Here is a 56,192-nt window from a genome sequence, read left to right on the forward strand (position 1 = left end):
TATAATAATGAAATCAAAGATATTTGGTTTTACAATGGAATAATAGGCAATAACGCCCAATTGATCGTCAGAATTTCTGACTTTTATCTGGGCGTTTTTTTAATTTCTATTGTGAGGAAGTGGCTGAAAAGTCACGGATAACCTTTTTGAAAAAAGAAAATTAAAGGCAATGAAGCCTGACAGCGAATGCAGTTTATAATGCATCCTGTTAGGCTTTTTTATTGAAAAAAAGGAGGAAATATTTATGGAAGTCAGTAAAAGTGTAGCTTTAGAAGAGAAACACGAAGCAGCAAATTTATCGAGAGTTTTGAAACCAATCCATTTATGGGCATTAACCGTTGGTCTGGTCATTTCTGGTAATTACTTTGGCTGGAGTTATGGTTTTGCAGCTGGCGGGGTTATGGGATTAGCTCTTGCACTTGTTCCAGTTACTATTTTTTATGTGACCTTTATCTTATCCTATTCGGAACTTGCTACAGCGATTCCACATGCCGGCGGCCCCTCTGCATATGCACGTCGAGCTTTAGGAAAATTTGGCGGATATATGAATGGTATTAGTTGTTTGATTGAATTCGTATTTGCACCACCCGCAATCGCACTTGCTGTAGGTGGTTATGTCCATGCAATGGTGCCGGGCATCAATGTTATGGCAGCGACCGTAGCAGCTTTTCTATTTTTTATTTTTTTAAATTATTGGGGCATGAAAGTTTCCGCTACTTTTGAACTTACTGTAACCGTTATTGCTTTAGTCGGGCTTGTTATATACTGGGGTTTGGCTCTTCCTCATTTTGAACTGTCTCGTGTTATGACTACACCATATCTGCCAAATGGGTTTCAAGGGGTTATGGCAGCTGTACCTTTTGCCATATGGTTTTATTTGGCGATTGAAGGTGGTGCAATGAGTGCCGAAGAAATGGTGAATCCGCAAAAAGATATTTCGAAAGGCTTTTTAACGGGAATGGGGAGTCTGATGGCTATGGCCTTTTTGACTTTATTCTTAACAGCAGGCATTGTCGATACCAAATTGATCGATGGTGTTGATTTTCCATTACCGCTGGCATTAAGTGCGGTCTTTGGCGATGGATCTTTTCCTGTTTTACTTATGAGCGGAATTGGTTTGTTTGGTCTGGTAGCTTCGCTGCATGGCATTATTTTAGGTTATTCACGCCAAACTTATGCGATGGCGCGTACTGGTTATTTACCGAAATTTTTGGCTAAGTTAGATGAAAAACATCATACGCCGGTATGGGCATTGATTCTTCCAGGGCTCATCTGTCTGGGGACCGCATTAACAGGACTTACCGATGTAGTCATTACAATTTCAGCTTTTGGTTCAGTTGTGATGTACATTTTCAGTTTGATCAGCCTTTTCGTGCTTCGTAAAAAGGAACCGGACTTGAAACGACCATTTCGGGTATCCTATCCAATTATACCGATCATTAGCATTCTCATGGCTGTTTTTTGCTTAATTAGCTTATTGATTGCATCCAGTGATGTCTTGCCTTATGTAGTAGGTATTTATGCTGTGGCTATTCTTTATTACCTCATTTGGGGCAACAAGAATATTCGCCCCTTTGAAGAAGAATTCGGTGTTTTAGATGAACTGGATCAATAAGATATACTTTGGAAAATAATTGTAATAGTATTTTGTGAGCAGATATGACAAAATTTTTGGCATATCTGCTAAATTAATACGTAAGGTTTGAGTGATATGAGACAAGAGCTTTTGAGCGTAGGCATTGATTTGGGAACGACGACGTCGCAGGTGATTTTCAGCCGGATTACGATTGAAAGTTCAGTTATAACGGCAATTCCTGAAGTGGAAATTATCGAGAAAAGCATTCTATATCGAAGTAAAATTTATTTTACACCAATGAAAACCGTTGGTGTAATTGATGTAGAACAGTTAAAAAAGGTGATCGTTGATGAATACGAAGCGGCAGGTGTGCTAAAAGAGGATATTGCCACCGGGGCGATTATTATTACCGGTGAAACGGCTCGTAAGAAAAATGCAGCTGAGGTGCTTGCTGTTCTATCAGATTTTGCCGGAGACTTTGTCGTAGCAACGGCTGGACCGGATTTGGAGTCGGTTTTGGCAGGGTATGGGGCTGGGGCAGCTGAGTTATCGGAGCAGCTCCCAGAAAAAATCGCTAATTTTGATATCGGCGGCGGGACAACAAATGCTGCTGTATTTCAAGCCGGGCAAGTGCAGGATTCTTTTGCTTTAGATATTGGCGGCCGACTGATTTGCTTGGATGAACAACATAGGATTACATATATATCAAAAAAAATTAACGAATTGATTCAAAAATTAGGCTTGCCACTTTCTTTAGGTGCAAACGCAAACTTAAATGAACTGATCAAGCTGACGGACGCTTTTGCGGCGATGCTTTTGAACATTGCTTTAGGCAAAACGCTTGATGGGGAAACGAAACGACTCTTTATTGGACATATGCATCAAGGTTTGCATCTTAGAAATATTATGTTTTCGGGCGGGGTCGCAGAATTTATTTATAATGGGCACGAAATACGAGATATGAAAGATGTTAATTTATTCGGGGACATTGGTCCGTTACTGGGATGGTCAATCCGCAAAATCTTGAAAGATAGGCCGATCACGCTGTTATTGGCTAAAGAAAAAATACGTGCCACTGTTATTGGTGCTGGTAGTTATTCGTTGCATATCAGTGGAAGTACTGTAATATTTGATGATAGCGTAGTACCGCTTAAAAATTTGCCAGTGCTAAAAATAAAAAATATCGAATTGATGCGAGAAGAAATTATAAATAAGCGTTACCTGTTTCCAGAAGAAATGGTTGCAATTGCTTTTGCAGGGGAGAGGTCGCCATCTTATTGTAAAATTAAAGAAATGGCGGCAGCAATTATTGCAGGCTTGCAGGAATTTGACCAACCATTGATCGTTGTTGTTGAACATGATTTTGCTAAGGCTTTAGGGCAAACTTTGCAACTCTTGGCCGTGGATAAAAGCGTGATTTGTTTGGACTGCATTAAGACAGAAACGGGTGATTATATTGATATCGGCAAGTCTGTGGCTAGCGTGGTACCCGTGGTGGTTAAGACTTTGTTGTTTAAAAGTTGAAAGTTACGATTAAAGAGAGAGAACATAGGAAAGCAGGCTGCAAAATGAAGTTGAAAACAAGTTTATTTGGAAATGTATATTCGTTTCGGGATGTGAAAGATGTACTGGCTAAAGCCAATGAAGAAAAATCTGGTGATTTACTGGCGGGTATTGCTGCAAGAAATACAGTTGAACGCGTTGCCGCCAAAGTTGTTTTAGCAGATATGACGCTCAAAGATTTGCGAAATAATCCAGTTGTTCCATATGAAGAAGATGATGTTACGCGGGTGGATCAGGATGCTTTGGATAGTGTTGCATTTAATAAAATAAAATCACTAACGGTGGGTGAGTTTCGAGAATTTATACTTAGCGCTGAAGAATCAGATATAGCGGCGATAAGGCAGGGACTTACAGCTGAAATGGTAGCCGGAGTCGCAAAACTCATGAGTAATATGGATCTTGTGTGCGCGTCGGCAAAGATGCATGTCATAGCAACCTGCAATACGACCATCGGCAGACCGGGAACCTTGTCGGCTCGTTTGCAGCCAAATCATGCCACGGATAATATAGCAGGTATAATGGCTTCATTAATGGAAGGCCTAAGCTACGGCGTGGGAGATGCGGTGATTGGTTTAAATCCAGCGGTTGATTCGATTGAAAGTGTAGCCTCGGTGCTGAAAGAATTTAAAAATTTCATAGATAAATGGAAAATTCCGACACAAAACTGTGTGCTGGCGCATGTTACGACGCAGATGAAAATTTTAGAGGAAAATGTCGCGCCAATGGATTTGATGTTCCAAAGTCTGGCTGGATCAGAGATTGCCAGCAGGGCTTTTGGCATCAATGTTAAGTTGATGGATGAAGCTTATGCGATGATGAAGGAACGGAAAAGTTCATTTGGGCCTAATTTCATGTATTTTGAAACGGGTCAAGGTTCCGAACTTTCTTCAGATGGACACCACGGCGCAGATCAATTAGTTATGGAGGCAAGATGTTATGCCTTTGCGAAACGATATAACCCTTTTCTCGTAAATACGGTAGTCGGGTTTATTGGACCGGAATATCTTTATGATGGCCGCCAGATGATTCGGGCAGGACTTGAAGATCATTTTATGGGGAAACTTTCCGGGCTTTCGATGGGAGTCGATGTATGTTATACGAATCACATGAAGGCTGATCAGAACGACTTGGAGAATTTGGCAATGATGCTGACTTTGGCAGATTGCAATTATATTATGGGAATACCAGGCGGGGATGATGTTATGCTAATGTATCAGACGACGAGCTATCACGATGCAGCGGCTCTTAGAAGAATTGGCCACAAAAGAACGATTGCAGAGTTTGATCGACGCATGGAGGAATTGGGTATCTTCAAAGATGGCCAATTGACTGAAAAAGCAGGTGATCCGTCCATATTTATGGTGTAATATGGATGAAAATAAACGCAGAATATGCTCATACTTCGAGCGGAAGAAAGGTCTGATTAAAATGGAAGAATTAGTTCGAGATATCTCTTTGCCGGAAATAAAAGAAAAAGTATTGGTAAATGAGCCGGTTAGTATGGAGAGTTGTCAGAGACTGAAAAAGACAACCAATGCTCGTATTTGTGTGGGACGATCTGGTGAACGATTTAGAACGGAAACCTTACTGAAATTTCGTGCGGATCATGCAATTGCCATGGATACGGTGTGGTCGCATGTTGACGAAAGCATTATCGACCGTTTAGGTTTTTATAAGGTACAGACAATGGTCAAAGATAAAGAAGAATATATTCGTCGCCCGGATTTGGGTAGAGTTTTTTCACCAGAAACGATGGAATCTATCAAGAAAAATTGTATCAAAAAGCCGGATGTACAGATTATTGCTGCCGATGGTTTGAGTGCTTACGCGATCAATGCAAATCTGGAAGATATTTATTCAATCATGGTGGATGGACTTCAGGAAAAGGGGTATACGCTAGGCACTCCTATTTTTGTTAAATATAGTAGAGTGGCAACCATGGATAAGATCAGTGAAGCGTTAGGAGCAAAGGTGACAATTCAATTCATTGGTGAACGACCGGGGCTTGCCACCGGTGAAAGTATGAGCGTATACATGGCTTATGAAGCCAGCTCCCTAAAACCGGAATCGCAACGTACTATAGTATCCAATATCTATAAAGAGGGGATTCCTCCGGTAGAGGCCGGCGCGCAGGTTATTTATTTGACAGACGTTTTGATGCGAGAAAAGAAAAGCGGCGTAGAGTTGAAACTATAAGAAGTTGAGGTGAGAACATGAACATAGCAGAAAGAGTAGATCGGTGTTCCTTTCATTTCTACTCACAGGAATAATTTTTCTCTTTTTTTTACGTATTCCGGCAGCCAAGCTGAACATGCAGCCGTCAATGGGACTGTCAAAATAACGCCCAAACTTCCAGCCAGGCCTTGCATCAGTTCAATCCCCACTGCATTGGAGTTGAGCAGCTGCAAATAAGGCAGATTATAAGCGTAATTTAGAACCCATACTCCAAGAGAACCTCCGAAGAAAGCTAAAATCAAAGTGGTGGACATAGTACCCATGACATCGCGCCCTACACGCAAGCCGCTCTCAAAGAGATCCTTAGGTGACAAATTTTTATTTTTCTTTTGTAACTCATCGACGGCTGAAGCTACATCCATTGCAATATCCATAACCGCCCCAAGGCTCGCAAATAAAATTCCTGCAAATAAAATCTGACCTACATCAATCGGCATATTTTGTGCAACAAACAGCAACGATTCAATATTAGATACATTATAACCAGACAAAGCGGTTGCTTTGCCAAATAAAATAGCTGTTAACCCCGCTGTAAAAATCCCGCCAATCGAAGCGATTCCGGCCGAAAGAGCCTTTATTGTAATCCCATTGATCAAATAAATCGTAGTCACCAAAATAAGGAAAGAAGTCAAAATTGCCGCCACAATCGGTTGAATACCATGTAAAAGCATGGGAAAAAAAAGAAACAAGAACCAGATAAATGTAAAAATCAACGCAACCGCGGATTTAATTCCCTTTTTCCCGCCAATAAGACAAAGCAGCAGTAAAAATAGTGCTATAAACAAAAAAATTGGCATTGAGCGATCCATACTATAAATGGTATGAAGATTTATCGAACCCATTTTACTGGAAATTACTACTACGTCCATTCCCGGTTTGCAAACTGCCCCAAACAGTAAGCCATTCGGACAATTTGCTTCGACAACATGTCCTGTATTTTCTTTGTCTTTAAATTTTACATGAACAATCTGGTCGCCAATCCGGCTGCCATTTTCCTGCAAATTATCTTTGATCACATCTGTGACTATTCCTCGCTGAAAAATACGTCCGTCCGTATTGACAAGGGCAGGGCGATCTACCTGCCCATATTGGTATAAAGCAATACTACCGACTAACAAAAATATAGCAACACATAAACGGATCATAATTTTTTTCATCATATATTTGTTCTTCCCACATTTTATCATCTTTTATTTTTTGATAATAGTATATGGTTCGTCAATTGCTGTACCAGATTCTACATCATAGGTAGAGAGAGTAAATTGATTTGATGTAATTCGAATTACCGAATAGGTAGGACGCCAAGTCTGGCTGCGAACAGCAATGTAATCCTGTTGTTGCGGAATCAAATTGTAATACTTAGATCCTGTCGCAGAATTTGCCGACATGTAGAATACGCCTTTGGGATTAACCAATTTTCCTTGTTGCATATCTTCGATTGTATAGCAAAGATTTTGTGACAAGAAAGTATTTCGATTGCTCGAATCTTTCAAGGCAAGATCTAAAATATTATGGTGCTGTCCTTCTTGCCCCGCCACTTTGTATTCCGGAAAATCTCCGTGCTCTTTGCCGTCACTGCTCAATTGATAGGTTCTGGCATATGTGTGATCATGCCCTTGCAGTACTACGTCAATATGGTTCGCGTCATAAATGGGTGTAAGTTGCGTACGTAAGAGCATACCATCCGAATCGGAATGATCCTGTCCGCTTCCATAAATATCTTGATGCATGACAACAATCCGCCATTTTTCTTTTGGATTTGCCGCTACTGCTTTTTCAATCAAAGCCTTATGATCCGCTGCATTATAATTGTTTGCATTAATTACAATAAACAAAGCATTTCCATAGGTATAATAATAGCCATGTCCTGCTTGAGTCGGATTCTGTTCTTCAAAAAATTGATTGGGTACATTGAAATGATTTTTATAGCCTACTGTCATACTGTCATGATTGCCAATGCTTGTTGCTTCCGGCAAGTTACGCAAGGCTGCCGCCGACAAATATCCGGAATATTGTTCTTCTTGCAATTGAAGTTTTTCCGGTTTTTGGTCTGATGCCGGTTCATTGATTTGATCTCCTGGCGATACGAGAAAATTGATTTCCGGATGCTGCGCCAAGGCCTTATTCAAAGTCTTATTCCAATTATAAGCATCATTTCGAGTGGCCATTTCTGCATCTTGTTTGCTGTCATCAGTTAAAATAGATCCCGTTGAAGCGCCAATCTGCGGATCACCCACATACATAAAGGAAAAATCATCCGGATTTCCTGTTTTAAATTCTTGAGCATCTTGCCAGTTACCATCAATTTTCACTTGATACCAATAACTTTTATCAGCCTTAAGGCCGGACACTTCCGTTTTATTTGTATAATAGGTTACGTCATTTATAATTGTTCCCGGTTCACAAGTCCCTTGGAAAACCTTTGCGTCATGCATATCTTTCGTTTTTGCAATTCGAACTTCCGCATTAGCGGTTTGTTCCTGTGAATACCAGCCAAAATTCAAGTGAGATGCATCTATACCTGGAGCTACCGAGACCTGTTCATAATTTGTCTTGATCATATCCCAATGATCTTTCCAGTTTTGCCAATCAGTTTCATCGCCAACGACTGTCTTGGTCACTTCCTGCGGCGTTAACGATGCATCTGTCCAATGCTCTGTTGCTGCAAATCCTGTCGAAGCGACACACAAAGCTGCAATTATGTAAAATGATAATTTCTTTTTCCTTTTCCCCATAAGCTTCATTTTCCAACCTCCCATATTTCTTCAATAGTAAAGTAAATATAGCACAAAAATAATCAATTCATATTATCATTTTGTTAATTTTTGTTAAATATTTACATTGCGATAGGTGCATTCATGCCTCTGTTGGGAAGCAATTAAGTTTAAATAAAAATATGGTACGGGGTTGACGGTGCCAATATAATGTAAATCCCCCTCTTAGCGTATGCTAGGGGATTAAATAACTACGCAGTCATAATTTTGTCATATTTCCATGGTACTATTTACTTGAGAATGTAACTAACACCAAATAGAATACTATAAAGGTGGAATGTCTTATGAAAAATATAATCAAGAAAGTCATGATTTATTCAATGATAGGTATCATGCAAGTAGGTTTTGGTGCGACTGTGATCGAAGCATCAGCATGGCATAATGATGCTTCACAGCGAATTGTACAATTAGATGATAGACATGATAATGATAATGATAGGAGGCGTGAGCACGATGAACGGATGCGCCGAGAAAATGAACGGCATGAACGGGAAATGCGTCGACATGAGCATGAGAGTGAGCGGGAATGGCATGAGCGACAGGAGAGAGAAAATGAACGGCATGACCGTGAGTTGCGAGATATTGCAGCCTTATTAGTTGGGATTGCAATTGGATCGTCAAATAATTAAAATAATATTAGCCCACAACCGGTTTTCCGGCTGTGGAATTTTTTTGTTTGTTAAATCGTCACATTTTCCGGCGGATGCTGGGGGATGTTTTGCATGAAATTTCTTCAACTGATTATCCCCTTTTTCGTCGTAAAACCTCCAGCCACCTATTATTACGGGCAAATGCTAGTTCGTCGTAATATGTTTGAAATTTAAAATATTGCGCGGGATCATTAGGTAAATATAGGCAGGGCCCTATATTCCGGTGTTGTTGAAATTCACTTAACTTAGGAGACAAAACAAGCTGCGCGAGTATATTTTCAAGTTCGCTGCAGCAGGCATTTTCGGCACTAAAGCATGCCTTAAGCTGCCGCACGAGGTCATATAAACTGATGAGTGCGGAAGGCTTAGCATATAAACTTGGCAATCTGTCAAATAAGTTATTATCTATCATTAAATTTGCTAAACTGTTGATCAGTTCTTTTAGTGTGAGAAAATGCGCCTTGTCAAGGGAAACAGCAAAAACGGCATAATCATTGCTGAATTTTTGACTAAACGATAGGGTTATGTTCTTTGCGGTGTCTTCGACACTAAAATTTTCCTTTTCGTTTTTTGTCAGCAAATCAATAAGCGCATGACATGGTAAACCTTCTATGGGCGAATTTTGGGGCAATAGCAGATATTCGATGGGATGCCCTGACGTTAAGGCCAATTCATACCAAACTTCTATCGTATTCATATAGCAGGTATCAAAGAGTAATATATCGATATTCTTTCCCGTTTGCTGATGAAAATAAGCTAAGCCTTGCGTAAAGTCTTGGATACTTATTAAATCTAAGGTTTCACGATAATATTCCATCATGATTCCGGCAAATCCCGCACTATGCCCGGACATTACCAACATAAGGCGCTCAGTGTCAAACTGGGTATAGCCCCACATTAAAAACTCAATAAAAGATAGGGGCTTTCCCATATTTATATAAGTAAAAGCATCCGTTAAAACAAGGGCACCATTTTTACTGATATAGCGCCGGACACCGCCCCAATCATCAGAATCATCCTCTTTTGGCGCTTTGCCGAATTGAATACCGATATGAATATCTTCGGGAATTTCTACGTTTTGTATAAGCTGTAATTGCCGAGATAATTCAGGCGCCAGGTCATTGTTTCCGGCAAAATACAGCAGCACTGTCCATTTTTCAGCTCGTGACCTAGTATTTATCAGGGCTGTCAAGTACAACACCTCTTGCTTTGTTTGTTCCTGTTTGGGGCTGGCTGTGAAAGTTCATGCTCTAACCAAATAGCAGTATGCCCCGTGTCCGTGGCTGTGCGGTATAGGTTATCGTCACGGCGCCATTGCCATAGCTGGAACTAATACTATTGATCTGGTTGCTGCCGCTATTGAAGGAGCCGCCGCCGCCGGCGCCGAAATTGCTGCTGCCCCCGCCACTGTAGCCGCCGCCTCCTCCTCCTCCAAAACTAGGGGAGGAGGAAACTTCGATACCGCCGCCGCCTCCGCCGCCGCCAAAACCGCCGTCGTTATTATTGTGGCCGCCAGTGCCGCCAGCGCCGCCGTTGGAGATGGCGGAGCCGCCGGTGCCGCCATAACTTTCGCCATTTCCGGTTATACCGGCTCCGCCACCGGCGGCGCGGCCGGCTTTTCCGCCGCTTCCGTTAGTACCGCCGCTGCCACCATAAATTCCGGCAACACCGTTGTTTCCCGTGCTAGCATCTAATCCAGCGGCGCCGCTGGATTCGCCGCTGCCGCCCCCGCCGCCGCCGGCCAGCAGCAGACCGGTAGAAACCTCGCTATATGCTGTCCCGCGCCAAACAAAGGAGCCGCCGCCCCCGCCGCCGCCGTAATCGGTGAAATCATTAACACCAGCTCCGCCTACCAATATAGCCAGATTTTCTCCAGGCGTAACGACAAAATCCCCGGTCATGGAGGAGCCGTGACCGCCTAAAAAAGCTGATGAACCGCCGCTTGCGCCAAGAGCCGTGACTGTAATCGAATATACTGCTGCAGGTACAGTAAAAGTCTGTAGTGCGCCTGTATATGGAAAGGTTGTTGTGGTCATAAAGTCCACTCCCTGAAAATTAGTGAAAGCTACAGTAGCAGTATATTTTGGGGCAGCGGGATTAGTCACCTTTTGCAGACTCTTTTTGGTTTTAAGGTTGGAAACGATGAGCAGTGAATGATGAATGTTACTGCTTCTTTTTTATTTATCATTTTAAGCAGAGAAGTTTTCAGAAGTATTTCTATAAATTGTACCGCAGCGGCAAATGATTGTAGAGCATCCATTACAGCAGACAGTACTGGTATAAAGGTACTGTCTGCTGCTTTTTATAAAGCACTTGGGTATATAAGGGCTTTTCTCTGAAACCTATTGACAAGTAAACGGTCGTTTGCTTCACTGATTAGTGAACGATGGTTCACTCACGAAAGGAGAGTATTGATGGCTGACACAAAAGAAAACATTTTGCAAGCTGCGCTTCGCTTATTTGCGAAAGATGGCTATGAAGCGGTTTCCGTCAGCACCATAGCCGGAGAGCTCGGAATGACCAAAGGAGCCTTATATAAGCACTATAAAAATAAGCGGGATATATTTGACTGCATTGTGGAGCGTATGTATCAAATAGATGCCCTGCGCGCAAAAGAATATGGTTCCTGAAAAAACTTTTGATGAAGAACCAATGCCTTACCGCAATACTGCTATAAATAAAATAAAGGCATTCATTAAGGCGCAGTTTCATTTTTGGACAGAGGACGAATTTGCCTGTAATTTCCGCAGAATGTTGACATTGGAGCGGTATAGGAATCCTGAAATGGCAGATTTATACCAAAAGATATTGGCAAGCCTATATGGAAGATTTATTTCGTGAAATGATAGATCAAGGCACCTTGAACAAGAGTAATCCGAAGCATCTTGCGCTTGAGTTTTATGCTCCGTTTTATCTGTTGATGAGCATTTCAGACGCCTCATCCAATAAAGCGGAAAAAGAGGAAGCCGCCAATCTCTTAACAGCACATATTGAGCGGTTCATAGAGAGATATGCAGTGGAAAGGCCGTTCAATAAATAACAGACACTAATAGAGAACGAGGGTAGAAAATGAATCAGATCAACATGGCTGCACTCGGCTTATCTGGTCGATTTGCAGCGTTAGCAAAAGAATATACCGACCTAACCGTTGGGCGAATACTGTCGCAGGAAAAAGGGCTTTATCGCGCGATCAGCGAACTCGGAGAGTAGCTTGCGGAAACATCCGGCAAGCTCCGCTACGAAGCCCAAAGCGTTTCCAATTTCCCTGCTGTGGGCGATTTTGTGATGATGGACAGCGGCCAAACTGGCGGCCACGCAATCATTCATCATATCCTGCCGAGAAAAAGCGTGTTTATCCGTAAAGCGGCGGGAACCGCCCACCGGGAGCAGGTAATCGCCGCCAATATAGATACGGTGTTTATCTGTATGTCACTCAATAGTGATTTCAACCCGCGACGCTTGGAGCGCTACCTGTCTGTTTGTTGGGATAGCGGGTCTATGCCGGTGGTGGTGTTGACAAAGGCTGATTTGTGTGAAGATGTCGCCGAAAAGCTATCATCTATCGAAGCGGTTACGATGGGCACGGATGTTCTTGTTACCTCCGCAATCGAGCAGGATGGATATAGGCAGATTTTGCCCCATATCCGAGAGGGGCAGACCGTTGCGCTGATCGGCTCGTCAGGTGTGGGAAAATCGACGCTTATCAACCGCCTGATCGGTGACGAGCTGTTGGATACGCAGGGGCTGCGTAACGATGATAAAGGGCGGCATACCACCACAAGGCGCGAACTGTTTTTATTGCCAAACGGTGGTTTGGTAATCGACACGCCCGGTATGCGCGAACTTGGACTATGGGATGCAGCCGGGGGGTTGGATAAAGCCTTTTCTGATTTGGAAGAATTGTCCGCTTGCTGTAAGTTTGGCGACTGTACCCACGGAGCAGAGCCGGGCTGTGCGATAAGAAAAGCGATCGAAGAAGGAACGCTGTCGGAAAAGCGGTTAGAGAGCTACAAAAAATTACAGCGCGAACTATCGTATAGCGGCCTGAATGCCCGCCAGCTTGAAAATGAGAAAATCAATAGAATGTTTGGCGGCAAAGGCGAAACGAAGCAGGCTGTGAAGCATTGCAAAGAGAAAAACAACAGATAAAACGGAAGGAGCAATCATAATGGAATATATGAAAAGCCAAAAATATAATACGCCTGAACTGCTGGCAAAAATCATGGGGCCTAACCCGTTCAAATTACAGGAGGAAATGCTGCAAAATCATAAAATCCCTGACGGAAGCCGCGTATGCGATTTGGGTAGTGGGCAAGGCTTACAAGCGTCATGCTCGCAAAGGATTATGGCTTCACAGTGTATGTCGCCGATTGGTGGAGTGAACCGGAGGACAATCGTAAATTCTTTGATACGATGGGGCTAACCCATGAGCAAATTATACCTGTAAAGGCCGATGCCGATGCCCTGCCGTTTGAAAAAGAGTTTTTTGACGCGATTGTCAGCACGGATTCCTACAATTATTGGGGGCGCGACCCGGAATATCTGGACGCAAAGCTGTTACCTTTCGTCAAAAGTGGCGGTTATCTTTACATCTGTGTTCCCGGTATGAAAAAGGATTGCCATGATAATCTTCCGAAAGAACTGCTCCTCTCATGGACGCCGGAGCAGCTTGCCTATCTGCGTGACATCACCTATTGGATGGAAATAGTGAACAGCAGCCGGGACGCCGAAGTGATTTCCATTTACGAGATGGAAGGAAACAACGAGGAACTTTGGGCAGATTGGATAAATCAAGAAAATGAAGTTGCGGTCAATGACCGTAAGACAATAGGGGCTGGCGGCGGGAAATATTTGAATTTTATTGCCTTCGTCCTGCGGAAAAGATGATGGAACTGAGTACTATTTCCGATATAAAAAATCATAAGTGACTCCTGTCCGCCCCAACGGAAATAAAAAAACGTTGTTGGGGCGGCTGAATAGTTATGTGCAAAACAAAGTCTGCTGTCCCTGCGCCTTTCACGTCTTCTAGACGGAATTTTTTCGCTTTTTAACAAAATCATTATTACTGGGGATATTATTTTGTTAAAAAATACTTAAATTGTAACAATTCGGTCATATGTTTTTGGTATTATGTGATATGTACCTAAAGTCAAATAAGGCAGGCGAATTTTTGACAAAAAACATTTTTATTGTATAATGCGGCTTGTATTTGAAGAAATGTAATTAAAAGAAACAAAAGAAAGGTACATAGACAACGATGATTAAGCAGGACGAAACGTTAAAACTATTTAACTGGTCGTTAGTTCCAGCACAAAACGTAGAAGCCTATCGAGACGTAAGTATTAAGGTAATTGCAGCCAATAATGTTTTTCGTATAATACATTTTCCCAATACATTTGTGATTGATTATAGTGAAAGATATAATGATCACATAGGTGTTGGTGAGTTTTCATTAGTGTTAAGACAAAAAGCAGATAAAATACCTGATATAACGGCTGACGGTGGTTAGAAATTAGACGAACAATAAAAATCAGCCATTAAATAAAGAATGTTCTGTAAACTATGGAACCAGGAGCTACGGACTTTACCGCTTCCAGGTTTTATTTTGCTGTTTATGGGGTTTCACCTTCAATCGGTTTATTCCGGTCGGGCGCTTTTGCTATTTCCAGCAATTCTAGATTGGGGTTGAGACTTGCTGCTGGAAATAAGCAGTGGGATTAAAATATGACCTGGTTCAAAAATATAGCCTCACTCAAGCGAGTGGGGCTTATTTCATTGATGCTCATGTTTTGTTACTTTTATCTATTGTTTTTGCGATTTGATCAGGTCTACAATGCCTGTTTCTTGGATGGCTGTTGATAATTCTTGGCTGTCAGTTAGTTAGCCATTTTTGTTCGGATTCATCGGGGTCTAAATAGTCTATTTGTAGTCCCATGTTTTCTAAGCCTGTTTTGAATTCCGGATCAGCAATCATTGCTTTAAAACCTTCAGCTAAGGTCTTTTTAAGATCAGCCGGAAGGCTTGCGATACCATACCAATAAGTGAATGCAAGATTTACTTTCAATTCTTTTAATGTAGGTACATTTGCAAAAGCAGGATCAGACGGTCGGTGTTCGCTTGTCACAGCGATTGCCTTTAATGTCCCTTGCTTAACATATTGTTTGATTATGGAAGGATTTGCAAAAATAACTTGAACATGTCCACCAAGTAGTGCAGCAGTAAATTCACGCCACCACGGAAAGGGACTTGTTCTAGAGTGATGCCAGTTTCATGGGCGAACATTGTACTAGCAACATGAGCATATGAGCCTACACCGCTATGACCAGATTTTAATTGTCCAGGGTGCGCTTTTGCATAAGCAATCAAATCATCTAGTGTTTGCCAAGGCTGATTAGCTTGTACATTGACAAAGGGACGGTGGTAGTGTCTTGGAAAGATTTTAGCGGCCACGTTACGAGGACTTGTTCAGAGGAAGTTAGCGGCTATACCAGGTAATGCCACATATAAAACGTAGCTTTAATTATGCATGGAATTTTGCAAAAATGTTTTGCAAAAAGTTCTACTTTTTCCGATTATCATTAGTCTTTATACTAAACATGAGAGGTGGACACCATGACTAGCAAAGAAGTAGAGTTAATTTTGCTCTTAGCATCACAAAATGAATATACTACGTACCATGAATTGAAAACAACATTGCAAAAATCCGAAAGAACAATTCGGTATTATTTAGAACAAGCAAATCAACTTTTACAGCAAAACCACTTACCGCAGATTGAGCAGGATCGCAAGCTTGGTGTTAAATTACAATTTACAGCTTCTCAAAAAGAGCATTTTTCTTATTTGCTTAAATCCGGTCAATATCATGTGGAGTATTATTCGGCGGAAGAACGGGTGCTCATGATCCTATTCTCGATTTTAGACGAAAAAACACCGGTCTTTGCTACAGTTTTTATTGAAGATTTGATTACCAGCAAAAGTTCTATAGATTCAGATATGAAGACCATCCGTAAGCAAGCTCAAGAATATGGGGTTGTGGTCAAAAGCGTACCTAAAGAGGGTTTTAAGTTTCTTGGGGATGAATGGTCAATTCGTTTATTTATTAATAATGTCATTAATAAATATATCAATTTAGAAATGATGATGGATCATTGTAGCAGTCATTCAATTTTTTCTAAGAAAGAAAAGATCGTCACTTCTTATTTGCAGGAAGAGATTCTTTTTAAAATTTATCAGTCTCTCCAACAAATCGCACGAACAGATGGGCTAGCCTTTAATGAAATGTACTGCCGGCAAATGTCTATTATTTTTGCTATCTGGTATAAACGTTTTACCCAAGGTTATATGGTAAATTGTACGAATAGTCTGCCACTTCGATATGAGAAACTACATTCCTATCAGATCGTTATTCAATTATTGCAAGAGGTTATGGGGATTAATGCCAGCGAAATCAGTGAATATGAACGGTATTATCTGTGCTTTATTATTGACAGTTTTAATATCAAAAATCCGGCTGCTTTAAAAATCGATTGGGGTGGATTGCAATTGCTGACAATTCAGTTGATTAAAGAAATGGAAAAGATAACAGCCATTCCTTTTCTCGACGATAAGGAGCTGTTTGAACGGCTATTCAACCATATCGAGCCTCTGGTTAACCGGAGCAAAAATGGGGTAAGCATCTTTAATCCTCTTAAAAATATGATTATGGAGCAATATAGCATTACTTATAATGCAGTTTGTAAAGCCGTCAGAATCGTAGAAGAATATTGCCGCCAGAAGATTTCAGAAGAAGAAATCGCCTATATCACACTCCACTTTAGTGCTTCCGAGGAAAAGCTTGCTCAGCATAATCCAGGGAAATATCGGGTTGTGGTTATTTGTGGCCATGGTGTAGCAACCGGTGAACTATTAGCGGAAAATCTAAAGAAATATTATCAGTTTGATGTTATCGGGGTAGTCAATGGTTATGATCTTCATGCGATTAAGCGTCTGGGAGCTGATTTTGCCTTAAAAACAATTGATATTGAAATTAGGAATCTGCCTTCTCTTAAAATAGATCCGGTTTTGACAGAATATGATCGAAAAAAAATAAAAAAATTCATTGAAAGTAATCCAGATATTAAAAAGACGGGAGGAGCCAATTTTGATGCAGTTAATTTTTTTAAAGACATTTGTAAAATTGCTGAAAAACACAGCATGAAAATAAAGATGGAAAATTTCATCGAAGAACTCGAAGAACTATTTGAAAAAAACAAAATCATTCTTAATCGGCAGGGGGTTCAGCCAATGATCCATGAAGTACTTAAAGATCATCATATTTTACTACAGCATACATCAAGAGATTGGGAGACATGTATTAAAGATGCTGCGCAGCCATTACTTGATGATCACTATATCAATCAAGATTATGTTGCAGCGATGATTGCGGCCGTCAAAAAATACGGACCATATATCGTTATCGCAAAAGGGGTTGCGCTTGCTCATGCGCGGCCGGAAGATGGCGTTGCAAAATTAGGGCTGAGTATCATGACATTAAAAGAACCAATTTGTTTTGGTCATGAATCAAATGATCCTGTGAAATTAATTTTCTGTTTAGCAGCAATTGATAATTTTTCACATTTGAAAGTCATGAAATCTATTGTAAATATTATTGGTGAAGAGTGGAAAATTGATAAAATATCAAACCAATATACTGTTGATGCTTTAAAACAGGTATTGGTTGAGTTTGAGGAGGGCGTATAGATGATAAGAAAAGACTAGCTGTTGTTACAAGCACCGGAGATGCTATTGTATATTGGCGGAAAAGCGTCAAAATTATTAAATAAAGAGGGGTAGAGATGAAGAAAAAAATCAAAATGTTAATGGTGTGCGGGGCTGGGCTGGGTAGTAGTTTTGCTTGTCAGATGAGCGTTGAAGATGTTTTGAACAAGATGGGTGTGGAAGCCGATTTGGATCATTGTGACATTTCGTCGGCGGTTTCCATGAATCCAGAAGTTATCATTACAGCCATGAATTTTAAAACACAATTTGAACAGTTTACCATTTCAGATACAACGACAATCTTATATTTAAAAAATATTGTCAGTAAAGCAGAAATTGAAGAGAAACTAACTCCGTTATTAAAGGCCAAAGGTGTGCTATAGAGCTACGATAAAGATAAGGGGGAATAGTGGTGTCAATTATCAATTTCATCATTACCAATATTTTGACGCAGGCGGCCATTACGATTGCTTTGATTGCAATGCTTGGCTTGATTTTGCAGAAAAAATCGATTGGTCAGATAATAGCAGGAACGTTTAAAACATTGTTAGGGTTTATGGTATTATCTGCTGGTGCTGGCATTATCGTTGGCAGTCTGATTTATTTTGGCAAAATTTTTACTGAAGGCTTTCATATGCAAGGTATCATACCTTCAATAGAAGCGATTAACGGGCAGGCCATGAATGAATTGGGGCTGGGCAGTCCGATTGCCTTTACTTTTCTGGCTATCTTTGTTGTTAATATTATCATTGCGCGTTATACGAAATGGAAATACATCTTTTTAACCGGTCAGGCTATTCTGTGGATGGCCACGATGTGTACAGTATTTGGTTATAGCGCAGGTTTTAGAGGTGCCACTTTGATTATTGTCGGCGGTGTTGTCGGGGGGATTTTTGCTGTAGCTATGCCGGCTTTTGCCCAGCCTTTAATTCGCACGATAACTGGCAGTGATGATATTGCCCTAGGACATTTTTGTACTATCGGTTATTTATTTGAAGCAGGGGTGGCCAAATTGGTGGGCAACCCTGAAGAGTCTACTGAAGATATCGAGCTTCCTAAGGGCTTTGAGTTTTTACAAGATACCTATCTGTCTGTTATGGTTGTTATGGTACCGCTATATTTAATAACTGCGTTTTTTGCCGGACCTGAGTTTGGTGGAAATTTAGCTGGGCATACAGATTATCTGGTATATGCATTTTTGCAAGCTATTCAGTTTGTCGTTGGGGTCTATGTATTGCTGGCCGGAGTACGATTGATTTTAGCAGAAATTGTGCCTGCATTCCGCGGTATTGCTATGAAACTGGTGCCGAATGCTATACCGGCACTTGATTGTCCGGTGCTGTTTCCTTATGCACCACATGCCGTTATTATTGGTTTCGTGACTACTACGATTGGTACAGTTATTGCGATGTTTGTATTACCAATGTTTGGGTTAGCGATGATCCTACCGGGTATGTTGACCAACTTTTTTGCCGGCGGTACGGCAGGAATTTTTGGCAACGCTACCGGCGGTAAACGGGGCGCGATTATTGGCGGTATTGCCCACGGATTTTTTATCACATTGCTGCCGGCGCTGTTAGTGACTATATTTAGTCACCTGGGATTTGCTAATGCAACGGCTACGGATGTTGATACGGTTGCTGCCGCATTATTGTACGCTTGGATTATTACACCATTGATGAGTATATTCTAAGAAAAAAAGAGGGATTCTACATGTTCTTCTTTAAGAAAAAAAATCAATCGACAGATGTGGCAGCTAGTACAACAAAGACGGAAGTTGTTGGGCCGGATCTGCGTGTCAGAATCGAACAACTGAAAAATGAATTAGAGGTAGCGAACAGTGATTTGAGGATACAGATATTAAATGAATTAGGCAGCAAGCTATTTGCACTACAAGAAACAGATGCTGCTATCCAATATTATGAATTGAGTATCCAGGAAAATCGCTCCTTGGGCAAAGCCTATACGGATTTACTAAAATTATACAATATCAAGAGAAAAGAAGCTGCTCTAAGCAATAATGATAAACAAGTACAGCAATATTTGAATAAGATTGATGCTTTAATGAAGCTTTCTAAGGATGTAATCCGCGGCTTAGATTGATAGGGCTATAGCTTTCAGTCAGAATAACGGTAGGAGGAAATATGGCATGTATACGACTTTAAAAAGAGTGACAGATAAAGCGATCCGTTTGAATTTTACAGTTGGGGCATTTAATATGCATAATTTAGAAATGCTGCCAGCAATGATTCGGGCCGCAAAAGACATGGGATCACCAATTATCATTCAGACCAGTGTAGGAACAGCTGAGTATATTGGTTATGGTGTGATTGTAAATGTGTGTAAACATTTAGCCGAATATGAAAGTACCGAAGTAGTGCTGCATTTAGACCATTGCAATAATTTTGCCGATATACGAAAAGCAATTGATGCTGGCTATTCTTCTGTCATGTATGATGGTTCATCTTTATGTTTCAAAGAAAATGTGCTGAGAACACAGGAAGTTGTTGAGTATGCTCACACGCGAGACGTATCAGTTGAAGGCGAATTGGGAGCAATTGGCGGAATAGAAGATGGTGTTGTTGTACAAGAAAGCAAAAAAGCTTATACCAATCCGGAAGATGCAAAGCGCTTTGTTTTTGAGACGGGTGTTGATGCTTTAGCAGTTGCGGTTGGTACCAATCATGGTCAGTACAAATCAAAGACTGAATTAAACATACCTTTATTAAAAGAAATCCATAAAACAGTGGACATTCCGCTGGTGATTCATGGCGGAACTGGTGTAAAGGATGAAGACATTCAGCAATGTATCAGGTATGGTGTGCGCAAATTTAATGTAGGAACTGAATTGTTAGTCGGGTGGACGAGAGAAGCGGCAAAATTATTTTCGCAAAGTAAAGATAATACTTCATTACGAAAAAATATTGTTCCTTGTAATGAAGTGGTTGCTGATGTGATTAAACATAAAATTGGCATTTTCCTGAATGCTTAGAAGACGATTTATTATTTAATATGCAATGCTTTCGGGTTGTTATAAGTCTTGTCGAACAGACCATATGGCTATGAAATGCCATTGGAAGTTCTTGAAGATATATAATGACCTCTTATTTTGTAAAAGGAGTATTTGTAAAATGCATAAAAATCTTATATTACTGACTGGATATCCGGGTACAGGAAAAACATATTTGTGTAATACCATACTTAGTTGGAGAGATTCCTTTGTTGTAGTATCACCGGACGATATTAAAGAGAAATTCTGGGATAAATTTGGATTTAACAATGTAGAAGAAAAAGAAGGGGTCATACAGCTCAGTTGGAATTATTACTATAAAAAAATAGAAAAAATCATGCAAGAAGAGTCATCCATTATTTCAGATTATCCTTTTAGTGATAAACAGCGACCCAAGATTTCGCTTTTGTCCTCGAAATATGGTTATCGGGTTATTACTATTCGGTTAATTGGCAATTTGGATATATTATTTGAACGCCAAAAGAAAAGAGATGTTGATCCCAATAGACATGCAGGACATATCCTCAATTGCTATCACCAGGGAGATACAGTAGATTGCAGAAATGAGGCGGAAGGGTTACTGGACTATAAAGAATTTATAAAACGCTGTCAAACCAGAGGCTATGGAACTTTTGAATTGGGAGATTTAATTGAAATTGACGTGACGGATTTTGCTTTAGTTGATTATCCTAGCTTGTTGCAGCGTTTAGAAGAAATGCTAGGGAATCGCTGAACTATTGTTGAAAATATATTGAAAGGCGAGAGAGCGGCTTGTGGATGATGAAGGTCGTTCTCTTGTTTTATACCTGTCTTATAGTGGGAATAAAATATAAAGAGATATGTGGGGAAATCAACAAACTAGTGTAGCGTCTATTTTGTAAATTAAATTAGTTTAGGATATAAATGCTTTAATTTTATTCCTAGGAGTGTGACGGGAACTGTGTAAATGGAATAATTCGCTAAAATCTGTGGGAACCTAAATAATGCTTTTATTCATGCGCAGGATAGGGCAACCCAGAGGTGTGACCCGAGCGGCGTGTGAGGTTAGGCGAGACGGCGATGCTCAAGAGAGTGTCGTTTTTTTCGCCGCCTTACATGCCAAGGGGACGGGATTGTCGACACTGTAATATAGAGATGTTGTCAGTAACCCCGAGGCATAAACGGGATGTCAACCCCGTCCTCTTGACATTGTAACAAAGAATATCTAGCTGCATTAAGACCATACCAAAATATATTGAGTCTTTCGGTCATGCTATTCTCAGATGAGATTGTTAGCGTTGATGAATTCAATGAAGTACCCGAACAAATAGAGCTCAACAAAAGAGAAGTTGATATGGCAAAGCAGCTAGTTGAAACAATTACTATGGAATTTGAGCCGGAGAAATATAAGAATGAGTATTATTATCAGATTTTAAAGATGATTGAAAAGAAAGCAGAAGGGGAAGTAATTGAATCACAGCCAGCTGCTACAAATCAAGGCAAAGTCCTTGATCTTATGGCTGCGCTTGAAGCAAGTTTGACACAAATAAGGGGAAAAGAAAAGAAACTAACAAAAAGAAAACTCAAGAAAGAGGCATAAATTTTGGGCCTCTTTTTTTATTGCCATTTATTCCAACTTGCTTACCATGAACATATGTTCCATAATCATAAAAACAAACATATGTTCTAAATAAAGGCGGTATTAAACATGGGAAAGATATTTGTAAAAATAACAGCAGAGCACGATACGAATGGGAAAGTGCGTCCGCTTGAAATGGTGTGGGGTGATGGACGGCGGTTCGCCATTGATCGTATTTTAGATGTTCGGCAGGCAGCTTCATTAAAAGGCGGCGGATTAGGAATGCGATACACTTGCCGGATATGCAATAAACAAGTGTATTTATTTGATGATGAAGGTCGCTGGTTTATTGAAGTCTAGAGCGATAAACTGACCAGCGATAGTTTGAGTGGGGCCCATTTTCATTCACGTGTTAGCTTTATCTATTGTCTTTCAGAATTGATTAGGTCTGCAATGCCTGTTTCTTGAACAATTTTAGATAATTTCTCGCTATCGGTTAGCCATTTTTCTTCCGACTCTTTAGAATCTAAATAATTAATTTGCAGTCCTAAACTTTCCATTTGTTTTTTAAATTCAGGTTCATTGATCATTGCGTTCAATCCTTTAACTAATTTCGATTTGATATCAGCAGGTATTTCTTTTGGAACTGCCACTCCATACCAATTACTGAAAGCAACATCCAGCCCTTGTTCTTTAAATGTTGGTACATCTGCAAGGAGGGGATCATTTAAGCGTTGTGTAGATGTTATTGCTAATGCTCTAACTGAACCGCTTTTAATTTGTTCCTTAACTGATGCCGGATTAATAAAAACAGCCTGAACATGGTTGCCTAGTAAAGAGGCCATTGCTTCTGACGAACTTTGGAAAGGAACTTGGGCAAGAACAATATCTGCTGCTTTAGCAAATGTTTCGCCAGAAACGTGGCCTATTGTACCTGCGCCAGCATGAGCAAATTTAACTTGTCCGGGATGTTTTTTTGCGTATTCAATTAAGTCATTAGTGGTTTTCCATGGTTGGTCAGCTCGGACAGCCATTACTATTGGTAAATCAGAAATTTGTATCAGTGGCTCTAAGTCGGTTGGGTAATTATATTTAGATATACCGTACAAAGGATGTAGCAATATTTCAATTCCGGTCATTCCGATCGTATAGCCATCCGGATTGGATGTAACTAATTGATTCCAACCTGTTGTGCCTGCTCCACCTGGCTTGTTAATAACAATTAATGGCTGTCCTAAATATTTAGGCGCATTCTTTTCCAGAATCCGGGCTACCAGATCTAGTCCTGCTCCAGGACCAAATGGTACAATTAAAGTAATAGGTTTATTAGGATATTTCTCTACCTTAGGGGTAATAACTGTCTCGCTTTGCATGCTTGTACAACCTCCAATCATTGTTGAAATAAGCAAAAAGGCTACCAACATAAATAACGTTTTTTGTCGCACATAACCATCTCCTTATTTCCAAAATACTACATTTAATAGGAAATTCCTGCAATTAAATGTAATTTAATATACAATATTGTGTATTTATGGTAGCTGTTGAATGGTAAGCAGACGAAGCGCCTACTTTGGCCGTAATGGATGGGGTAGGGACTGTTTTTGTTTTATATTAAAACTAGGTCGGAGAAATTATAAAATAGACATTCTTTTTACAATTATAGTTGTATCATGATAATAATAATTTGATGGGTATATTATTTTGCTAAAAAATATTTTAATTGTCATAATTTGGTCATATATTTTTGGTATTATGTAACTGTACCTAAAGTCAAAGACGGCAGGTGGTTATGTTAGTATGCTGAGCAAGGATTTCAGTGTAATTACGTGTCTGGCTGAGTTGGCATTGGTCAGGTTCATGACCACCAGATTTCCCGAAAAAAGCTCTAGATAAGTTATCAATTTTTGTTTTTAGGGAGGAACTAAGTTGAATGAGTCTCAAAAATGGTATCTTTGCAGGCGAGATATTGGGGTAACTTTAGTAATAACTTTGTTTGCATTTCTCACTAATCCCATTATTAGTGCGTATCAAATACTCCATATAAGAGATGACATGGGTATATTAGGAGGACTTACTATTACAGTATTCGTTCTTGTAGAATCGTTACTGATTCGTACACAGCATTACTGGAAATGGATTGTCTTATCAACATTTTTTTTCACAGCAGCAGCATATATAAGAGGAGGATTTTCTGAGTTTGGCACTGTGTTAAGCACTATAGCTTTCATAATAGCAAATGGTGCAATATTTTTATTGTTATTTGCCATTCCGGCTTCTGCAATCGTATATTTTCTAAAGAAGAAAATAAAATATGGCTTTAGTTTGGAAAGCATGAAAGACTCCTCAACCATAATTATATTCATTGCTCTTATTTGGGAATTACTTCCCATTTGGATTATTTTTGGTAAGTAAAATTGTATGAGGAGGAGCAATTTTGGCGGATAGCGATTATTCATTAACGGTTTATATTGCTGTGAGGGGATGCCCTATGGTGAGAGATGATGAAAGTGCAGCAGACCCAAGCAGTGTAGGTCATATGTGGATTAGCTTGGATGATAATACAACAGGATTAAAGGAATCATACGGATTTCACCCTACAAAGGAAGGCATGCCGATTTGGTCAGGGGAAGTTAGAACTGACGATCTTCATGCATATACGCAAATTTATTATCAAAAATCTTTTCCCATTACTAAAGATACGCATGACAACTTACATGATTATTGTCAGATAGCCCGCAAATGTCATACCTTCGGATTTTATTCGGGTATTGGAAACGCCTGCGTAGACTTCGCATGGGATGTGATGCACGCTGCCGGAATTCCTATACCAGCTTTAATGTATGTTTTTCCAGTTGTGAAAGATTGGCCGACATGGAATGCCAGTCTAGTGGATATTGCATATGCAAATTATATGGAATAAATTTACATAAGATATTTATAAACAACAATTAGATTTGAAAGGTTACGGAGGTTTTATAATGGGTTTTAAATTATCAGTTGAAGGATCGGACAAAATAAAATTAGGTGTAGATGTAATTCGCTCTGTACATGTGGAAGTAGGTACGCCCAGCGATTCAAGAGCTAAGTCTACTGATGTTGCTGCCACAATGTGGGTGACGGGTAAAATCATTTCTACTGAAAGTACGGGCACCTTAAAACTATTTGATTGGTCGTTAGTTCCAGCACAAAGTTCAGATGCCTATCGCAATGTAATCGTTGAAGTAATTGCCAATGATCTAGTTGTAAGGAGAATACCTTTTTCAAATGCTTTTGTCATCGATTATAATGAAAGATTTATTGATAGCACGGGTGTTGGTGAATTTGCATTGGTTTTAAGGCAGAAGGCAGATCAACTACATCAGGTGAAGCCTACAGGTGGTCTAGCATTAGAAGATTCAGCATTGAGCTAGACCATTCTAGGGCATTACTTAGAGTACGAAATTCGCATAATATGGCAAGCACCTTGTATAAATTATTTGTATTTCTGCATCACCCTCAATCGGTTTATTCCGGTTGGGGGCTTTTTTGATTATTGCAGGACAATAATAAGGCTGTATGGAATTATTTATAAATCATAATTTTGTAGCGAAATTATGATTTAATACACATAGTCGGGAAGATGATTTATGCTGGAGAGGATTTGGCAGATAGCAATACATACACCGGTGTGGGTTTATTTATTGTTGATATACCTAATTATTGTAGGCATAAAAGCTTCTAAAACGCGAGTTACTAAGTTGCAACGTATATTTACTATTCCTACTATTTTAGCAGTCATGTCAGTAAATACTTTAATGGTAACAATTACTGTTGTAGATTATCTCATTGTTAGTAGTTGGATAATTGCTATACTCATAGGAATTCTATTAGGGTGGTGGCAAGTGAAGCGTTTAGGTATAAGAGTTGATAAGAAACGCTTACTTATCCAAATTCCGGGGACCTGGAGTACAATGTATATTATAATTGCCATCTTTGTTACTAAGTACTATTTTGGATATGAACAAGCAACCGATCCAATATTTGCGGAGCAATTAGGACTAAAAGTCAGCATGCTAGCAGTATCCGGAGTGTGTACTGGTTTATTTATCGGAAGGTTAATTGGTTATCTTTATCATTTTAAGAACAGCACAGAAGTATATTGATCCGTTCGCCGGATCGGGGAAGCTGCTAAGAATACAGGAAGACAATTTATTGGAATTGAAAAAGGAAAAGAATATGCTGTTGTAGTAGTAGGGCGGTTAGGGGTATGACGAAGCCCATTCTTAGCAAAACGCTAGGGATGGGCTTTTTTGCGTGCGCCCAGCATGGGCGCTTACTAGTTGGTGAAAGTCCAATACGGGGGTTGATAGTGCCAACCTTTAGCTCAAGACAAGGGTGTCCACCGTGAGGTGGAATCTGAAGGAAGTCGGCGGCAAAGCTCCGGTCTGAGGAACACGAACTGCATAGAAGGCATATGTTCGCTGGGTAAGTTTGCGCAACAAAACGAAGCCCTAAACTATTCGAAGCGGGCAGTGTATATGTAGCAGATAGATGGAGTGAAAGTAAGCGTTCTTACCTGGGGAGATCTGACAGATAAGTTGTGGACATGAATTTGAAAACAGCAAACCATGTAGAGATACGTGACTGAATCGTCAGAAGTCAGCAGAGGTCATAGTACCAGAGTGGATATATACACCATGGGAAGGACCGAAAAATTCAAGCAAAAACTTAAGAAAATAACCGGGCGAAGCAATGCCATGAGCATGGAGCAAAGAAGTATAAAGCTTCGACAGTGTATCGTGGGATGGGTGAATTATTTTGGCATGGCCGAAATGAAGGTTATAGCCAAAGCATTGGATGAGTGGCTTCGAAGAAGGATACGAATGTGTTTCTGGAAACAGTGGAAGAAAATCGGCACAAAACACGATGGTCTTGTGAAACTTGGCCTAGACAACCACAAAGCGTGGGAATACGCCAACACAAGAAAGGGCTACTGGCGCATAGCCAATAGTCCAATCCTTGCACTGACGCTCACCAATGGATACCTAAAGAAAATTGGTTTTGTAACAATTAGTGAAAGATATTCATTAGTACATTAATTCTATTGAACCGCTGTATACCGAACGGTACGTACAGTGGTGGTGTGCTGCGGAAGGCACATCAGAGATGAGGGAAGGCCCCTCGATGGGGACTGAATCAGGCAGACCCATCAAACAACCCTAAGCTGCTGCAATAAAGAGTTGTGGTGGTTAGCATCTAGGGAAAAGGTTGCATTAAAGCAATCATGTGGGATATGCGAAGGTGAACGAAAGTGAACCGCTGAAGAAGTATCGATAGCGTAAAACTTTGTCAAAACCTGTTGTTCACCACTAGGCAGGGATAAGAGCAGTAGAAAACCTGAGTAGCTGACTGCTTGGCAAACGGTATTAAGGCGGCACGAGCGCATATTGGGCTCTGATGTGAAACACAGGAACCTGCATGACGATGATAAGTGAAAAGACACAAGTCGCAGAAAGACAAGGTCGAAATAACAAGGCGCAATGCAAGGGCGGAGGTGCTCGTAGTAGCTAAGAAGTTGCTGTAATGGCAATGGAGCAAAGGGGCACCATCATTCAGCTCGAAAACTGAGAACAACTGTGAGAGCAGGAGGATTTAATATGTCGTAAATTGTCGTAGTCGTTGGCAAAAAAGATCTTGTGAAAACATAATAATCCCTCTTGACTGTCACCATAAAGGTGACATACAAATAAATGTTAAGTCACCTTTATGGTGACGAATGGCAATAAGATGAAAAGTTGTCGTTTGTATTTAGAAAAACGGTATGTGGATTTACAAAAGCGTAAGTCGTGAATATCCAAGCTAGACTGTAACAAATTATCGAATCGGTCGCCGCGGGTTAATAGAGATATGGATGCATGAAAAAGTGGGGTGGTGTTAGTTGCGCAAATCTTGGGAAGTGACTAAGGCGAAGAAAGTCGGATAAGAATCTTAGATTACTAAAGCGAGAGAAGTTGGATAAGAAGCAAGCAATACTCTAAGAGATAAAAAATGTTCTGTAAACTATGGAACCAGGAACTACGGACTTTACCGCTTCCTGGTTTTTGCTGTTTATGGGGTTTCACCTTCAATCGGTTTATTCCGGGTGGACATTTTTGCTATCTCCGGCAATTCCTAGATTGGGGTTGAGGACGGGCTGCTGGAAATAAACAGCGGGATTAAAATATGACTTGGCTCAAAAATTTAGCCTCACTCAAGCGAGTGGGGCTTATTTTGATTGATGTGGTTTTGGCTAGCTTTATCTATTGTTTTTGAGATTTGATTAAGTCTACAATGCCTGTTTCTTGGACAGCAGCGGTTAATTCTTTGTTTTCTACTAACCATTGTGTTTGTGATTCTTCAGGACCTAAATATTCATATTGTAGACCTATATTTTCAATATCTTTTTTGAATTCAGGGGCATTAATTATAGCCTTTAATCCTTCAGATAATTTGGCTTTTACATCGAGTGGTGTTTCTTTGGGTACTGCTATGCCCATTTTGACACCATAAACAATATCTATCCCTTGTTCTTTAAATGTTGGAATATTTGTGAAAAGTGAGCCAGTCAGGCGATATTTACCTGCTACGGCTAAAATTCTGACTGTCCCATTCTTCATTTGTTCTTTGATTACCCCGGGATTTGTAAATATAACTTGAACATGTCCACCTAATAAGGCAGCCATTACCTCTACCGAGCCTTGAAAGGGAACCTGATTCATAATAATACCAGTTTTCTTAGTAAAAGTTTCGCCCATAATATGGGGAATTGAACCAGTACCAGCGTGACCAAACTTTAATTGTCCTGGATGCTGCTTAGCGTAACTAATAAGATCATCAACAGATTGCCATGGTTGGTTAGTTTGAACAGCCATGACGTATGGAGTAGATGTAATTTGCGCTAGGGGTTCTAACGCGGTTGAGTAATCATATTTCGTAGATACAAATAAGGGTTGTAAAAATAATTCAGAAGTCGAGAGACCGATCGTATAACCATCAGGGTTGGAACTAGCCAGTTCATTCAAACCAATAGTAGTTGTTCCCCCAGGTTTGTTAACAATCGTTAATGGTTGACCTAAATCTTTTAAGGCCGATTTTTCTAAAATTCGAGCTGTTAAATCTGCAGCCGTTCCTACGCTCCACGGTACAATTAAAGTAATAGGTTTATCAGGATATTTTTCAACCTTAGGCTTAATGACAGTTGAACTTTGCATGCTTGTATAGCCTCCAATCATTATTGAAATAAGTAAAAAGGCTGCCAACAAAAATAACGGTTTTCGTCGCACATAAACACCTCCTAACTTCCAAAATACTACATTTAAAAGGAAAATCCTTCAATTAAATGTAAATTGATGTACAATATTGTGTATTTATGGATGTAGAAGTAATTAACATAGATTTAAACAATGTACCGACTGCAATAAAAAAACTTCTAGCGAGTTTGCTGGAGGCTTTATATCGTATCGATTATAATGAAGCCTAAGGAAAAGATATAAAGGGCGGCTGTGGACCGATATTGAATGATAAAATGACGAAGCGTCTTTTCTGCCTGCGCTGACCTAAATAAAAAGGTATTCAGATTATCAGGTTGAAATTGACTTAATATAAGTTGCTACTATTTTAGGAATAGGCCCAAGAATAGATGAAAGCAGGCTATTATGAATTTTATATCTGCCAAAGAGCACTATAACTTATTGATATGGTAGGAAGATGATTCTGAGGCAAGAGTAAAAATACAGAAGACCATTTAACTTAAAAAATGCGATAGGTTTACAGCAGCTTGATTGTGTAACTAGAAATAAGTACATAAGAATATTTAAAAGAAACATAACTTATCGATTTGACAAATTGAAGACTCACAGAAATTAATCGAGAAATTGTTTTAAAGGCATAAGCGGGATGGCAATAACCCCGTCCCGTGCGCCAAGAAGCGCACGGAGTATAGCGGGTGAGAATCCCGCCTGAGAAGGCCTAGCCAGTCACTCAGTATCCAGCCTTGGGACTGAAGCGGTAACGCCAAGTCTAAGCGTAGGCAGGAAAGGTAGTAGGCCGAAAGCACAAGTTGAAGATGTAGAACCCCGAAATGGTTGATATTGGGAAAGGTCGATGCATGGGACGAGCAGAAGACAACACTGAGTCTAGCGAAGAAGGCAAGCTAGATGCGGCGCCCCGGGGTCGAAGGTCTTGGCATGCTACACATTGTTACTCCGTGTGAACTTGGGAGACCCTGCCGCCCTCCAAGGGAGTATGGCGGACAAGTTGAAGACGAGGAAGCCAAATAGTCGGCAGGGAGTCGGATTACGTCATAATTTTACTGATGAGGCGGGGTAATGCTCGCAGAAGGAAGGGCGTAACATAGCAGTGCCCTTGAAAAGGGAAACAATGCTGAACTGGAGGCAGAAGAAACATTGGAAACAAAACTAACAAGGATAGCCGAACAGCCAAACAACGACCAAGAATCAAATTGCAAACCTTGATACATGTTATTGACGAAGAAAGTCTGAAAGTAGCACATAGCTGCATTAAATCAACTTATTAATCATGGAGGGGGCATATGGCAAAAAACGATAATATGCTAGCAATTTTGTGGATGTTAAATTCAGGTGTAAAAATAACTGCAAAGCAAATAGCGGAAAAATTAGAGATAAATATACGAACCGTGTATCGTTATATTGATTCACTCTGCGCAAGTGGAGTACCAATTGTTTCAGATACAGGGCAGAAAGGTGGATATAGTTTACTGAACAATTTTATCCATGCACCTTTGGTTTTCGATATTGAAGAACAAAAAGCGCTGCTTCATGCTGCCGTATTTGCCAACGAAGCGGGATACCCTTTCAGTGAGTCGTTAAACAATGCAACACAAAAATTAAAAATGTATTCAAACCGGGAACAGGAAAACATCCTCAATCGCCACTTAGCCGGTTTCGAAGTGATAAACCGTGATATTGCCTCATCTGTTAAATTGATATTGGAAGAACTGGAGCGAGCTGTAGCAAACGAATATTCTGTAGAAATTGAATACCGTACAAGCCATGAAGAACAACCACGGTCAAGAGTGATTGACCCTTATGGAATTCTCTATTGGAATAATAAATGGTATACGATTGGATTTTGTCATCTTCGAAACGGAATTAGAAGCTTTCGTGCTGAACGGATTTTACATATAAAGCAAACACAAAGGATATTTAAGCGTCCTGAAGCCTTTTCAGCTAGGGAGTTTTTTTTACAAAATCTTTTGCCTGATCCAGAAAGCAAGGATGGAATGATTTCAATAATTATCAAAGGTAGAGCAGAAGCTTTGGACGATCTGTGCATCCATTGGTTTTTAGGTCATCATCTGAAAGAGAGGACTTCGAGTCAAGCGACCTTTTTACTTGACGAAAGAGCAGTCCATGCATATGTACCCAATTTTCTCCTACCCTACGGAAAGGCTATTCAAGTGATTGAGCCGCAGAGTTTGAAGAAAAAACTTGTTTCTGTTGCAGCGGAATTAATGGAATATTATCAATTATAGATAGCTTCGCTGACAGTAGTTGTCAGTGAAGCTGTTTTATCATGGAGATAAACATCGTTCTTTATCATGTATGGACGTTTGATTAACGCTCAATAAATATCAAAATGGGGGACATGCAAATGAATAATACTGTTTATCTTTATGTGTTTGATACGATGGCAGATTGGGAAATAGGGTATTTAACTGCTGAACTGAACTCAGGTAGATATTATAAGAAAGGATTAGCTCCATCAAAAATTGTTACTGTGGGTATTGAAAAAACTCCTGTCACTACAATGGGAGGCTTGAAAATATTACCGGATGTTAACCTGGACGGGTGCAACATCGAAAATGCAGATGCTTTGATTTTACCTGGCGGTAATACTTGGACAGAAACAATTCATGAACCTATATTGGCAAAGGCAGAGCAGTGTTTAATGGAAGGTCTTATTGTAGCAGCGATTTGTGGCTCTACAGTAGGTCTTGCTAGGAAAGGGTTGCTTGAATCGAGCTGGCATACAAGCAATGACTTAAACTATCTTAAGATGATCTGCCCGAACTATGCAGGAGAAAAGTACTATAAGCAGGAGTCTGCCGTAACTGACGGAAAACTGATAACTGCTTCTGGAATAGCTCCGTTGGAATTTTCCTTACATGTCTTAAGAGCTTTAGATGTATTTTCTGAAAAAACATTAGATGCCTGGTATAATCTTTATAAGACTCATGAATCCGGATATTTTTATGAGTTGATGAATTCAATCCAATAACGAGTGTATAATGCATGTTATCCTTTGGCAACTTGCGTTGCTGATGTTAAGCTTTTGTTGAAAGGCTATTATACCAGCAATGGGCTTCTAGCATAAGACGGCATCTTTGTTGTATGCTCAAGTCACCCTGTACTTGGAAACATAACAATGCTAAAATTGAATATAATGAGCGACAAATGCTCCGCTGTAGACATTTCGCAGGACGACGTAAACAAAAGTATGATTCGCTGCCCTAAAACTTCGATCAGCGAATCATATCCATAATATATGCAGCCCTAGTGGCTGCTTTTTAACGTGGATTTTTCAGAAATGTTGACGTTACATATATATGGAATATTACGGTTAATTGTTACGATTTTCTGTTCCATTACTACACATACCCCTGCACCTGCACTAGCAAATTGGACCGGTACTATCATGGATAAGTGGAATGAAGGGCCTGTCACTTTTCTAAAGGTTTTACGCGACTTCGATAAAAAGGAAGTCGTGTTTCATAAAGGTTATATTTTTTCGCATGCGGCCGATAAGCTGAAACTGGCTTAGCAGAAAATAATGCCGGATAATATCGGCTTATTCGCTGATACCATCCGGCATTATTTTCCTTAGCGTACGCTAAATCGGTCATTGCAGGGGAAAATTTTGCTTAGCGTACGAAATCCGCGTTTTGCTGGCGAGACCCCCTAAAAGACAATAGCTTCCCGTACCGATCACGCAGTAGAGATAAGTTAGCGCAATTAGCGCAAGCATCCTGTCGATAGCTTGTGCTGAACGCAGTACAACAACAGCATTATCAATCCCATTCAAGTAAAAATAAGTAAGCGAAGCAATCTTTCGATTGCTCCACTTACTTATTTTATTATTGTACTTTGCCTTCTTCTGAACATGCACGTGCTAACCAACTGGATGCGGAACCACTTATCAAGTTGATTGCAGAATGTACCCTAGAAACCCAAAGAAATTATTGTAGGCTGAAGCCGTTTCTAACTTTTTCCCAGAATTATCATTACCTAAACATATTTATTGAAAAAGCCGGTAACATGTGGTCTTTCCCTTACCTTCTTGAATAAGCTGCCCATTTTTCATCATTTTTTTTAACAGGCGGCCACTTGTTGTCTGTCCGATACTTAACAGCTTTTCAACTTCCTTCCGTGTAACCCTACCTTGTTTTCTGGCCAGCTGCATTACTTTTTCCGCTTGGCTGTCACTTTCATCGCTTAACTGTTTTTTCTCAGTCTGAGCATTGAGATTTGGCAGGATAATCTTAAAAGCATTATCTGATGTTTCAATCTGCGGCGTCTTTCCGCTTCCTTCATAAGCATTCATAATCTTTCGCATACCAGTTCCGTAGGCTTCAATCAGTTCCAAACGATAAAACACATTTGCCAGCTTTGTGTTACGGCAAACAGAAATACCCATCAGCACGTCATTCAATGTTACCCCGGAAACAAGACCGCCAATTGAAGTAAATTCTATTCTATCGTTATAGATACTGATGAGCGTGCTGGCTCTGAACGAGTATTCCCGGTGTACAAGGGAATTTAGCAAGGCCTCCCTGACAGCCACCTCAGGGTAATCCCTGGTATCGATACGCCGCAGCTTATCAAAAGTGGAGCGGGTCTGATTGTGAAAATCGATATAATCATAAACCTCTGCCATCTGTTTAAACAGAGAGCCGGACTTATATTCTAACCATTCTAACCATTCTTGTCAACTTTTTGGTTAGAATGGTTAGCTTTTTTGGGGGATAGGGCACTGGATGGATATGAAAAGGCAGCTTCACATGTTTAAAACTCATGACAAGATAGATTGCCTGTAATTGGATTTTTTGACGGAATAGTAGAAGCTGAAGCATTTATTACTGCTGACATTCTTTTTTATTCGTTCCCAAACAATTTTACCCAGGTACTTTTTAAAATTTGAATACTATCATTTTCCCGTTGGTTAACCGTGTGCGCGTGAAACCCATATAGCTTGCCGAATTCCTTTTTCGTCAGTCCCAGGCTTTCACGCAACCCCCGTATTTGCTGACCTTGTCCATTGTATAAACTATGATTACCCTTTTTGGGGGCTAATCATAGTTATTACAGTTTTTTTTCATCGTGAGCGGCATAGTATTCTTTAAATGCAGTCTTGAACTGTACTTTTGTCCAACCGCGTAGATCGGGATCGTCGCTTTCCATTAAGTCTCTTAATATAGCTATCATATTTTTTAAGTCGGGGTCAGAAATTGCCTCGACTTTTTGTGCTTTGTCGTCTATAAGAACTATTCCTTTTAATAACCATTCCAAAGAAACGTTATAAAAATTGGACACTTTAAACAAATATTCTAGACTTGGCTTCTTTCCGTGCTCGCAATCTCTTACATATCCATACTTATAGCCAAGCGGTTCACCAAATGCTGTCTGAGACAATTTGGCGCGGACTTCTCTTAATCGTATTCCAATTTCTTTATAGTTGGGTTCAGCTTGGTCGAGATTATCCATGGGTACCATCCTCTTTTATCTCTAATAGGAGTTAATTTTCGTTGACTTCGGCGTCTATAGGATATATAATTAATTTGCAAGTATAAATTTGTATATTTAGTATCTTCAAAAAAATATCGCATCACACATGCGATGAAAGGAGGCAAAAAAGCGCAGCAGAAGCCTGCCAAAGCCCCCAGCGTTCGGGACGCTTATGCCAAAAGAAAAAGTCTATCATTACTTAGCTGAGTTGGTCATTTACGGTTTGTGACGAAACCCTAAATGACGCTGAAATACAGTACAACTTGCAGCTGTGTTTCAGTGCGCCCTGATGGCGATAACGTCTCAAGACATACGGGTGTAAAAATTTTCTAATCATTTTTATTATACCGTATCTTTCAGAAAACGTAAACCGCATAACATCATGCGGTTTGTGTAGCGGAAAGGAGAATGCAAAAATCGTATGATATGTTTTTTAATGAGTTTTTAAAGATGTTTTAAATAAAATGTACAAGGAGGCAAAGTATGGACAAAAGTTTGGCAATTAAGCAGGAAATTGTATTTTATGCAAAGCTTTTGGATGCCAAAGGGTTGGTGAATCCTTTGGAAGGAAATATTTCTGTTTTCGACAGGGAGACCGGCGGACTGTATATTACACCTTCCGGCACAAGAAAATCGTTGTTGACAGCAGATCAGATTGCTGTTGTGAAAGATGGCGTGCAAATCGAGGGAACCAGAAAACGTTCCAGCGAGTACCTGCTGCATGAAGCTGCACTTCGGGTACGGCCGGAATGTAATGCCGTCGTCCACACGCATGCACCTTATTTGACTGCGTTTGCTTACTGCAACAAGCCGATTCAGCTTCGCTGTTCTACGACATTTGGCTTGCTGTTTGAAGATGTTCCTTGTTTGCCGTACGGACAGCCGGCGACAAAGGCTATTGCTAATGGCATAGAGGATGCTATGAAAGATCATGATCTCGTGCTGCTGGCAAATCATGGCTGCGTGTGCGCTGGAATTGACCTGGAAAAAGCGGTTGCTTTTTTGGAAGCAGGGGAAGAGGTTATGAAGATTTATTTTATTGCAAAATCCATTGGCGAAGTACAGGATATTCCGCAGGAAGATTGGGAAAAAATGTGTGATACGCATGTGGGCAGCAAAAGAAATCGGTATAAAAACGTGGATGAGGTGATGAAATGCAGGCCGCAATGATGTATGGACCCAATGATATTCGAGTAGAAGATATCCCAAGGCCGAAGTGCCCTCCCGGTGGGCTTATTTTAAAAGTCATGGCTGTAGGTCTCTGTGGTTCGGATATTCGGAATATGGCTACAGATTCCTGTAAGGGAAGATATCCGCATATCTTTGGGCATGAAATTGTTGGATTTGTTGATGAACTCGATGCGGAGGTTCCAAAGTATAAGATCGGGGATCGGCTTTATATTTATCCGGAGGATCACTGTTTAAAATGCGAGTCTTGCCGCGACGGGCATAGTGAAAACTGTACGGATCCAGGGGACTACATCGCACGGCAGGGCGGCTTTGCGGGCTACGTACCGGTAACTAAAGAACAGCTGGAAAGAGATTCTGTATTTGAGCTTCCAACTGGCGTGAGCTTTGAAAGGGCTTCTTTAAGCGAACCCTTATCTTCGGTATATGCCTGTCAGGAAAACATCGACATCACCTTAGGCGATACTGTGGTTATTATCGGCGCCGGTCCGATCGGGTGCTTTCATGCACAGCTTGCAAAATTAAGAGGCGCAGCACGGGTCATTATGCTTGAGATCAATGATGTACGGTTGGCGATGACAAAGCGTTTTGGTGCGGACTTCATCATTAACAGCACAAAAGAAGATCCGGTTCAGCGAGTAAAGGAAATCACCGAAGGCAGGGGCGCAGATAAGGTTATATCTGCAAATCCGTCGGTACAGGCGCAGGCACAAAGTATCTATATGGCAAGGCAGGGTGGAATTGTTGTCTTCTTTGGCGGTGTTCCGAAAGGCAGTTTGTGTGAATTGGATACGAACTATATCCATTATCATAACCTTTGGATTTACGGACATTTCGGGGCGAGCAGCCTGCAGGTACAAAAAGCCTTCGAACTTGCAATTTCAGAAAAATTTCCGGCGGATAAATTTATAACACATGTTTTTCCGCTGAAAGAAATTAACCAGGGAATAGAACTTGCCCGAAATGGAGAGGCAATCAAGGTGGTATTACTTCCAAATAGAAGTATTGCTATAAATTAAGATCGGAGAGGGGTTATAAAAATGATCAAGGGTTTAGTTGCGTGTGGGAGCGGTATTGCTACATCAACAGTCGCACAGGAAGCTGTCAAAAAGATCCTGGCAGAAGCAAATATCCAAGCGACCATCACCAAAGGGAGTCTTACGGAAATCCCGGTAAAACAAGATGCAGTAGATATTATTTTTGTTACTTCAAACTACAACGAACCAACAAAAAAACCACTTATTAAAGTATTTGGCTTGATTTCAGGAATCAACAAGGAAGGCATTAAAAAGAAAATCATCGAAACCTGCAGAAAAATTGAAAGTGAAAGAGTGGGGGGCTGATAACCTATGGATGTGTTGTTAAGTGTAGTGCAAACTATTCTGGGGATGGGCGCCGTTGTTATTCTGCCAATTATGATTTTTATTTTGGGTCTTGTTTTCAGAATGAGAGTAGGCGCATCTTTACAGGCCGGTCTTATGATTGGTATCGGGTTCCAGGGGCTCCTTTTGGTTATTGGTCTTTTGATGTCCTGTATTAAACCGGTTGTTGAATACTATCAGGGGATGGGAAGCGGTTTTACCACCGTCGATATCGGCTGGGCTGCTTTGGGGGCTGCGTCATGGACGGTTCCTTTTGCACCGATTGCAGTTCCGCTCATTATTTTGGCGAATGTGATTTTAATAAAATTCGGTTGGACAAAAGTCATGAATGTTGATATGTGGAATTTTATTCACTTCCTTATTCCCGGTGCACTCGCGTATGTACTCTTTAACAGCGTTATTCTTGGAATTGTCGTTACCGTTGGTCTCTCGATTGTGGCATTGTTTATCTCGGAAAGAGTGGCTCCGTATTGGGAAAAAATATATGGGCTTGAAGGAACAACGTGTACATGTCTCTCGTTTATCAGCTACATGTGGCCTTTGGCAATTGTCGTCAATAAAATTATCGATTATATTCCAGGCCTCAACAAGATGGAAGTGGATTTGAGCAGTCTTCAGTCGAAAGTTGGTTTTTTCGGAAATCCGGCATTCATCGGTTTAGTTGTTGGTATTTTGCTTGGCTTTGTTACACAGCAGCCGTTTACTGTCATCGCGATGATCGGTATGGGGCTTGCTAGTGTCCTGCTTTTGATTCCGCGTATGGTTGCTGTCATGATGGAAGGTTTGACTCCGATTGGCAATGTAGCAAATGATTTTATGAAAAAGCATGTGGGTGAAGATGTAAATATTTATATTGGTATGGATGTCTGCCTCGGTCTTGGCCATCCGGCATGTATTGTCTGTACAGCACTTTGCATTCCGTTTACGATTCTGCTGGCGTTTATTATTCCGGGCATGTCCTATTTCCCTATTGGGTTGCTCACCTCGGTGTGCTATATCACAGTTATGTGTGTTATGGCCAGTGAAGGCAAGCTGGTAAGATCTCTTATCTGTTGTATGGTAAGCATGGTTCTTATCACCTGGGGTGCGAATCTGTTTGCTGTAGAGGCTACGGCTCTTGTAAATTCAACGCAGATGCATGTAAATGGTCTTATTACAGATGGGTACTTCGGGTTCAACCTGCCAGCGATTATTATAAGCTTGTTATCGAGAGCTCTGGGATAAATGGATACGAAAAAATTATACGAGGGGTTTTTGTTATGAGTGAGAGAGCTTATATTGCTATTGAAGGCCATGCAGAAAACTGGGAAGAGGCTCTTAATCTTTGTAGCGCTGAGCTGATGAAAAATGCTTGTATAGGCGAGGATTTTGCGAAAGCGTGTGTAGAAAGAGAAAAGCAGTTCCCAACGGGTCTGCCAACAGCTATTCCGGTAGCAATACCGCATGCAGCATCCGAGGAAGTCTATAAGACAGCGGTTTGTGTGTTGAAATTGGACGAGCCTGTGAAATTTTATCGTATGGATGTAACAGAGGAAGCCATCGAAGTAAAGCTTGTCTTTAATCTAGCGGTTAAAGGGCGGGATGCGCATCTTGATTTTTTGCAAAAGCTGATTGGGTTCGTGATGGATGAAAAGCGGTTAAAGAAGTGTACGGAACTATCTGTGAAGGATATCCCAGCTTATTTGGAATCCGGGATCGTTTAAAAGAGCATATGGCTGGTTAGGTTGTGCCGACTGCAGAAAAAATAGCAGTCTGGGGCTGGCTACAAGCAGAAAAGGAGAATTATTACTATGAAAGAAATAAAGTTATCGCCGTCTATTTTTGCAGCAGATATTGTGAACTTAAAAGAACTGCTTGCTGTATTGGAAAAGAATAACGTGGATCTTCTGCATGTGGATGTGATGGATGGTTCATTTGTAAACCGCCTAGCTTTTGGTGGAGATCATATTCGGATGTTGAAGAAAAGCACGCATATTCCGTTGGATGTGCATATGATGGTCGTACACCCTGAGCGTTATATTGAATCTTTTATCGATGCCGGGGCCGATATCATTACGGTGCATCAGGAATCCACGGCGATGCTGTACCACTGTCTGCAACTGATAAGAAACAGAGGGAAAAAGGCCGGCGTTGTATTGAGTCCGGCGACCTGCACGGCTACGATTGAATATGTCCTGGATTTAGTGGATATGGTACTGATCATGACGGTAAACCCCGGGGATGGAAAACAAACTTTTCTGCAGGAAATGCTGCCAAAGATAAGAGCCGTAAAAATCATGGTTGGAGATAAGAAAATTGATATTGAAGTCGATGGCAGCATTGATGACAAAACGGCAGCGCTTTGTCTGAAGGCCGGAGCAAACGTTTTTGTGTCCGGCGGGTATGTCTTTGGAAACGAGATCGAAGATCGGATTCAAAAATTACAGAAAGTCCTAGGGCTTCATTGAGGCGGTGCAGGATGAAAGAGTTAAATTGTATTGTTGAAGAATTACAGGAAGCTGTAAGGAGACTTGAGTTAATGGAAGCCGATTCATTCGTTGCGGCGATGAAAATGGCCAAAAGAATTTTCGTTTACGGGACAGGTCGCAGCGGCCTCATGCTGAAAGCTTTCGCTATGCGGCTCATGCAGCTCGATTATGAGGTTTATGTCATTGGGGAGACGATTACGCCGTCTGTGGGGAAAGGTGATTTGTTGATTGTGGCTTCGGCCTCCGGAGAAACCGAAAGTGTGTGCAGAACTGTCCGGTTTGCGCAGGGGAGCGGCGCATCTGTTGTCACGATTACCGCGGATTCAGCATCCAGAATGGCGAAAATACAAAAACCGCTGATTGTGATTGAGTCGGCTACAAAATTTTCTTTATCAAAAGCTAGTGTACAGCCTTTAGGAAGTTTGTTTGAACAAATGCTTTTATTGTTGCTGGATGGAATCAGCATGCGTATTGGTTTTATGCATAAGAATGGAAATGTTGGCATGGCGAAACGCCATGCTAACATTGAGTAATCAAGGTTAGGGAGATGGGTTGAATGAAATCGTTAAAATTTTATGGCGCAAGAGATATTCGTTTTGAGAATGCAAAAGATCCGGTCATCCAGAACAGCAAAGAAGTAAAAGTCAAAGTAAAGGCTGTAGGTATCTGTGGATCCGATACTTCGCGCTATGCAAAACTTGGACCGTATGTTCCAGGTATGGTATGGGGACATGAATTTTCTGGCGAGGTCATAGAAGTTGGCGCAGATGTAACGAAAGTGAAACAAGGCCAAAAGGTAACTGCCTGTCCGGCTCTTTACTGCGGAGAATGCGATTCCTGCAAAAAAGCAAAATATGCGCAGTGTGAACACCTGGATGTTATTGGGGCGCACCGCTATGGTGCGTTTGCAGAATATATTGTATTGCCGGAAGAAAATATTGTGCCGGTACCGGACAATGTAAATTATGACGATGCAGCTGTTGTTGAACCATCTTGCGTAGTGATACACGGTTATTATAAAACAGGGATTAAAGCCGGTGATACCGTAGCGGTTATCGGATGTGGGACGATTGGGCTTTTGGCTATTCAGTGGGCAAAGATTTTTGGCGCAAAATCGGTTATTGCCATCGATATTGATGATATAAAACTTGGAATGGCAAAAGAAGTCGGCGCCGATATTACCATCAATTCCATGGGCAAAGAGCCGTTTGAAGAAGTTTATAAGGTTACGGATAATAAGGGAGTGGATATATCGGTAGAATCTGCCGGCACACCCATCACATCCGCACAAGCCTTTTCTCTGACGGGTAAAGGCGGTAAAGTCTTGTTTGTTGGCATTCCATATGGAGATGTCCTGGTAAAGCGCCTCTATTTTGAAAAGATTGTACGCAACGAATTGCAGGTATTTGGCTCATGGAATACGATTTCGGCACCGTTTCCTGGACAGGAATGGGAAACATGTGTGCACTTTATTAAGAACGGACAGCTGAAAATTGGACCGTTGATTACACATCGTTATCCGCTGAGTGCAGGTCCGCAGGCCTTTGAAATGATAACAGAACGGAAAGAGCATTTTGGGAAAATCATTTTCCATCCGGAAGAGTAATGTAAGGAGATGTTGAAATTGAAACCGATCCTTGTAATCGGATCCGATCACGCCGGATACCGGATGAAGCAGTTCATTATAAAAAATTTGAAAGAAAAAGGCTATCTTGTAGAGGACAAGGGGCCGTTCAATGAGGATTCTGTTGATGCAGGTATCTATGCGGTGGCTGTCGGCGAAGACGTCGCAGCGCATCCGGCGGAGAAAAAAGGCATTTTGATTTGCGGGACAGGCATTGGCATGTCTATGATGGCGAATAAAGTAAAGGGCATTCGTGCATCTCTTGTATCGGATCTTTTTTCAGCAGAGATGACACGGGCGCATAATGATGCGAATGTTCTTTGCATGGGTGCACGCGTTGTTGCGGAGCCTATCGCCTGGGAGTTCACAAGGGTCTGGCTCACTACCAAGCATTTAGGGGGAAAGTACTCGGTACGTGTGCAGCATATGATGGATTATGAGACAAAAAGGGAAGAAAAATAGGAGACGCGATGTGCCTGCAGCGTTGCGGGCAGATAAAGGCTGAATACTTTTTGTGGGGGGAAAGAAAATCATGATAAAAGAAGAATTTGAACGTAGAGCCAAGCAGGTGCGGAAAAATATTGTGCAGATGATTGCTGCCGCAGGCTCCGGGCATCCGGGCGGATCGCTTTCGGTTGCCGATATTCTTGTAGTTCTCTACTTTGACGCGATGCATATCGATGCAAAAAATCCGGGATTGGAAACGCGGGATCGATTCGTACTCTCAAAAGGACATAGTGCTCCGGCACTTTATGCGGTGCTTGCAGAACGGGGATATTTCCCGAAAGAAGAGCTTATGAAGCTCAGAAAATGCGGTGCTATGTTGCAGGGACACCCGGATATGAAACGCATTCCAGGCGTCGATATGTCGACCGGATCTTTGGGACAAGGTCTTTCGGCAGCTAATGGAATGGCGCTGTCGGCTAAACTCGATCAGGCGGACTGGCGTGTCTACGTGGTTGTCGGAGATGGCGAACTGCAGGAAGGCCAAATCTGGGAGGCAGTGATGTCAAGCGCCCATTACGGCCTCGATAATCTCACGCTTTTTGTTGACCACAACGGACTGCAGATTGACGGTACAAATGACGAGGTCATGAAAGTTATGCCGATCGCCGAAAAATTCCGTGTTTTTGGCTGGAATGCGATTGAGATCAATGGGCATGACTTTGAAGAAATTTGTTCGGCCATTCAGCTGGCTAAGCATACCAAAGGGCGTCCAACGGTTATTGTTGCCGAGACTGTAAAAGGTAAAGGCGTATCCTTTATGGAAAACCAGGTAGGCTGGCATGGAAAGGCACTGGACGAAGTGCAGTGCCGTCAGGCTTTGGAAGAACTTACAGGAGGCGAAGCATAATGGGAATAGCAACAAGAGCAGCCTATGGCAAAATTCTTGAAACCGAACTTTATAAAAATGAAAAAGTCGTTGTACTGGATGCGGATCTTGGAAACGCGACAAAATCGATGTCTTTCAAAGAAGCTGCACCCAAGCGTTATTTTGATATGGGGATTTCCGAGCAGGATATGATGGGAACAGCGGCAGGTCTTGCGGCAAGCGGTAAAGTGCCAATCGCAAGTACATTTGCGGTATTTGCGGCAGGCAGAGCTTTTGGGCAAATCCGTAATTCCATCGCCTATCCGAAGCTCAACGTAAAAATTGCGGCAACACATGCCGGGCTTACGGTCGGTGAAGACGGAGGAAGCCATCAGGCAGTTGAAGATATCGCATTGATGCGCAGCCTGCCGAACATGACCGTCATCAATCCGGCAGATGCGAAAGAAGCGGAAGAAGTGCTGAAAGCAGCGGTGCAGTACTACGGTCCGGTCTATATTCGCCTGGGGCGTGCAGCCGTGGAAGATCTTCATGATGAGCATTATCAGTTTAACTGGGGCAAAGGGGAAATCCTTTTGGAAGGCAAAGACGTGGGCATTATCGCGACAGGCATTATGGTTGGCAAAGCGCTGGCTGTAGCCGCGGAGCTCGCGAAAGAAGGCATAGAAGCCAGAGTCATCAATATGCATACGATTAAGCCGATTGACCGAACGCTGATTCTTGAAACAGCAGAGCTTACAGGGAAGATTGTAACCGCGGAAGAACACAGTGTGATCGGCGGACTCGGCTCCGCTGTCAGTGAAGTGCTTTCGCAGGAGCGCCCGACAAAAATGGCGATGGTGGGGATTCAGGACAGCTTTGGAGAATCCGGATCGCCGAAAGACCTTTTAGAAAAATATGGTCTTACGGAAAAAGATATTATGCTTGCGGTAAAAAAAATTATAAAATATGCGTAACGAAATATACATATGAGAGATTACTCTTTTACAGTCGGAATAATATGCCCCTTGGAGGGCTGCAACTTCAGGCGAAACAATGCTTCGAAAAGTCAAGCTAATGCTTGGAGTGGAATTGAAATTATGCATAGGATCAAGAAAGGGCAGGTTGAAGAAATTCAATTTGCCCTTTTTGAGGTTGAATTTGCATCGGCTCGCGAAACTGCAGGTCTTTTGCTTCGAAGGACGTTAGTGTGGTAAGATATGACTATTGGACGGATATTGCGTTCTCATGTGCAAGTCGTGATTTTGGGCTGAAAGTTTGAATTGCATTAGTTCTATGATAAACGGAGGTCTTTATGTCTATTTGGGTAAAATTTATTCAATATTATAAACCCTATCGATGGTTATTTTATGCCGATTTGACTTGTGCATCGATAGTTTCTCTGGTGGATATTACATTTCCTCAGATCCTCTATTTTCTTACCCATGGTATTTTTACGCGGAGTGCGGTGGAAATTACGCAGGTACTGGGGATTGTGGCTGCCGGGATGAGTGTCATGTACGGAATTCGCTATGGCTGCCAGTATTTTATTACCACCTGGGGACACATTATGGGGGCGCGGATGGAAAGCGATATGCGTCAGGACCTGTTTGACCATTACCAGCGGCTGTCCTTTTCTTATTATGATCGCAACAATACTGGAGAGATGATGTCAAAGTTAGTGTCCGATTTATTTGATATTTCCGAGCTGGCTCATCATGGGCCGGAGAACATTTTTATTTGCACGCTGAAAATTATCGGGTCTTTTGTTCTGTTGTTGCTTCTCAATGTCAAAATGACCTTAATTCTTTTTTTTGTTACTCTGCTCATGATTCTTTTTAGTATTTATAAAAACAGGAAGATGAAAGCCGTTTTTATGGATAACCGGAAAAAGATTGCTGGGGTGAATTCGCGGGTACAAGACAGCCTTTCCGGTATTCGTGTTGTGAAATCTTTTGCTAACGAGGATTTAGAACGGGAAAAATTCTGCAATAGTAATTTGCAGTTTTTGGATTCGAAGGTCGGCAGCTATCAAATCATGGGGAGTTTTCAGGCGGGAAATGGTCTTTTTCAGGGATTATTGTATACGGCAGTGCTGGTCAGCGGCGGCTTTTTTGTTGCCAACGGCACGCTGGAGGTTTCCGATCTTGCGGTTTATGCCTTATATATCGGAATTTTTATGAATCCCATTGATGTGTTGATCAATTTTACGGAGCAGTTTCAGAAAGGGTATTCCGGCTTTAAACGATTCTTGGAAGTTATGAATACGACGCCGGAGATTTTGGAAAAATCGGATGCCATGCCGCTGACAAATGTCAAGGGCCATATTGTTTATCAGGATGTTTCCTTTCGGTATCAAAATACAGAAGTGCTCGATGGCGTGTATATTTCTATTGCCGCCGGAAAAACAGTAGCTTTGGTGGGACCATCCGGTGGTGGTAAGACGACTCTTTGCTCCCTTTTGCCCCGGTTTTATGATGTCAGCGGAGGAGCTGTCTTGATTGACGGCAAAGATGTTCGAGATGTTACTCTCAAGTCCTTGCGCAGTGCCATCGGCATTGTGCAGCAAGATGTATATATGTTTGCCGGCACTATTCGGGACAATATCGCTTACGGCAAACCGGATGCTGCGGACGAAGAAATTATTGAGGCGGCGAAAAACGCCAATATTCATGATTTTATTATGAGCCTTTCTGATGGGTACGACAGTTATGTGGGGGAACGGGGCACCCGCCTTTCCGGGGGACAAAAACAGCGTATCGCTATCGCCCGCGTCTTTTTGAAGAACCCTAAAATCCTGATTTTGGATGAAGCCACCTCTGCTCTGGATAACGAAAGTGAACGTTTTATTCAAGCATCTCTGGAACGTCTTTCGAAAAACCGGACCACTATTGTGGTAGCTCACCGCCTCAGTACCATTCGGAACGCGGATGAGATCATTGTCATTAACCACAACGGTATTCAGGAGCAGGGAGATCATGGGACACTGTTGTCTCAAAATGGTTTGTATGCCAAATATTATAATATGCAGTTTGAAGGATTGGATGAATTGTAAAACGAATGAAAGAATCAAGTCACTTGGTGATAAAAAAATTACATAGGAAGAAAGCGTCTTGCGTTTTACAATACATTATATTATAATATTATAAAGATATAATATTAAAGTGAAGGGATGAACGAAGGAGAAATTACTGTACGTAATTTCTGGAAAACTACTGTTTGAGTTGTGGCGCTTATAATAAAGAATATGTACGGGGAATTAGAGATGAATCTTCGTATTGAGCCGGAAGCTTGGGAGTATATCAAGCGGGGATGTACAAAGATTGCTGTAAACTCATGGAGGTGTTAGTATGTTACAAGAATTCGCCGATCTTTTGGTATATCAATGGTTGGGCCTAGTGCCTGGGAGCACGCTTGGCGAAGCAATTGATTTCTTTGTGTATGACAGCATAAAAATCTTTTTAATGCTGTCGATTATTATTTTTGGCGTATCGTTACTGCGTTCGTATTTTCCAGCCGAGCGCACGAAAAAAATTCTCAGCCACAAGCGGGAGTTCTACGGGAATATTGTGGCTGCACTGCTCGGGATTGTTACGCCCTTTTGTTCCTGTTCTGCCGTGCCTGTGTTCATTGGTTTTATTGAGTCTGGTGTGCCGCTTGGAATTACCTTTTCCTTTTTAATTTCATCGCCGATGGTCAATGAGGTGGCTGTTATTATGCTCTGGGGATTGTTGGGATGGAAAATCATGGCTATTTATATTTTATCCGGTGTTATCATTGCGATTATTGCCGGCTATCTGATTGGTAAATTTAAATTAGAGCATTTGGTGGAAGACTATGTGTATCAAATGAAAGTGGGCGATACGGAGATTGCCGAACAGTCTTTTTCTGATCGATTGCAATATGCCCAGGACTATACCAAAGAAATTTTAAGAAAAGTGTGGCTGTACGTTATTATTGCTATTGGTATTGGCGGCTTTATCCATGGCTATGCACCAGAAGATTTCCTTATTCAGTATGCAGGTAAGGATAATATCTGGGCGGTACCGATGGCGGTCTTAATTGGTGTTCCTTTATACTCAAATGCAGCTGGAGTGATTCCGATTGTTACAGCACTGATCCAAAAGGGTATGAGCCTCGGAACAGCACTGGCATTTATGATGGCAGTAACAGCTTTGAGCTTTCCGGAAATGATCATTTTGCGCAATGTGTTGAAACCAAAACTGATTGCGATCTTTATTGCTATTTTAGCGGTGTCCATTATCTTTACAGGATATCTTTTTAATATTATAATTTAATCATATTATAAAATAATTAGCATTCTTAAAGTATAAGGCATTAAGTCAAGACTTTAATGTGATTTTAGTAGGAGGTTGTTAGGATGGCGGAAGACATTGTAGTGAAGCTGACGGCAGATTTTTTTAAGACGCTGTCTCACCCGGTCCGGATTAAAATTCTTCACTCGCTGGAACAGGGTGAGCGTTGCGTTTGCGAGATTATTGAGGAATTGGATATTGAGCAGTCCAATTTGTCACAGCACTTAGGCGTAATGAAAAAGCAGGGGATTATTGATTCTCATAAAGATGGGCAGAAAGTTATTTATTATATTGCGTATCCATCGGTGATGGACGTGGTAGGGGCGGCAGAAAAAACTCTGAGTGAACAGATTGGGCACAGTCAAAGTATCCTTAAATTTTTAAAATAATGGGGAGGTAATGAACATGAAAATCGAAATTTTAGGTATGGGCTGTCAAAAATGCAATGCGTTAGATAATGCAGCAAAACAAGCAGCGAAAGAACTGGGTATTGATGCTGAATTTGCGAAAGTGGAAGATATTAAAGAGATTATGAAGTACGGTGTCATGACCACACCCGCTTTGGTGGTTGATGGCGTTGTGAAAGTCGCCGGTAAAGTGCCTGGAAAAGATGAAATTAAAGCTATGTTGAAGTAAAATAAGCGGTCATTTGTAGCTGTTGAAGAGGAATGGTATTACTGATTATTATGTTAGCACGGTAGGATTGAATGAAGCCACTATAAAAAATATATACAAGAACAAGAAAAACATGATCAGGCATTAGATAAGTTAAGTGTATGAGAATATGAAAACCCTTTAAGGGGGAAAAGTGAAGTAGTACCAACATCCCTTGAGGGATAGCAAAGGTGTAAAAACCACAGTGATTTAAACAAAATGAAAGCCAGCGCCTTTAGACGTTGGCAAGTAATAGAGGTTTACAGTCTCAGTGAAAATCACCCGTTGGTGGTTATGATTCAGGCAATTTAATCTATCTCTTCGGGAAATTGTAGCGTTAATCCAACGGTTACTTCACTCAAGTTCCCTGAAGGCTCCTTTCTTTTTCATCTTTAATGATTCAGTGGCCGTAAAAACAAATTCTAGGTAAATGAAATAATTTTGCTAGTCCTGCTGCAGTTACGCCGTAATAAATCAGCGTTTTTTCTTGCTGTAATTCATGGTACGTATCGTTGACAAGGACACTACCGGTAGACAGAATGATATCTGCCCAACGAGCGTTTTTGGCATTGAAAGCTGCATCGTCGATGCGAACGCCACAACGAATTTGGCCGATGTTATCGGGGTTTAGATCGGTGACACGCAAGTCGAATGACGCATCGTGTAAAGCTTGAATTAAGGCAGGCTGGAAGCCGATAAACGCAATTTTAGGCTTGCCATACTGTTTCTGAATGTAGGAAGGCAATTTTTGCGCGCATAGGGCAGGTTCCTTGTCTTTACAATGAACGGTTGCTTTTACTTGATCTAAATTATGAAGAATAGCATTCAGGGTTGCGACAAACACAGCTCTGTGAAAATTGGTGTTTAGCGGCAATTGGAGTACTTCGCTGAGCGTGCCTTCAAATTGTCCGGGTTGATCGGTAAAGGCTTGGCCGATTCCAGCACGAAACCGCGCTTCCATCATGACTTCTTTTCCAGTGAGCAGAGGATAATCGTCGCGATCCGGTTTTCCGATGGCTTCATCAGGAGTCAAAGGACGGGCTGATACAATGATCACTTTTTCTGTATCAGACCAATCTTGGTTTTTGGCTATTTGAGAAAGCTTTATTTTTGCCTCTTCCAATAATGTCATATTCTCTCACTCCTATCGTGATGATGGGTGTACTTTGTATAGATATAGGCGCATCTAGTCAGATGAATATCCGCGTAGATGCGCCTATATGACTTACTTAATGATTGCCGCAGTTATGACCGTGTTCATGATCGTCATGGTCATGGTCGCAGGCATTGCCTGACTCAATAAGTTCACCGCGCAGATAGAGAGCAACCAGATTTTCAGGAGTGTCTGCTGGAGCACCGCATAAGACTTTTACACCGCGTTCTTGTAAAATGGATTGAGCTGCTTCGCCCATGCCGCCAACTAAAATATCTGTGCAGCCTTGGTCGGCGACCCAGTTCGGAATGACGCCAGGCGCATGGGGCGGAGGAGTCAGAGTTTCTTGTTTCACGATTTTGCTATCCTCCACAGTTACGATGGCAAATTTTTCGCAGTGACCAAAATGAGTACAAAGTTTTCCGTTTACCAAGGGAATGGCAATTTTCATAATGTTGTCAACACCTTTCTGTTTTTTTGGAAGCTGATGAAGAAATTGATTAATAATATGTTGCATTTCTTCTTTAGTATGACTGGTTAGACTGTTGATTGTTTGGCCAGCATCGCCAGCAGTGACTACACTGGGATCGATGGGAAGTCGTCCCAGGAAGGGAAGATTCCAGTCAGATGCGGTTTTTTCCCGCTTTTGAATATTTCATGTAGACTGCCGCAGGTAGGGCAGATAAAACTGCTCATATTTTCGATAATGCCTGTAATCGGCATGTGATTATGTTGCTATTTTTTTAAATCCAGTGCGTTGGGTATGGCGATGGCTGTCAGCTTGTCGGATAGAAAGGCTGATAGCGCTTCTTCTACAGTGCCATTCATCTCGCCCAAGGAATACATGGCGATTTGCTCGGCCTGCAGCACTTTAAAGGCTTTAGGGCCAACATGACCAGTAATAAGTACTTTGGCTCCTGTTTTTGCCAGGGTCTGACCTGCTTGAATGCCTGCCCCATGGGCAGCTTCGACGTTCTGCGTGTTGGGCAGAGAATCCCAGGTCTTGTTTTCCTCATCATAGAGGACAAAATAGTCAGCTCGGCCAAATCGGGAATCGACTGCTGCATGGCGGTCGTCGCCGTGCGACGTAAAGGCAATTTTCATTATGTGTCTCCTCACTTTCTTATCGTTAGTCTGTTAAATCTAGGCGGGCTGCCAAGTTGTGCCAAAGTTTTATTAGAGAGTCTTTGACTTCGCTATTCTCCGGCATTTCCAGCACAGTTTTGCCAGATTGGACGGCATTGTGGAAGATATTGCTGTAAGGAATCTGTCCGGCAATGGGAATGGCGTTATGATCGCACCAGGAGATAAGGTCTTGGGTGTTTTCTGAATGTAGGGTGCTTTTGTTAATACATACCGCAAGTGGCAAGTCAAAATGGGATACTAAATCGACTAGCCGCTTTACATCATGCATACTGGAGGCCGACGGTTCGACGACGGCAAGCGCTAAACTAGCGCCGGATAAAGCGGCGATGGCCGGACAGCCGATACCGGGTGGTCCGTCGGTGATGATGAGTGGCAGATGCTGATTCTCGGCAATCTTTTTTGCTTCTTGCCGTACTTTGCTGACCAGCTTTCCTGAGTTTTCCATTGCTAGGCCAAGCTCGGCATGAATGAGGCAACCCAAGCGGGTATCCGATACAAACCAGTGTCCTGCTTGTTTTTCCTGCATGTTGATGGCATGGTCCGGGCAATTGAAGGCGCATACGCCGCAACCCTCACAATTGAGCGGCGTAGTAATAACACCGTTAGTAATGGCATTAAATCGGCATAATTTGGTACATATACCGCAGTGAGTGCAAGTTTTTTCATTAACGCGTGGCTCAAACCCGGCTTTAAATTCATGGGTTTCACGAATGATAGCGCCGCTTATTAAATGAAAATTAGCTGCATCTACGTCACAATCTACAAGTACTTTTTGCGGGGCCAGAAAGGCGAGGGCAGCACTGATGCTGGTTTTACCTGTGCCACCTTTGCCACTGACAATGACTAATTCCTTCATTTTGTCGTGCCCCTTTCTGTTTTGAGTTGATTCCAAATACTGGATGAAACGGTGCGGAATTCATCAGATATGTGTCCTGCGGCGTATTGTCTGGCAAAGGACAGACTGTGTGGAATTTTGGCCAATACAGGAATTTGGCGGCTTTCGCATAATGCTTCGATGATTTCGTCGCCAGTGGCTGCGTCGCTTTTATTAATTACCACGCCAGTCGGAATCTGGAGTAACCGGGTGATATTCATGGCAAGTTCCAGGTCATGTCGACCAAAGGGAGTTGGCTCAGTGACAAGAATGCAAAAGTTACTGTCCTTGACGGCTGTTACCATTGAGCAGGAAGTACCGGGCGGACAATCTAGCAACACATCGCCGGTAAGGTTGGCGGTTTCTTGTTTCATTTTTTTTATGAGCGGGACGGCGCTGGGAGTACCAACTTGGAGTACGCCGCTTACTAGGTGAATGCCGGGATGCGCCGCAGCTCTTCCGATCATAAGGGTGCCAATATTTTTTTGTTCTTCGCTTATGGCATCTTTAGGGCAAGCGAGCAGGCAGCCGCCACAACTGTGGCAAAGTTCGTCAAATAGTAAAGCGGTTTTACCGGAAATAGCGAAGGCATTAAATAAACAGACGGCAGAGCAAGTACCGCATCCATTGCATAAAGAGGAGTTAACGTGCGGGATTGTAATGGTAACTTCACGACTGGGATTCTGCCATTCGGGCTGTAAGAATAAATGACAGTTTGGTTCTTCAACATCGCAGTCGACTAGGGTAATATTTGAATACGCGGTGGCAAGCAGTAGAGCTAACGTGGTTTTGCCAGTTCCCCCTTTGCCGCTGGCAATGCTAATCAGCATAGGAGTTCCTCCTTTGAATGTTGAACCATATTTCATAATTAAGCTAAAAAAATTAAGATAACAAATCTATAAACATTAGTCGTCGTATTCTGGATGAACCCACATTTTCGGGGTGATAAAAATGCATGAAATATATTTCATAAATAAGGTTAAAATTTTTTATTCCTCGTCACGACTCACAGTGGAAGCTTGGCATGCTGGGCATGTTAGATCATGGCAACGTTGTCCTGTACCATGAGGCAAGGTCCATTTATGACCGCAGGTCCGACATGTAAAATGACGTAGACCTGTCTGACAACGGTGAGCAATGCGAAAGTTTCCACCGCCTACCCGTATTGCATTCCCCTGCCATAATGCGGCAGCTATTTTTTGATGGGCCATACTAACAATACGATGAAAGGTAGGACGTGATATTTCCATTCGCTCCGCTGCAGCAGCCTGATCCAATTGTTCGATATCCGCTAGGCGAATGGCTTCCATTTCTTCCACAGTTAACGTGACTTCTTCAAGGGTGCGTAAGGGAATTCCTGCGGGCTTGTAGTGTGTAACAGGCGGCAATTGTTCTACGCGACGTTCTTTATATGGACGGCCCATAGTACTCCTTTCAAATTATGAACTATATTTCATAAACAATATATAATATTAAACGAGAAATGTCAAGGAATGCTAAATTTATTTTTGCTTTTCGGCGGTATGGATTGCTGTAACTGCCGCATTCACTGCCTCATTACTGCCTAATAAAGCCACAGTATTCACATGTTGTGGACAGTTTCCGATAATTTCTACTGCGATAACATTCCCGGCTTTTTGGCCGATATCTGTGTAGTAAAATAAGCTAGGAAGATCCATCTGAATGAGACCGATCGCATCAAAATGAGTATCTTCTACTTGTTTTCTTGCCTCTGGTGGCATCCGTCGTAATAACAAAGCAATGGTATTGGGACGGGGAGCACGAATAATACGTGTAATCATAATATACCTCCGTTTCGGTGAACTATTCCTGTAATCATTCTTTGTTAAACAATGCAATTCCTTTTTTCGAAAAACGATTCTAGATGATATCTTTGGATAAACTGTAGAAAAATCGTGTTTGTATATTCGAATAGTTTGTTAGGCAATAATCTTAAAGGGGTTTAGTTTTGATGGAGGAATTGTCTAGAACGAAAACGAATTAATTATAAATTATTGCTATGAATTTGTTTGTTGAATAGTTTTGTAGGCAGCGTTAAGCTTTTCATGGAAAGGGAAGATAAAAAGTAATAAATGCGAGTGTTTACGCAATCAATTGGGGGAGAGGCAGTTGTTAAAACTAGAAAATTTATCGGTCGCAGTCAATGACCGTCCGATATTGCATGATGTCAATTTGCATATCAAGCCGGGTGAAATACATGTGCTGTTTGGACCGAATGGTACGGGAAAGTCAACATTATTAGGTGCGATCATGGGGTTTTCCAGATATACCATTACTGCCGGGAAAATTTATTTTAAAGGACAGGACATAACGAATCTTGCCGTAGATGAACGCGCTCGTCGGGGACTTGGAGTAATGATTCAGCGACCGCCGACACTCCGTGGGCTTACGGTGCGCGAAATGGTAAGAATTTGCGGGAAAGATCAGGTTGATGTGGACAAGCTGGCCGATAAAACCAATATGCTGACCTTTTTGGAACGAGGCGTGAACGAAGGATTTTCCGGTGGCGAGATCAAACGTTCCGAATTGCTGCAATTGATGGCTCAGCAGCCAGACTTGGTTATGCTGGATGAACCGGAGTCAGGTGTTGATATTGAAAATATCGCTGTTGTAGGGCAGGCGGCTAATGTTATTTTAGAACGTGATTTGCGCAAAAATGGTCAAACCATCAAAAAATACCGGAATGATCGAAAAAAATCAGGCTTAATTATTACCCATACGGGTCATATTTTGGAATATGTGCCGGCAGATATGGCTCATGTTATGTATCAAGGTACGTTATCCTGTAGTGGAAATCCACAGGAGATGCTGTCTTGTATTCAGGAAAAAGGTTATGAAGAATGTGTGAATTGCGCAAGATAGGGGGATGAAACATGGCGAACGAAGCAAAAAGCATCAAAGACAAGGCGCATGCTGCGTTAGGGAAGAAAGCTGTACTTGGTGCGGATATTGATTTTGCAGTCTTTGCAGATAAAGGAAAGGAACAAACTTATATTTCTGATCTTGCCACACTCTCGCCAAAACAGCAAAAGCAATTGGAGAGTATTGGCATGGAAGTAGCAGGAGGAGAACGGTCGGGAACGTATATGCAGCTCGATCATTCGGTTGTGCACTGTACGACGGCTAGTGAGGGGGTAGAAATTTTGAGCACAGATGATGCCCTCAAAAAATATGCAGGTTTAACTGATTACTGGTGGCAGGCCGTAGAGCCTGATACTGACAAATATACTGCCAGAGCCGCTCTGCACCAGGAACATGGTTATTTTATTCGTGCGTTTGCGGGTTCAAAAATTGATTATCCCGTACAGGCCTGTCTTTACATTGGACAGGAAGAACTTGTTCAAGATGTTCATAACATCATTATTGTGGAAGAAGGGGCGGAACTTCATGTGATTACTGGTTGCGCCACTGATCCGCTAGTGAAAAAGGGTATGCATATTGGCATTAGTGAGTTCTATGTGAAAAAAGGCGGGAAATTGACCTTTACCATGCTTCATCGCTGGGGTGAGGACATTGCAGTTCGACCTCGTACTGGAGTAATTATTGAGGAAGATGGTTTGTATATCTCAAATTACATCTGCATGCGTCCGGTAAAAGATTTACAAATGTATCCGACAACCAAATTGGTGGGATCAGGGGCGGTTTCCCGGATTAACTCTATCTTGGTTGCACCGCCTGGCTCACATATGGATGTGGGCGGGCGGGCAATTTTGGCGGCTCCGGGAACGAAATCGGAAATTATTGCTCGTACGATTAGCACCGGTGGAGTGGTCATTAATCGGGGGCATTTGTTAGGGATATCGCCTGAAACTAAAGCTCACCTCGAGTGTCACGGGTTACTATTATCGGACCAGGGCATTATTCATGCAGTACCGGAACTGGAAGCCCGGACAAGCAATGCGGAACTCAGTCATGAAGCGGCAGTAGGGAAGATTGCGCCAGAAGAGATTGAGTACCTGATGGCACGCGGGTTAAACGAGGAAGAAGCCGTTGCTACGATTGTTCGCGGTTTTCTCAATGTAAATATTGAGGGATTACCGGCTGCTTTGGCACAGGAAATAGACCGAGCGATTCAGGAGTTTAGTTTAAAAAAATAACAAAGAAAAGATTCACACAGAGCCTCTAATTCAATGACAGGGTGACATAGCGGTAAATAGGATAAAACAAGAGCTAGGTTAGTTTAGGACTAACCTAGCTCTTGTTTTAGAAAAATCATTGGGCTATTTGGAATCCGTATTGCTGAAATACTTTCATTCCAGCTGAACTGGTGAGATAATTTAAAAATTCCTGGGCAGCTTCAGGTTGTCGGGAATTTTTTAATATGACACCAGGAAATATGATTGGCGTATGAGAATTAGGTGGTGCAGTTGCCACGATGGTTACGTTGTCGCTTGTAGCGGCCACTGTGGAAAATACGATTCCGGCATCTGCATTGCCTGTTTCTACATAGGATAGAATGGTGCGAACATCTTTTGCTAGTACGGCTTTATTTTTTACTTCTTCCCAAATTCCAAGATATTTCAAGACTTCCTCGCCATATTGACCTGCCGGAACCGTTTTCGGTTCGCCAAGTCCATAATGAATAACACTGTTTTTGGCTAAATCTTTGAAGCTACTTAGGCCTAGTGATGAGTCTTTAGGAACAATTAATACCAGTTTATTACTGACAAGGTTTTTGCGGGTAGCAGCGTCAATCAGATTTTTTTTTGCTAAATCATCTACTTGTTTATTAGCAGCGGAAATGAAAATATCCGTTGGCGCGCCTTGTTCAATTTGGGATTCTAATACTCCGGCGGCGGCCAGGTTGTAAATAATTTTTACCGCGGGATGGCTCTGTTCATATTCTTTTTGGATATCTAGTAAGGCATCTTTTAAACCTAAGGCGGCTGATACGTTTAATTCAATAGGGGGAGGGCTGGAAGTTTGGGCAGGGGTGTTCCCACAGGCACTTGTTAACAATAATAGGACGACAGTAGCCATACACAAGAACGTTTTTTTAATCATTCTTTATCCACTCCTTTTTTACAGCCAAATAAAAATTCAGTACTAAAATTAATTTTTGGAATATATTTCATAATTACTATATAATTTTGTTAGACGAATTGTCAAGCGAAGATGATTATTTATTCCTCCTTGTGATGCATCGTTACTA

The 56,192-nt window shown here is 41.6% G+C and carries 62 protein-coding genes and 2 pseudogenes; 45 read left to right on the forward strand and 19 right to left on the reverse strand.

Annotated elements, in window-relative coordinates; all coding sequences use genetic code 11:
- Positions 1–244 precede the first annotated feature (244 nt).
- The 4 genes from eat to eutC all read left to right on the forward strand — a co-directional run bounded on the left by eat (position 245) and on the right by eutC (position 5,335).
- Positions 245–1,615, forward strand: a complete 1,371-nt coding sequence (gene eat / locus Ga0466249_RS11580; protein ID WP_215829620.1) for an ethanolamine permease — start codon at positions 245–247, stop codon at positions 1,613–1,615.
- Between the two features lie 96 nt (positions 1,616–1,711).
- A complete protein-coding gene (locus Ga0466249_RS11585; RefSeq protein ID WP_215829621.1) occupies positions 1,712–3,100 on the forward strand; it encodes an ethanolamine ammonia-lyase reactivating factor EutA in 1,389 nt (462 codons plus the stop codon).
- 44 nt (positions 3,101–3,144) lie between these two features.
- Positions 3,145–4,506 carry an ethanolamine ammonia-lyase subunit EutB gene (locus Ga0466249_RS11590; protein ID WP_215829622.1) on the forward strand — a complete coding sequence of 454 codons (1,362 nt, stop codon included), beginning with the start codon at positions 3,145–3,147 and terminating at the stop codon, positions 4,504–4,506.
- A 61-nt stretch (positions 4,507–4,567) separates the two neighbouring features.
- Complete coding sequence (gene eutC, locus Ga0466249_RS11595) at positions 4,568–5,335, forward strand: ethanolamine ammonia-lyase subunit EutC (protein ID WP_215829623.1); 768 nt, start codon at positions 4,568–4,570, stop codon at positions 5,333–5,335.
- A gap of 62 nt (positions 5,336–5,397) precedes the next feature.
- On the opposite strand, the gene Ga0466249_RS11600 is transcribed toward eutC, so the two are convergent.
- Positions 5,398–6,534 carry a YibE/F family protein gene (locus tag Ga0466249_RS11600; protein WP_246588648.1) on the reverse strand — a complete coding sequence of 379 codons (1,137 nt, stop codon included), beginning with the start codon at positions 6,532–6,534 and terminating at the stop codon, positions 5,398–5,400.
- Between the two features lie 30 nt (positions 6,535–6,564).
- Positions 6,565–8,109 carry a purple acid phosphatase family protein gene (locus tag Ga0466249_RS11605; protein WP_376769299.1) on the reverse strand — a complete coding sequence of 515 codons (1,545 nt, stop codon included), beginning with the start codon at positions 8,107–8,109 and terminating at the stop codon, positions 6,565–6,567.
- A 323-nt stretch (positions 8,110–8,432) separates the two neighbouring features.
- Here Ga0466249_RS11605 and Ga0466249_RS11610 point away from each other — a divergent pair, with 323 nt between their 5' ends.
- Entirely contained in the window at positions 8,433–8,777 is a 345-nt protein-coding gene (locus Ga0466249_RS11610; RefSeq protein ID WP_215829625.1) for a hypothetical protein, read from the forward strand.
- Between the two features lie 112 nt (positions 8,778–8,889).
- Here the strand turns inward: Ga0466249_RS11610 and Ga0466249_RS11615 are convergent, their stop codons facing one another.
- Together Ga0466249_RS11615 and Ga0466249_RS11620 are read right to left on the reverse strand one after the other, a co-directional pair.
- The gene (locus Ga0466249_RS11615; RefSeq protein WP_215829626.1) at positions 8,890–9,990 is read right to left on the reverse strand and encodes a clostripain-related cysteine peptidase; all 1,101 of its coding nucleotides are present in this window, start codon (positions 9,988–9,990) and stop codon (positions 8,890–8,892) included.
- A 58-nt stretch (positions 9,991–10,048) separates the two neighbouring features.
- Entirely contained in the window at positions 10,049–10,834 is a 786-nt protein-coding gene (locus Ga0466249_RS11620; RefSeq protein ID WP_215829738.1) for a hypothetical protein, read from the reverse strand.
- 378 nt (positions 10,835–11,212) lie between these two features.
- On the opposite strand from Ga0466249_RS11620, the gene Ga0466249_RS11625 reads away from it, so the two are divergent.
- From Ga0466249_RS11625 to Ga0466249_RS11645, 6 genes are all read left to right on the forward strand, one after another.
- Positions 11,213–11,428, forward strand: coding sequence for a TetR/AcrR family transcriptional regulator (locus tag Ga0466249_RS11625; RefSeq protein WP_215829627.1), 216 nt, complete (start codon positions 11,213–11,215; stop codon positions 11,426–11,428).
- 191 nt (positions 11,429–11,619) lie between these two features.
- Positions 11,620–11,838, forward strand: coding sequence for a hypothetical protein (locus Ga0466249_RS11630; protein ID WP_215829628.1), 219 nt, complete (start codon positions 11,620–11,622; stop codon positions 11,836–11,838).
- Positions 11,839–11,867: 29 nt separating this feature from the next.
- A complete protein-coding gene (locus Ga0466249_RS26610) occupies positions 11,868–12,008 on the forward strand; it encodes a hypothetical protein (RefSeq protein ID WP_246588649.1) in 141 nt (46 codons plus the stop codon).
- Between the two features lie 72 nt (positions 12,009–12,080).
- The gene (gene rsgA, locus Ga0466249_RS11635) at positions 12,081–12,947 is read left to right on the forward strand and encodes a ribosome small subunit-dependent GTPase A (protein ID WP_312889761.1); all 867 of its coding nucleotides are present in this window, start codon (positions 12,081–12,083) and stop codon (positions 12,945–12,947) included.
- 180 nt (positions 12,948–13,127) lie between these two features.
- Positions 13,128–13,685 (forward strand): SAM-dependent methyltransferase, encoded by a 558-nt coding sequence (locus tag Ga0466249_RS11640; RefSeq protein WP_246588651.1) that lies wholly within the window; start codon positions 13,128–13,130, stop codon positions 13,683–13,685.
- 370 nt (positions 13,686–14,055) lie between these two features.
- Positions 14,056–14,307 (forward strand): hypothetical protein, encoded by a 252-nt coding sequence (locus Ga0466249_RS11645; RefSeq protein WP_215829629.1) that lies wholly within the window; start codon positions 14,056–14,058, stop codon positions 14,305–14,307.
- A 363-nt stretch (positions 14,308–14,670) separates the two neighbouring features.
- Here Ga0466249_RS11645 and Ga0466249_RS27785 read toward each other — a convergent pair.
- Positions 14,671–15,248: pseudogene (locus Ga0466249_RS27785) on the reverse strand (tripartite tricarboxylate transporter substrate binding protein).
- A gap of 162 nt (positions 15,249–15,410) precedes the next feature.
- Between Ga0466249_RS27785 and Ga0466249_RS11660 the strand changes: the two are divergent.
- The 8 genes from Ga0466249_RS11660 to Ga0466249_RS11695 all read left to right on the forward strand — a co-directional run bounded on the left by Ga0466249_RS11660 (position 15,411) and on the right by Ga0466249_RS11695 (position 22,483).
- Positions 15,411–17,537 carry a BglG family transcription antiterminator gene (locus tag Ga0466249_RS11660; RefSeq protein WP_215829631.1) on the forward strand — a complete coding sequence of 709 codons (2,127 nt, stop codon included), beginning with the start codon at positions 15,411–15,413 and terminating at the stop codon, positions 17,535–17,537.
- A 95-nt stretch (positions 17,538–17,632) separates the two neighbouring features.
- Positions 17,633–17,938 carry a PTS sugar transporter subunit IIB gene (locus Ga0466249_RS11665; protein WP_215829632.1) on the forward strand — a complete coding sequence of 102 codons (306 nt, stop codon included), beginning with the start codon at positions 17,633–17,635 and terminating at the stop codon, positions 17,936–17,938.
- Between the two features lie 29 nt (positions 17,939–17,967).
- Positions 17,968–19,248, forward strand: coding sequence for a PTS sugar transporter subunit IIC (locus Ga0466249_RS11670; RefSeq protein WP_215829633.1), 1,281 nt, complete (start codon positions 17,968–17,970; stop codon positions 19,246–19,248).
- 20 nt (positions 19,249–19,268) lie between these two features.
- The gene (locus Ga0466249_RS11675) at positions 19,269–19,658 is read left to right on the forward strand and encodes a tetratricopeptide repeat protein (RefSeq protein WP_215829634.1); all 390 of its coding nucleotides are present in this window, start codon (positions 19,269–19,271) and stop codon (positions 19,656–19,658) included.
- Positions 19,659–19,704: 46 nt separating this feature from the next.
- Positions 19,705–20,547 (forward strand): class II fructose-bisphosphate aldolase, encoded by an 843-nt coding sequence (locus Ga0466249_RS11680; RefSeq protein ID WP_215829635.1) that lies wholly within the window; start codon positions 19,705–19,707, stop codon positions 20,545–20,547.
- A 139-nt stretch (positions 20,548–20,686) separates the two neighbouring features.
- Entirely contained in the window at positions 20,687–21,298 is a 612-nt protein-coding gene (locus Ga0466249_RS11685; RefSeq protein ID WP_215829636.1) for a P-loop nucleotide/nucleoside kinase family protein, read from the forward strand.
- Between the two features lie 516 nt (positions 21,299–21,814).
- Positions 21,815–22,144 carry a Ku family protein gene (locus Ga0466249_RS11690; protein ID WP_215829637.1) on the forward strand — a complete coding sequence of 110 codons (330 nt, stop codon included), beginning with the start codon at positions 21,815–21,817 and terminating at the stop codon, positions 22,142–22,144.
- Between the two features lie 108 nt (positions 22,145–22,252).
- On the forward strand, positions 22,253–22,483 hold the full coding sequence (locus Ga0466249_RS11695; protein ID WP_215829638.1) for a hypothetical protein: 231 nt from the start codon (positions 22,253–22,255) through the stop codon (positions 22,481–22,483).
- A 62-nt stretch (positions 22,484–22,545) separates the two neighbouring features.
- Here Ga0466249_RS11695 and Ga0466249_RS11700 read toward each other — a convergent pair whose 3' ends face one another.
- Positions 22,546–23,496, reverse strand: a complete 951-nt coding sequence (locus tag Ga0466249_RS11700) for a tripartite tricarboxylate transporter substrate binding protein (protein ID WP_215829727.1) — start codon at positions 23,494–23,496, stop codon at positions 22,546–22,548.
- 553 nt (positions 23,497–24,049) lie between these two features.
- Between Ga0466249_RS11700 and Ga0466249_RS11705 the strand changes: the two genes are divergently transcribed.
- The 5 genes from Ga0466249_RS11705 to Ga0466249_RS11725 all read left to right on the forward strand — a co-directional run bounded on the left by Ga0466249_RS11705 (position 24,050) and on the right by Ga0466249_RS11725 (position 27,201).
- Complete coding sequence (locus Ga0466249_RS11705) at positions 24,050–24,535, forward strand: hypothetical protein (RefSeq protein WP_215829639.1); 486 nt, start codon at positions 24,050–24,052, stop codon at positions 24,533–24,535.
- Positions 24,536–24,557: 22 nt separating this feature from the next.
- Positions 24,558–25,043 (forward strand): hypothetical protein, encoded by a 486-nt coding sequence (locus tag Ga0466249_RS11710; protein WP_215829640.1) that lies wholly within the window; start codon positions 24,558–24,560, stop codon positions 25,041–25,043.
- Positions 25,044–25,101: 58 nt separating this feature from the next.
- The gene (locus tag Ga0466249_RS11715) at positions 25,102–25,533 is read left to right on the forward strand and encodes a membrane-associated protease 1 (RefSeq protein WP_215829641.1); all 432 of its coding nucleotides are present in this window, start codon (positions 25,102–25,104) and stop codon (positions 25,531–25,533) included.
- Between the two features lie 216 nt (positions 25,534–25,749).
- Positions 25,750–26,265, forward strand: coding sequence for a DUF6622 family protein (locus Ga0466249_RS11720; protein ID WP_215829642.1), 516 nt, complete (start codon positions 25,750–25,752; stop codon positions 26,263–26,265).
- Positions 26,266–26,799: 534 nt separating this feature from the next.
- Entirely contained in the window at positions 26,800–27,201 is a 402-nt protein-coding gene (locus tag Ga0466249_RS11725; RefSeq protein WP_246588652.1) for a group II intron maturase-specific domain-containing protein, read from the forward strand.
- 1,200 nt (positions 27,202–28,401) lie between these two features.
- On the opposite strand, the gene Ga0466249_RS11730 is transcribed toward Ga0466249_RS11725, so the two are convergent.
- Complete coding sequence (locus tag Ga0466249_RS11730) at positions 28,402–29,352, reverse strand: tripartite tricarboxylate transporter substrate binding protein (RefSeq protein WP_215829728.1); 951 nt, start codon at positions 29,350–29,352, stop codon at positions 28,402–28,404.
- Between the two features lie 1,340 nt (positions 29,353–30,692).
- Here Ga0466249_RS11730 and Ga0466249_RS11735 point away from each other — a divergent pair.
- The 3 genes from Ga0466249_RS11735 to Ga0466249_RS11745 all read left to right on the forward strand — a co-directional run bounded on the left by Ga0466249_RS11735 (position 30,693) and on the right by Ga0466249_RS11745 (position 32,944).
- The gene (locus Ga0466249_RS11735) at positions 30,693–31,655 is read left to right on the forward strand and encodes a helix-turn-helix transcriptional regulator (protein WP_215829643.1); all 963 of its coding nucleotides are present in this window, start codon (positions 30,693–30,695) and stop codon (positions 31,653–31,655) included.
- 119 nt (positions 31,656–31,774) lie between these two features.
- Entirely contained in the window at positions 31,775–32,401 is a 627-nt protein-coding gene (locus Ga0466249_RS11740; RefSeq protein WP_246588653.1) for a type 1 glutamine amidotransferase family protein, read from the forward strand.
- Positions 32,402–32,710: 309 nt separating this feature from the next.
- Positions 32,711–32,944: a hypothetical protein gene (locus Ga0466249_RS11745; RefSeq protein WP_215829645.1), complete on the forward strand. Its 234-nt coding sequence runs from the start codon at positions 32,711–32,713 to the stop codon at positions 32,942–32,944.
- Between the two features lie 78 nt (positions 32,945–33,022).
- On the opposite strand, the gene Ga0466249_RS11750 is transcribed toward Ga0466249_RS11745, so the two are convergent.
- The 3 genes from Ga0466249_RS11750 to Ga0466249_RS11760 all read right to left on the reverse strand — a co-directional run bounded on the left by Ga0466249_RS11750 (position 33,023) and on the right by Ga0466249_RS11760 (position 34,884).
- Complete coding sequence (locus Ga0466249_RS11750) at positions 33,023–33,289, reverse strand: hypothetical protein (RefSeq protein ID WP_215829646.1); 267 nt, start codon at positions 33,287–33,289, stop codon at positions 33,023–33,025.
- 129 nt (positions 33,290–33,418) lie between these two features.
- Positions 33,419–34,057 carry a DUF977 family protein gene (locus Ga0466249_RS11755; RefSeq protein ID WP_215829647.1) on the reverse strand — a complete coding sequence of 213 codons (639 nt, stop codon included), beginning with the start codon at positions 34,055–34,057 and terminating at the stop codon, positions 33,419–33,421.
- Positions 34,058–34,482: 425 nt separating this feature from the next.
- A complete protein-coding gene (locus Ga0466249_RS11760; RefSeq protein WP_215829648.1) occupies positions 34,483–34,884 on the reverse strand; it encodes a helix-turn-helix domain-containing protein in 402 nt (133 codons plus the stop codon).
- A gap of 504 nt (positions 34,885–35,388) precedes the next feature.
- Here Ga0466249_RS11760 and Ga0466249_RS11765 point away from each other — a divergent pair.
- From Ga0466249_RS11765 to Ga0466249_RS11840, 16 genes and pseudogenes are all read left to right on the forward strand, one after another.
- A complete protein-coding gene (locus tag Ga0466249_RS11765; RefSeq protein ID WP_246588654.1) occupies positions 35,389–36,075 on the forward strand; it encodes a class II aldolase/adducin family protein in 687 nt (228 codons plus the stop codon).
- The gene (locus Ga0466249_RS11770) at positions 36,060–37,112 is read left to right on the forward strand and encodes a zinc-binding dehydrogenase (RefSeq protein WP_215829649.1); all 1,053 of its coding nucleotides are present in this window, start codon (positions 36,060–36,062) and stop codon (positions 37,110–37,112) included. Before Ga0466249_RS11765 ends, Ga0466249_RS11770 begins: the two co-directional genes overlap by 16 nt.
- Before the next feature lie 21 nt (positions 37,113–37,133).
- Positions 37,134–37,436 carry a PTS sugar transporter subunit IIB gene (locus Ga0466249_RS11775; protein WP_215829650.1) on the forward strand — a complete coding sequence of 101 codons (303 nt, stop codon included), beginning with the start codon at positions 37,134–37,136 and terminating at the stop codon, positions 37,434–37,436.
- A 6-nt stretch (positions 37,437–37,442) separates the two neighbouring features.
- Positions 37,443–38,699, forward strand: a complete 1,257-nt coding sequence (locus tag Ga0466249_RS11780) for a PTS transporter subunit IIC (protein WP_215829651.1) — start codon at positions 37,443–37,445, stop codon at positions 38,697–38,699.
- Between the two features lie 35 nt (positions 38,700–38,734).
- Complete coding sequence (locus Ga0466249_RS11785) at positions 38,735–39,178, forward strand: PTS sugar transporter subunit IIA (protein WP_215829652.1); 444 nt, start codon at positions 38,735–38,737, stop codon at positions 39,176–39,178.
- A gap of 87 nt (positions 39,179–39,265) precedes the next feature.
- Positions 39,266–39,922 carry a ribulose-phosphate 3-epimerase gene (gene rpe / locus Ga0466249_RS11790; RefSeq protein WP_215829653.1) on the forward strand — a complete coding sequence of 219 codons (657 nt, stop codon included), beginning with the start codon at positions 39,266–39,268 and terminating at the stop codon, positions 39,920–39,922.
- A gap of 11 nt (positions 39,923–39,933) precedes the next feature.
- Positions 39,934–40,476 (forward strand): 6-phospho-3-hexuloisomerase, encoded by a 543-nt coding sequence (gene hxlB / locus Ga0466249_RS11795; RefSeq protein WP_215829654.1) that lies wholly within the window; start codon positions 39,934–39,936, stop codon positions 40,474–40,476.
- A gap of 23 nt (positions 40,477–40,499) precedes the next feature.
- On the forward strand, positions 40,500–41,549 hold the full coding sequence (locus tag Ga0466249_RS11800; RefSeq protein WP_215829655.1) for a galactitol-1-phosphate 5-dehydrogenase: 1,050 nt from the start codon (positions 40,500–40,502) through the stop codon (positions 41,547–41,549).
- Positions 41,550–41,567: 18 nt separating this feature from the next.
- Positions 41,568–42,029: a ribose 5-phosphate isomerase B gene (gene rpiB / locus Ga0466249_RS11805; RefSeq protein ID WP_246588655.1), complete on the forward strand. Its 462-nt coding sequence runs from the start codon at positions 41,568–41,570 to the stop codon at positions 42,027–42,029.
- Between the two features lie 70 nt (positions 42,030–42,099).
- Positions 42,100–42,921, forward strand: coding sequence for a transketolase (locus Ga0466249_RS11810; protein WP_215829657.1), 822 nt, complete (start codon positions 42,100–42,102; stop codon positions 42,919–42,921).
- On the forward strand, positions 42,921–43,853 hold the full coding sequence (locus Ga0466249_RS11815) for a transketolase family protein (protein ID WP_215829658.1): 933 nt from the start codon (positions 42,921–42,923) through the stop codon (positions 43,851–43,853). The genes Ga0466249_RS11810 and Ga0466249_RS11815 overlap by 1 nt, the downstream gene beginning before the upstream one ends.
- 338 nt (positions 43,854–44,191) lie before the next feature.
- Entirely contained in the window at positions 44,192–45,931 is a 1,740-nt protein-coding gene (locus Ga0466249_RS11820) for an ABC transporter ATP-binding protein (protein ID WP_215829659.1), read from the forward strand.
- A gap of 295 nt (positions 45,932–46,226) precedes the next feature.
- On the forward strand, positions 46,227–47,174 hold the full coding sequence (locus Ga0466249_RS11825; protein WP_215829660.1) for a permease: 948 nt from the start codon (positions 46,227–46,229) through the stop codon (positions 47,172–47,174).
- Positions 47,175–47,257: 83 nt separating this feature from the next.
- The gene (locus tag Ga0466249_RS11830) at positions 47,258–47,581 is read left to right on the forward strand and encodes an ArsR/SmtB family transcription factor (RefSeq protein WP_215829661.1); all 324 of its coding nucleotides are present in this window, start codon (positions 47,258–47,260) and stop codon (positions 47,579–47,581) included.
- A gap of 16 nt (positions 47,582–47,597) precedes the next feature.
- A complete protein-coding gene (locus Ga0466249_RS11835; protein ID WP_215829662.1) occupies positions 47,598–47,828 on the forward strand; it encodes a thioredoxin family protein in 231 nt (76 codons plus the stop codon).
- Positions 47,829–47,874: 46 nt separating this feature from the next.
- Positions 47,875–47,972, forward strand: a pseudogene (locus Ga0466249_RS11840) (IS200/IS605 family transposase); the annotation flags it as partial.
- A gap of 274 nt (positions 47,973–48,246) precedes the next feature.
- On the opposite strand, the gene Ga0466249_RS11845 reads toward Ga0466249_RS11840, so the two are convergent.
- The 8 genes from Ga0466249_RS11845 to Ga0466249_RS11875 all read right to left on the reverse strand — a co-directional run bounded on the left by Ga0466249_RS11845 (position 48,247) and on the right by Ga0466249_RS11875 (position 52,821).
- Complete coding sequence (locus Ga0466249_RS11845; RefSeq protein WP_215829663.1) at positions 48,247–48,978, reverse strand: Rossmann-like domain-containing protein; 732 nt, start codon at positions 48,976–48,978, stop codon at positions 48,247–48,249.
- A 97-nt stretch (positions 48,979–49,075) separates the two neighbouring features.
- A complete protein-coding gene (locus Ga0466249_RS11850; protein ID WP_215829664.1) occupies positions 49,076–49,450 on the reverse strand; it encodes a NifB/NifX family molybdenum-iron cluster-binding protein in 375 nt (124 codons plus the stop codon).
- Positions 49,451–49,575: 125 nt separating this feature from the next.
- Positions 49,576–49,722 (reverse strand): P-loop NTPase, encoded by a 147-nt coding sequence (locus tag Ga0466249_RS27790; RefSeq protein WP_376769297.1) that lies wholly within the window; start codon positions 49,720–49,722, stop codon positions 49,576–49,578.
- A 12-nt stretch (positions 49,723–49,734) separates the two neighbouring features.
- The gene (locus Ga0466249_RS11855) at positions 49,735–50,103 is read right to left on the reverse strand and encodes a NifB/NifX family molybdenum-iron cluster-binding protein (protein WP_215829665.1); all 369 of its coding nucleotides are present in this window, start codon (positions 50,101–50,103) and stop codon (positions 49,735–49,737) included.
- A 25-nt stretch (positions 50,104–50,128) separates the two neighbouring features.
- Positions 50,129–51,001 carry an ATP-binding protein gene (locus Ga0466249_RS11860; protein ID WP_215829666.1) on the reverse strand — a complete coding sequence of 291 codons (873 nt, stop codon included), beginning with the start codon at positions 50,999–51,001 and terminating at the stop codon, positions 50,129–50,131.
- Positions 50,998–51,849 (reverse strand): nucleotide-binding protein, encoded by an 852-nt coding sequence (locus Ga0466249_RS11865; RefSeq protein ID WP_215829667.1) that lies wholly within the window; start codon positions 51,847–51,849, stop codon positions 50,998–51,000. The genes Ga0466249_RS11860 and Ga0466249_RS11865 overlap by 4 nt, the downstream gene beginning before the upstream one ends.
- A gap of 159 nt (positions 51,850–52,008) precedes the next feature.
- Positions 52,009–52,443 (reverse strand): DUF134 domain-containing protein, encoded by a 435-nt coding sequence (locus Ga0466249_RS11870; protein WP_215829668.1) that lies wholly within the window; start codon positions 52,441–52,443, stop codon positions 52,009–52,011.
- Positions 52,444–52,521: 78 nt separating this feature from the next.
- On the reverse strand, positions 52,522–52,821 hold the full coding sequence (locus Ga0466249_RS11875) for a hypothetical protein (protein WP_246588656.1): 300 nt from the start codon (positions 52,819–52,821) through the stop codon (positions 52,522–52,524).
- 328 nt (positions 52,822–53,149) lie between these two features.
- On the opposite strand from Ga0466249_RS11875, the gene Ga0466249_RS11880 reads away from it, so the two are divergent.
- Together Ga0466249_RS11880 and Ga0466249_RS11885 are read left to right on the forward strand one after the other, a co-directional pair.
- Positions 53,150–53,902, forward strand: a complete 753-nt coding sequence (locus Ga0466249_RS11880) for an ABC transporter ATP-binding protein (RefSeq protein ID WP_215829669.1) — start codon at positions 53,150–53,152, stop codon at positions 53,900–53,902.
- 11 nt (positions 53,903–53,913) lie between these two features.
- Positions 53,914–55,137 carry a SufB/SufD family protein gene (locus tag Ga0466249_RS11885; protein ID WP_215829670.1) on the forward strand — a complete coding sequence of 408 codons (1,224 nt, stop codon included), beginning with the start codon at positions 53,914–53,916 and terminating at the stop codon, positions 55,135–55,137.
- A gap of 115 nt (positions 55,138–55,252) precedes the next feature.
- Here Ga0466249_RS11885 and modA read toward each other — a convergent pair whose 3' ends face one another.
- The gene (gene modA / locus Ga0466249_RS11890) at positions 55,253–56,044 is read right to left on the reverse strand and encodes a molybdate ABC transporter substrate-binding protein (protein ID WP_215829671.1); all 792 of its coding nucleotides are present in this window, start codon (positions 56,042–56,044) and stop codon (positions 55,253–55,255) included.
- Positions 56,045–56,192: the final 148 nt, after the last annotated feature.

This window comes from Pelorhabdus rhamnosifermentans, assembly GCF_018835585.1.
Lineage (GTDB): Bacteria > Bacillota > Negativicutes > UMGS1260 > UMGS1260 > Pelorhabdus > Pelorhabdus rhamnosifermentans.

What these genes read in the sequence shown, in the direction of transcription:
- hxlB (WP_215829654.1), top strand. Translation starts at nt 39,934, where the DNA reads ATGAAAGAGTTAAATTGTATTGTTGAAGAATTACAGGAAGCTGTAAGG.
- Ga0466249_RS11835 (WP_215829662.1), top strand. Translation starts at nt 47,598, where the DNA reads ATGAAAATCGAAATTTTAGGTATGGGCTGTCAAAAATGCAATGCGTTA.
- Ga0466249_RS11845 (WP_215829663.1), bottom strand. Translation starts at nt 48,978, where the DNA reads ATGACATTATTGGAAGAGGCAAAAATAAAGCTTTCTCAAATAGCCAAA.
- Ga0466249_RS11665 (WP_215829632.1), top strand. Translation starts at nt 17,633, where the DNA reads ATGAAGAAAAAAATCAAAATGTTAATGGTGTGCGGGGCTGGGCTGGGT.
- Ga0466249_RS11860 (WP_215829666.1), bottom strand. Translation starts at nt 51,001, where the DNA reads ATGAAGGAATTAGTCATTGTCAGTGGCAAAGGTGGCACAGGTAAAACC.
- Ga0466249_RS11745 (WP_215829645.1), top strand. Translation starts at nt 32,711, where the DNA reads ATGTTGACGTTACATATATATGGAATATTACGGTTAATTGTTACGATT.
- Ga0466249_RS11885 (WP_215829670.1), top strand. Translation starts at nt 53,914, where the DNA reads ATGGCGAACGAAGCAAAAAGCATCAAAGACAAGGCGCATGCTGCGTTA.
- Ga0466249_RS11875 (WP_246588656.1), bottom strand. Translation starts at nt 52,821, where the DNA reads ATGATTACACGTATTATTCGTGCTCCCCGTCCCAATACCATTGCTTTG.
- Ga0466249_RS11690 (WP_215829637.1), top strand. Translation starts at nt 21,815, where the DNA reads ATGCTATTCTCAGATGAGATTGTTAGCGTTGATGAATTCAATGAAGTA.
- Ga0466249_RS11660 (WP_215829631.1), top strand. Translation starts at nt 15,411, where the DNA reads ATGACTAGCAAAGAAGTAGAGTTAATTTTGCTCTTAGCATCACAAAAT.
- Ga0466249_RS11735 (WP_215829643.1), top strand. Translation starts at nt 30,693, where the DNA reads ATGGCAAAAAACGATAATATGCTAGCAATTTTGTGGATGTTAAATTCA.
- Ga0466249_RS11590 (WP_215829622.1), top strand. Translation starts at nt 3,145, where the DNA reads ATGAAGTTGAAAACAAGTTTATTTGGAAATGTATATTCGTTTCGGGAT.
- Ga0466249_RS11695 (WP_215829638.1), top strand. Translation starts at nt 22,253, where the DNA reads ATGGGAAAGATATTTGTAAAAATAACAGCAGAGCACGATACGAATGGG.
- Ga0466249_RS11770 (WP_215829649.1), top strand. Translation starts at nt 36,060, where the DNA reads ATGCAGGCCGCAATGATGTATGGACCCAATGATATTCGAGTAGAAGAT.
- modA (WP_215829671.1), bottom strand. Translation starts at nt 56,044, where the DNA reads ATGATTAAAAAAACGTTCTTGTGTATGGCTACTGTCGTCCTATTATTG.
- Ga0466249_RS11730 (WP_215829728.1), bottom strand. Translation starts at nt 29,352, where the DNA reads ATGCAAAGTTCAACTGTCATTAAGCCTAAGGTTGAAAAATATCCTGAT.
- Ga0466249_RS11620 (WP_215829738.1), bottom strand. Translation starts at nt 10,834, where the DNA reads ATGACCACAACAACCTTTCCATATACAGGCGCACTACAGACTTTTACT.
- Ga0466249_RS11865 (WP_215829667.1), bottom strand. Translation starts at nt 51,849, where the DNA reads ATGCTGATTAGCATTGCCAGCGGCAAAGGGGGAACTGGCAAAACCACG.
- Ga0466249_RS11610 (WP_215829625.1), top strand. Translation starts at nt 8,433, where the DNA reads ATGAAAAATATAATCAAGAAAGTCATGATTTATTCAATGATAGGTATC.
- Ga0466249_RS11675 (WP_215829634.1), top strand. Translation starts at nt 19,269, where the DNA reads ATGTTCTTCTTTAAGAAAAAAAATCAATCGACAGATGTGGCAGCTAGT.
- Ga0466249_RS27790 (WP_376769297.1), bottom strand. Translation starts at nt 49,722, where the DNA reads ATGCCGATTACAGGCATTATCGAAAATATGAGCAGTTTTATCTGCCCT.
- Ga0466249_RS11820 (WP_215829659.1), top strand. Translation starts at nt 44,192, where the DNA reads ATGTCTATTTGGGTAAAATTTATTCAATATTATAAACCCTATCGATGG.
- Ga0466249_RS11855 (WP_215829665.1), bottom strand. Translation starts at nt 50,103, where the DNA reads ATGAAAATTGCCTTTACGTCGCACGGCGACGACCGCCATGCAGCAGTC.
- Ga0466249_RS11780 (WP_215829651.1), top strand. Translation starts at nt 37,443, where the DNA reads ATGGATGTGTTGTTAAGTGTAGTGCAAACTATTCTGGGGATGGGCGCC.
- eutC (WP_215829623.1), top strand. Translation starts at nt 4,568, where the DNA reads ATGGAAGAATTAGTTCGAGATATCTCTTTGCCGGAAATAAAAGAAAAA.
- rpe (WP_215829653.1), top strand. Translation starts at nt 39,266, where the DNA reads ATGAAAGAAATAAAGTTATCGCCGTCTATTTTTGCAGCAGATATTGTG.
- Ga0466249_RS11815 (WP_215829658.1), top strand. Translation starts at nt 42,921, where the DNA reads ATGGGAATAGCAACAAGAGCAGCCTATGGCAAAATTCTTGAAACCGAA.
- Ga0466249_RS11685 (WP_215829636.1), top strand. Translation starts at nt 20,687, where the DNA reads ATGCATAAAAATCTTATATTACTGACTGGATATCCGGGTACAGGAAAA.
- Ga0466249_RS11775 (WP_215829650.1), top strand. Translation starts at nt 37,134, where the DNA reads ATGATCAAGGGTTTAGTTGCGTGTGGGAGCGGTATTGCTACATCAACA.
- Ga0466249_RS11760 (WP_215829648.1), bottom strand. Translation starts at nt 34,884, where the DNA reads ATGGATAATCTCGACCAAGCTGAACCCAACTATAAAGAAATTGGAATA.
- Ga0466249_RS11625 (WP_215829627.1), top strand. Translation starts at nt 11,213, where the DNA reads ATGGCTGACACAAAAGAAAACATTTTGCAAGCTGCGCTTCGCTTATTT.
- Ga0466249_RS11810 (WP_215829657.1), top strand. Translation starts at nt 42,100, where the DNA reads ATGATAAAAGAAGAATTTGAACGTAGAGCCAAGCAGGTGCGGAAAAAT.
- Ga0466249_RS11725 (WP_246588652.1), top strand. Translation starts at nt 26,800, where the DNA reads ATGGGAAGGACCGAAAAATTCAAGCAAAAACTTAAGAAAATAACCGGG.
- Ga0466249_RS11680 (WP_215829635.1), top strand. Translation starts at nt 19,705, where the DNA reads ATGTATACGACTTTAAAAAGAGTGACAGATAAAGCGATCCGTTTGAAT.
- Ga0466249_RS11645 (WP_215829629.1), top strand. Translation starts at nt 14,056, where the DNA reads ATGATTAAGCAGGACGAAACGTTAAAACTATTTAACTGGTCGTTAGTT.
- Ga0466249_RS11585 (WP_215829621.1), top strand. Translation starts at nt 1,712, where the DNA reads ATGAGACAAGAGCTTTTGAGCGTAGGCATTGATTTGGGAACGACGACG.
- Ga0466249_RS11740 (WP_246588653.1), top strand. Translation starts at nt 31,775, where the DNA reads ATGAATAATACTGTTTATCTTTATGTGTTTGATACGATGGCAGATTGG.
- Ga0466249_RS11720 (WP_215829642.1), top strand. Translation starts at nt 25,750, where the DNA reads ATGCTGGAGAGGATTTGGCAGATAGCAATACATACACCGGTGTGGGTT.
- Ga0466249_RS11785 (WP_215829652.1), top strand. Translation starts at nt 38,735, where the DNA reads ATGAGTGAGAGAGCTTATATTGCTATTGAAGGCCATGCAGAAAACTGG.
- Ga0466249_RS11715 (WP_215829641.1), top strand. Translation starts at nt 25,102, where the DNA reads ATGGGTTTTAAATTATCAGTTGAAGGATCGGACAAAATAAAATTAGGT.
- Ga0466249_RS11850 (WP_215829664.1), bottom strand. Translation starts at nt 49,450, where the DNA reads ATGAAAATTGCCATTCCCTTGGTAAACGGAAAACTTTGTACTCATTTT.
- Ga0466249_RS11640 (WP_246588651.1), top strand. Translation starts at nt 13,128, where the DNA reads ATGCTCGCAAAGGATTATGGCTTCACAGTGTATGTCGCCGATTGGTGG.
- Ga0466249_RS11800 (WP_215829655.1), top strand. Translation starts at nt 40,500, where the DNA reads ATGAAATCGTTAAAATTTTATGGCGCAAGAGATATTCGTTTTGAGAAT.
- Ga0466249_RS11700 (WP_215829727.1), bottom strand. Translation starts at nt 23,496, where the DNA reads ATGCAAAGCGAGACAGTTATTACCCCTAAGGTAGAGAAATATCCTAAT.
- Ga0466249_RS11870 (WP_215829668.1), bottom strand. Translation starts at nt 52,443, where the DNA reads ATGGGCCGTCCATATAAAGAACGTCGCGTAGAACAATTGCCGCCTGTT.
- Ga0466249_RS26610 (WP_246588649.1), top strand. Translation starts at nt 11,868, where the DNA reads ATGAATCAGATCAACATGGCTGCACTCGGCTTATCTGGTCGATTTGCA.
- Ga0466249_RS11755 (WP_215829647.1), bottom strand. Translation starts at nt 34,057, where the DNA reads ATGGCAGAGGTTTATGATTATATCGATTTTCACAATCAGACCCGCTCC.
- Ga0466249_RS11600 (WP_246588648.1), bottom strand. Translation starts at nt 6,534, where the DNA reads ATGATGAAAAAAATTATGATCCGTTTATGTGTTGCTATATTTTTGTTA.
- Ga0466249_RS11605 (WP_376769299.1), bottom strand. Translation starts at nt 8,109, where the DNA reads ATGGGGAAAAGGAAAAAGAAATTATCATTTTACATAATTGCAGCTTTG.
- Ga0466249_RS11765 (WP_246588654.1), top strand. Translation starts at nt 35,389, where the DNA reads ATGGACAAAAGTTTGGCAATTAAGCAGGAAATTGTATTTTATGCAAAG.
- eat (WP_215829620.1), top strand. Translation starts at nt 245, where the DNA reads ATGGAAGTCAGTAAAAGTGTAGCTTTAGAAGAGAAACACGAAGCAGCA.
- Ga0466249_RS11825 (WP_215829660.1), top strand. Translation starts at nt 46,227, where the DNA reads ATGTTACAAGAATTCGCCGATCTTTTGGTATATCAATGGTTGGGCCTA.
- Ga0466249_RS11830 (WP_215829661.1), top strand. Translation starts at nt 47,258, where the DNA reads ATGGCGGAAGACATTGTAGTGAAGCTGACGGCAGATTTTTTTAAGACG.
- Ga0466249_RS11630 (WP_215829628.1), top strand. Translation starts at nt 11,620, where the DNA reads ATGGAAGATTTATTTCGTGAAATGATAGATCAAGGCACCTTGAACAAG.